The organism is Nostoc sp. CALU 1950, assembly GCF_051172895.1.
Taxonomy (GTDB): Bacteria; Cyanobacteriota; Cyanobacteriia; order Cyanobacteriales; family Nostocaceae; genus Nostoc; species Nostoc edaphicum_A.
The window spans coordinates 1-46166 of record NZ_JBDNJQ010000054.1; the positions used below are offsets into that span (position 1 = coordinate 1).

Annotated in this window: 32 protein-coding genes and 1 pseudogene; 12 read left to right on the forward strand and 21 right to left on the reverse strand. The window is 41.1% G+C overall.

The window, feature by feature from the left end; genetic code table 11:
- The 4 genes from ABF638_RS16270 to ABF638_RS16285 form a co-directional block, all read right to left on the reverse strand.
- Positions 1–2018 (reverse strand): nSTAND1 domain-containing NTPase (locus ABF638_RS16270; protein WP_435023847.1); only part of this gene is annotated, 2018 nt, incomplete at its 3' end.
- Between the two features lie 10 nt (positions 2019–2028).
- On the reverse strand, positions 2029–2217 hold the full coding sequence (locus ABF638_RS16275) for a hypothetical protein (RefSeq protein WP_435023849.1): 189 nt from the start codon (positions 2215–2217) through the stop codon (positions 2029–2031).
- Positions 2214–2414: a hypothetical protein gene (locus ABF638_RS16280; protein ID WP_334797797.1), complete on the reverse strand. Its 201-nt coding sequence runs from the start codon at positions 2412–2414 to the stop codon at positions 2214–2216. The genes ABF638_RS16275 and ABF638_RS16280 overlap by 4 nt, the downstream gene beginning before the upstream one ends.
- A gap of 30 nt (positions 2415–2444) precedes the next feature.
- A complete protein-coding gene (locus ABF638_RS16285; protein WP_435023851.1) occupies positions 2445–3794 on the reverse strand; it encodes an ATP-binding protein in 1350 nt (449 codons plus the stop codon).
- Between the two features lie 342 nt (positions 3795–4136).
- Between ABF638_RS16285 and leuC the strand changes: the two genes are divergently transcribed.
- Together leuC and leuD are read left to right on the forward strand one after the other, a co-directional pair.
- Positions 4137–5540: a 3-isopropylmalate dehydratase large subunit gene (gene leuC / locus ABF638_RS16290; RefSeq protein WP_435023853.1), complete on the forward strand. Its 1404-nt coding sequence runs from the start codon at positions 4137–4139 to the stop codon at positions 5538–5540.
- A 132-nt stretch (positions 5541–5672) separates the two neighbouring features.
- A complete protein-coding gene (gene leuD / locus ABF638_RS16295; RefSeq protein WP_435023855.1) occupies positions 5673–6281 on the forward strand; it encodes a 3-isopropylmalate dehydratase small subunit in 609 nt (202 codons plus the stop codon).
- A gap of 273 nt (positions 6282–6554) precedes the next feature.
- Here the strand turns inward: leuD and ABF638_RS16300 are convergent.
- Positions 6555–6644, reverse strand: a pseudogene (locus ABF638_RS16300) (IS982 family transposase); the annotation flags it as partial.
- Positions 6645–7139: 495 nt separating this feature from the next.
- Here ABF638_RS16300 and ABF638_RS16305 point away from each other — a divergent pair.
- The gene (locus ABF638_RS16305) at positions 7140–9221 is read left to right on the forward strand and encodes a calcium-binding protein (RefSeq protein ID WP_435023857.1); all 2082 of its coding nucleotides are present in this window, start codon (positions 7140–7142) and stop codon (positions 9219–9221) included.
- A gap of 454 nt (positions 9222–9675) precedes the next feature.
- The gene (locus ABF638_RS16310; protein WP_435023858.1) at positions 9676–10170 is read left to right on the forward strand and encodes a DUF6174 domain-containing protein; all 495 of its coding nucleotides are present in this window, start codon (positions 9676–9678) and stop codon (positions 10168–10170) included.
- Between the two features lie 324 nt (positions 10171–10494).
- Here the strand turns inward: ABF638_RS16310 and ABF638_RS16315 are convergent, their stop codons facing one another.
- Positions 10495–11688 (reverse strand): FAD-dependent oxidoreductase, encoded by a 1194-nt coding sequence (locus ABF638_RS16315; RefSeq protein ID WP_435023860.1) that lies wholly within the window; start codon positions 11686–11688, stop codon positions 10495–10497.
- Between the two features lie 531 nt (positions 11689–12219).
- Here ABF638_RS16315 and ABF638_RS16320 point away from each other — a divergent pair.
- The 5 genes from ABF638_RS16320 (at position 12220) to ABF638_RS16340 (ending at position 16843) form a co-directional block, all read left to right on the forward strand.
- Entirely contained in the window at positions 12220–12723 is a 504-nt protein-coding gene (locus ABF638_RS16320; protein WP_435023862.1) for a hypothetical protein, read from the forward strand.
- A 5-nt stretch (positions 12724–12728) separates the two neighbouring features.
- Positions 12729–13013 (forward strand): hypothetical protein, encoded by a 285-nt coding sequence (locus ABF638_RS16325; protein ID WP_435023863.1) that lies wholly within the window; start codon positions 12729–12731, stop codon positions 13011–13013.
- 131 nt (positions 13014–13144) lie between these two features.
- On the forward strand, positions 13145–13693 hold the full coding sequence (locus tag ABF638_RS16330) for a (2Fe-2S)-binding protein (protein ID WP_435023865.1): 549 nt from the start codon (positions 13145–13147) through the stop codon (positions 13691–13693).
- Complete coding sequence (locus ABF638_RS16335) at positions 13680–14657, forward strand: FAD binding domain-containing protein (protein WP_435023866.1); 978 nt, start codon at positions 13680–13682, stop codon at positions 14655–14657. The genes ABF638_RS16330 and ABF638_RS16335 overlap by 14 nt, the downstream gene beginning before the upstream one ends.
- On the forward strand, positions 14654–16843 hold the full coding sequence (locus ABF638_RS16340) for a xanthine dehydrogenase family protein molybdopterin-binding subunit (protein ID WP_435023868.1): 2190 nt from the start codon (positions 14654–14656) through the stop codon (positions 16841–16843). Before ABF638_RS16335 ends, ABF638_RS16340 begins: the two co-directional genes overlap by 4 nt.
- Positions 16844–17018: 175 nt before the next feature.
- Here the strand turns inward: ABF638_RS16340 and ABF638_RS16345 are convergent, their stop codons facing one another.
- Positions 17019–18035 carry a ribose-phosphate pyrophosphokinase gene (locus ABF638_RS16345; protein WP_069074426.1) on the reverse strand — a complete coding sequence of 339 codons (1017 nt, stop codon included), beginning with the start codon at positions 18033–18035 and terminating at the stop codon, positions 17019–17021.
- Between the two features lie 972 nt (positions 18036–19007).
- Here ABF638_RS16345 and ABF638_RS16350 point away from each other — a divergent pair.
- From ABF638_RS16350 to ABF638_RS16360, 3 genes are all read left to right on the forward strand, one after another.
- The gene (locus tag ABF638_RS16350; RefSeq protein WP_435023870.1) at positions 19008–20753 is read left to right on the forward strand and encodes a protein kinase domain-containing protein; all 1746 of its coding nucleotides are present in this window, start codon (positions 19008–19010) and stop codon (positions 20751–20753) included.
- Positions 20753–21433 (forward strand): dethiobiotin synthase, encoded by a 681-nt coding sequence (bioD, locus tag ABF638_RS16355; protein ID WP_435023872.1) that lies wholly within the window; start codon positions 20753–20755, stop codon positions 21431–21433. Before ABF638_RS16350 ends, bioD begins: the two co-directional genes overlap by 1 nt.
- Before the next feature lie 258 nt (positions 21434–21691).
- Positions 21692–22957: a M20 family metallopeptidase gene (locus ABF638_RS16360; RefSeq protein ID WP_435023874.1), complete on the forward strand. Its 1266-nt coding sequence runs from the start codon at positions 21692–21694 to the stop codon at positions 22955–22957.
- A gap of 109 nt (positions 22958–23066) precedes the next feature.
- Here the strand turns inward: ABF638_RS16360 and ABF638_RS16365 are convergent, their stop codons facing one another.
- From ABF638_RS16365 to ABF638_RS16430, 14 genes are all read right to left on the reverse strand, one after another.
- Positions 23067–23882 (reverse strand): class I SAM-dependent methyltransferase, encoded by an 816-nt coding sequence (locus ABF638_RS16365; protein ID WP_435023876.1) that lies wholly within the window; start codon positions 23880–23882, stop codon positions 23067–23069.
- A 49-nt stretch (positions 23883–23931) separates the two neighbouring features.
- Positions 23932–25194, reverse strand: a complete 1263-nt coding sequence (locus ABF638_RS16370; RefSeq protein WP_435023878.1) for a glycosyltransferase — start codon at positions 25192–25194, stop codon at positions 23932–23934.
- The gene (locus ABF638_RS16375) at positions 25191–25967 is read right to left on the reverse strand and encodes a hypothetical protein (RefSeq protein ID WP_435023879.1); all 777 of its coding nucleotides are present in this window, start codon (positions 25965–25967) and stop codon (positions 25191–25193) included. Before ABF638_RS16375 ends, ABF638_RS16370 begins: the two co-directional genes overlap by 4 nt.
- A gap of 102 nt (positions 25968–26069) precedes the next feature.
- Positions 26070–26954: an SDR family NAD(P)-dependent oxidoreductase gene (locus tag ABF638_RS16380; RefSeq protein WP_435023881.1), complete on the reverse strand. Its 885-nt coding sequence runs from the start codon at positions 26952–26954 to the stop codon at positions 26070–26072.
- 463 nt (positions 26955–27417) lie between these two features.
- Positions 27418–29055 (reverse strand): cyclic peptide export ABC transporter, encoded by a 1638-nt coding sequence (locus tag ABF638_RS16385; RefSeq protein WP_435023882.1) that lies wholly within the window; start codon positions 29053–29055, stop codon positions 27418–27420.
- A 324-nt stretch (positions 29056–29379) separates the two neighbouring features.
- A complete protein-coding gene (locus ABF638_RS16390; protein ID WP_435023884.1) occupies positions 29380–30375 on the reverse strand; it encodes an NAD-dependent epimerase/dehydratase family protein in 996 nt (331 codons plus the stop codon).
- 435 nt (positions 30376–30810) lie between these two features.
- Entirely contained in the window at positions 30811–32688 is a 1878-nt protein-coding gene (locus tag ABF638_RS16395) for a hypothetical protein (protein ID WP_435023894.1), read from the reverse strand.
- A 306-nt stretch (positions 32689–32994) separates the two neighbouring features.
- A complete protein-coding gene (locus ABF638_RS16400) occupies positions 32995–34329 on the reverse strand; it encodes a phthiocerol/phthiodiolone dimycocerosyl transferase family protein (RefSeq protein ID WP_435023885.1) in 1335 nt (444 codons plus the stop codon).
- Between the two features lie 167 nt (positions 34330–34496).
- Positions 34497–34802, reverse strand: a complete 306-nt coding sequence (locus tag ABF638_RS16405) for a phosphopantetheine-binding protein (protein WP_069074437.1) — start codon at positions 34800–34802, stop codon at positions 34497–34499.
- 355 nt (positions 34803–35157) lie between these two features.
- Positions 35158–35445, reverse strand: coding sequence for a 2Fe-2S iron-sulfur cluster-binding protein (locus ABF638_RS16410; RefSeq protein WP_435023886.1), 288 nt, complete (start codon positions 35443–35445; stop codon positions 35158–35160).
- A gap of 49 nt (positions 35446–35494) precedes the next feature.
- Positions 35495–36793, reverse strand: coding sequence for a hypothetical protein (locus ABF638_RS16415; RefSeq protein WP_435023887.1), 1299 nt, complete (start codon positions 36791–36793; stop codon positions 35495–35497).
- 15 nt (positions 36794–36808) lie between these two features.
- On the reverse strand, positions 36809–38470 hold the full coding sequence (locus ABF638_RS16420; RefSeq protein WP_435023888.1) for a PfaD family polyunsaturated fatty acid/polyketide biosynthesis protein: 1662 nt from the start codon (positions 38468–38470) through the stop codon (positions 36809–36811).
- Between the two features lie 53 nt (positions 38471–38523).
- Positions 38524–41847, reverse strand: a complete 3324-nt coding sequence (locus ABF638_RS16425) for a PfaB family protein (RefSeq protein WP_435023890.1) — start codon at positions 41845–41847, stop codon at positions 38524–38526.
- Between the two features lie 174 nt (positions 41848–42021).
- Positions 42022–46166, reverse strand: a 4145-nt coding sequence (locus tag ABF638_RS16430) for an SDR family NAD(P)-dependent oxidoreductase (protein ID WP_435023892.1), incomplete at its 5' end; no start/stop codon positions are given.

A 46166-nucleotide genomic window follows, 5' to 3' on the forward strand; every position in this document is an offset into this window, starting at 1 on the left:
CCGAGTTCTGAGGTCGAAGTTCCGAGTTCTGAGGTCGAAGTTCCGAGTTCTGAGGCTGAAGTTCCGAGTTCTGAAGTCGAAGTTCCGAGTTCAGAGGTCGAAGTTCCGAGTTCTGAGGTTGAAGTTCCGAGTTCTGAAGTCGAAATGCCGAGTTCTGAAGTCGAAGTGCCGAGTTCTGAGGTTGAAGTGCCGAGTTCTGACTCTCCCCAATCAGGAGAGACGCGATTCATCGCGTCTCTACAAACTTCCCATTTATCACTCCCTCCCAAAAGCCTCCCCAACTCTTCCACCCAGTTGGTGTAAACGCGCATTACCACCGGCAAATAATCTTGAGTACCGATGGCTTTATTCTTTAAAGCTGGTATCAGTCCCGCATTCACCAGAGAACTTTTGCCTACACCCGATTGCCCATGAATTACTATCAACTTATAATCAGGGCGACCCATACGTTCAATTAAACGTTCTACATCCAATAGGCGACCAGATGCAGCAATTTCTGGGGCAATGTTCCCTTGGGGAGAGTTTGAGCGCAATGTCTCGACAAATGCCTGTTTTGTAGCTTCTAACCTACCCGCACCAATAAAAGCCCGCAAGCCAAATTGCTGTTCAATAGAACGCCGTTGCTGTTTAGTTTTGTATGCTTTGAGATATTCTTTCTGCTCAAAATAAAGCTGCCGTAAAAACCTGAGAATATCCAAATAAATCCTGACATCTTCTAGGGGATTACCCACATTGCTAGCAGTTTCTAAGCTGATAGTCGCCTCTTTAATTTGACCTAAATAGTATTGAGAACGACCTAAAATAAATTGATATAAGCTCAAGTCTTTTGATTTGAAACCTCTTTCGGAAATATCAGCTAAAACCCCTGATGTATTTGCTGATTCCAGCTTGGGATTCGCATAAAAAACCTTTAAGGCTTGCTTAACTAACTGATTTGCTTTTAACCAGTTTTTTTGAGCCAAAGCCACCTCAGCTAAAAAACCGTAATCCTTGGCTAATTCCTTTGGCTGGTTGTTACTTTGATGTACTACTAAAGCTTGTTCTGAGAGACTCTGCAACATTTCCCACTTTTGCAAGTCTCGCAAGATATCACCGAATTTAATTACTGAAGTAGCAATTAAATCTGGATTTTTCAATCGGCTAATAAAATTTATATACTCTTGGACATAATGCCAAGTTTCTTGCCAATCGGGATGATTGATATCTTGATGTTTAAAAGCTTTTAAATAATAACAAAAGCCAATCTCACTGAGGATTTTTGCCTGTCGTTCTAAATTATGACTTTGCTGCCAGAGCTTATCAGCTTTGTGATAATGCTCTAACGCCGAATCTTTTTGATTATTTATCTGTTTGATAAAACCTAACAAAGATTCTAAATTAGCTTTAATTTCTAAATTATAAATATCGGGCTTTTGGAGTAAATATCTTTGCGCCGCTTCTAGCTCATTTTCCAGTGTGAAATATACATCTACGCTAAATTTTAAGTTATTACTAAACCATTGATTAGCCGTTTCGATGACAAAATCTACTAATTCCTGTGTTGATATGACAAAATCTCTCGTAGTTGCCCAACTTTCCAAATCAGGTGCAAGCTGGATTAGTTGCTTGTAAATTTCATCGTCAATCCACAAGACTAAGGGAAAAGTAAAATTCTTGCGAAACTCTTCCCGCACCTGATTAGCAGAAGTTAACATCACAGACAAATTCTGCACTGATTCCAAACCCACAACCATCACACAGGCTGGCATTTCTGCGCCAAATTCTTCCTGAATCGCAGTATAAAGAGTCCTGTTAGATTGCTGCACCGCTAAGACACGAATTTCGACTTGACAAATTTCCCGCAATCTTGAGATTAAGCGATCGCGCAAGCTAGCATAATTACACCGTGCCAAAATCAGCTTAAACTGTCCCACAGAGGACTCAATCGCCCAAGCTAATTGTGTCAGAGTGCGTAGGCGTAGCCCGTCGTAGACATCGTTGTTTACATGGTTATCTTCTGGTGATTGCGAGTCTGTCATAACCACAAAATTAAACGTCCTGGCGTTTTAACTCTTGTATCAATACTTGAGTGCGCTTGCTGGCTTCTCTTGCTTGCTGTCTAAAATACTTAGCTTGTTGACGGTCACTTAAGCACACTTCAGATGCTTTTCTACTAAATTCAACAGCTTGTTTACTGAGTTCTTTAATACGAGTCTTTAACTCTTGGATTGTTTTCATATTTCCTCCTGTTCTGAAATTACAATCTCTAAATTTTCTATCTCTTCATAAAGTCTATCTGCTCTACTAGCTAGTAAACTAGCGTCCTCAAAATCGTTGTTTTCCACGGCTTTATCCGAGGCGGAGTACAATTCTTCTGTGATTTGGTGCAATTGTGCATAAGCTTTTAACAAAACATTTCTGGTTTCTGGTTTCATAATCTAACTATTTATCGGTTCCCTGCCTCCTCATTGCAACTCCCTCGCCTCTGCCAAAACCGGATTAACATCAAACCAAGACTCGCCACCATCCCGATATTCAAACACAAACCGACTGCGAATCAATTTTTGATATCCGTGGTCATCACTCACCTTTTTCCTTTCCTTGACGTGACGTAACAATTGCCACTCATCCTCAGAAATCGGCAATGTTATTTCATTCCGCCGAGAACGAATCACTTGCTCGAAGGTTTCACGAGTTAGGGGAAGAATCATCTCTTCCATAATCCACGTATTCAGCAGCCTTAACACATCCCGCACATGACCACCGCTCATTTTACATAAGCGTTCTAGGCTAGCAGCACTATCAAAAATTTCGGTAACTTTAGTTAAACGCTCCTCTGGTGTTAAGTCAGGAAAAGCTCTAGCTAGTACCATCTGCTGCATGAGTGCCATTCCCTGTGTATGAACACTGCCATCAGACCATTGTACAGGTACCATTGGTAACACCTTGGGATCTTCTGGGAAACGCTGGGTTAGCATTCCGTAATCATTGGAAAACTTCAAAGATAAGGGCATGGTGTAGATGAGATGACAATTCAGCTTCGTCAAAAACTCACCCTGATCGACAAATAAATATTCTTGCTGCGGACGACCCCAAGGTTTGGCACGATTATCTATGCGGTCAAGATTATCGACAATTACCACCAGACCATTTTTACCTTGCTGTTTGAGTTTAGCGATCGCAGGTTCCAATAATTCTTGATTAATCGCTTCTAACAGCTTAGTTTTTTGCGGTGCTAAATACTGATTGAGTTTTTCTCGCAGCGTTGGGTCATTTTTCATCTTCGCGGTGATTTCACCAATGCCCACAGACAGAGAAAACTTTTCTTTATCTGCGGATAAACCAACATCACCAAGCACCGGAAGCTTAACTTTTCCCGCCGTCACCTCGGAGTTTAAGACCTTCCAAGCACCTTGGAGCAACTCATTAAACTTATTGGGTTCCTCTAGGGTAATTTTATCCAGACTTTGACTCACCCGCCGAGCGATCGCTAGCAGCACATCAGCAATATCGACATCGGTCATTTCCAAATCGTCACTGGACTCAAAATAGACCACATGGAAACCTAACTTTTCCAGTTCTGCCTGTAACCGTAATAATTCTGTCGATTTCCCACAACCAATATGCCCAGTAAATAAAGTGCAAGTGGGTTCATTTGGCTTAAAAAAAGTAATTTTCTGCTTCAGCTTGCCCAGAATATCACCACCTCGGACTGAGGAAAAATCTATGTAATACTTGCCATCAGAGCTATTGTTGACAAACAGAGTTCTGCTGGGATCGCTAGCCTGATAAAATTCCCGTAAATCTATGGGCATAACCTGGTAGTGCAATTATCTCGTATTGTCTTAACACATCCTTGTGGAAAAGGATAAAGTTATTTACATCTTTGCATCTCAATATTTCGGAGAATTTTCGCATTTACTACCTCAAAGGCGATCAAATGACATCGCGAATTCTCTGCGTACCTCTGCGCTTCCCTCTGCGCGACGGCAGTCGCTACAACGGGGGGAACCCCCGCAACGCGTCTGCGTTTAAATTTCCCCCCTCAATTCCCCACGACCTTACCCAAAGCTGCAACTAATATTCAGCGATCTGCCAAAACCGAGACTATTTTTTGATACTATTTAAGACCGGACTCCTTAAATATTGATTGACGTATGAGCAAAGGTACCCTGTTTGATAAAGTTTGGGACTTACACACCGTTGGTACACTTCCCTCAGGGCTGACGCAACTATTTATCGGGCTTCACCTAATTCATGAAGTCACCAGTCCCCAGGCCTTTGCTATGTTACGCGAGAGGGGTCTAAAAGTACTGTTTCCACAGCGGACTGTCGCCACGGTCGATCATATTGTGCCGACAGAAAACCAGGCGCGTCCTTTTGCCGATACCTTGGCAGAGGAAATGATTCAGGCGCTCGAGAATAACTGTCAAGAAAATAACATAACTTTTTACAATATTGGCTCTGGTAGCCAGGGTATAGTTCACGTCATCGCTCCAGAACTTGGGCTAACCCAACCAGGAATGACGATCGCTTGTGGAGATAGCCACACTTCCAGTCATGGGGCATTTGGTGCGATCGCATTTGGTATCGGTACTAGCCAAGTCCGGGATGTTCTCGCTTCCCAAACCCTCGCCCTCTCGAAACTGAAAGTCCGCAAAATTGAAGTTAACGGCACTCTAAACCCTGGAGTTTACGCCAAAGATGTCATCCTGCATATCATCCGCACCCTTGGCGTGAAAGGTGGTGTGGGCTATGGCTACGAATTTGCAGGTACGACATTTGAGCAAATGAATATGGAAGAGAGGATGACTGTCTGCAACATGGCGATCGAAGGCGGTGCTAGATGCGGCTATGTCAATCCCGATCAAGTCACCTACGATTACCTCAAAGGCAGAGATTTTGCTCCCAAAGGTGCAGATTGGGATAAAGCTGTGGCTTGGTGGGATTCCATCAAGAGTGATGCTGATGCCCAATACGATGATGTGGTGGTATTCGACGCTGCGGAAATTTCTCCTACCGTCACCTGGGGGATTACTCCCGGTCAAGGTATCGGCGTCAACCAGTCAGTACCTCAGCCAGAAGAACTGCTAGAAGAAGACCGATTTATTGCTGAAGAAGCTTACCGCTACATGGATTTATATCCTGGTCAACCGATCAAGGGCACTAAAATAGATGTCTGCTTTATTGGGAGTTGCACCAACGGTAGAATTAGCGATTTGCGAGAAGCTGCGAAAATCGCCAAAGGTCGCCACGTTGCAGAAGGAATTAAAGCTTTCGTTGTCCCTGGTTCTGAAAGGGTGAAGGAAGAAGCAGAAGCTGAAGGACTAGATAAAATCTTTCAGGAAGCTGGATTTGAATGGCGTGAACCGGGATGTTCCATGTGTTTGGCTATGAACCCCGATAAGCTGCAAGGAAGACAAATCAGCGCTTCTTCCTCCAACCGCAACTTTAAAGGCAGACAGGGTTCCTCCTCTGGCCGCACATTGCTAATGAGTCCGGCGATGGTCGCCACAGCTGCGATTAAAGGCGAAGTCTCTGACGTGCGTGAGTTGTTGTAATTTTGAATATAGGGCATAGGGCATTGGGAGAGACGCGATGAATCACGTCTGTACAAGAATTCAGAGTTATTATTCTCTCCTCTGCCCCAGTCCCCAGTCCCAGTCCCCAATCCCCAATCCCCAATCCTTAATATGGTGAGTGAAGTTAAAACAGTTTCAGGGCGCGGTATACCCTTAGTGGGCAATGATATAGATACCGATCGCATTATTCCCGCGCGATATTTGAAAGCCGTTACCTTTGATGGGTTAGGCGAAGGCGCGTTTATTGATGACCGGACAGCACTTAAAGGTGAACATGCTTTTGACCAACCCCAATACAAAGGGGCGAATATTTTAATAGTCAACCGTAACTTTGGCTGTGGTTCATCACGGGAACACGCACCCCAAGCGATCGCAAAATGGGGAATTCAAGCTTTAATTGGTGAAAGCTTCGCCGAAATCTTTTTTGGTAACTGTGTGGCAATGGGCATACCTTGTCTGACAGCTGATGCTGTTACAGTTAAACAACTGCAAGAGTTGGTGGCTGCCAATCCTCAAGCAGATGTGACAGTGAATTTAGAAACCTTGCAAGTGCAAATTGGTGATTACACAGCCCCAGTTGCGATCGGTGAAGGGACAAGAAGCACATTTATTTCTGGAACTTGGGACGCTTGCGGTCAATTGGTGGCGAATGCTGCCCAAGTTAAAGCAACGGCGGCAAAATTACCCTACGTCGGTTGGGGCAATTTAGTCGCGAGTTAACATTCTCTCATTCCCTGCCTAACAAGGCTACGGTGTACACACAAGTCCTAAAAACCTAGCTTGATAAGCATTTCCTCGTTCCCAGTCTCCGACTGGGAATGCATTCATTGAGTCTCTGACTCAATATCTGACTAGAGGCAGCAGCCCCTAATCAGGCATTCCTATTGCTCTGCATAGGAACGAGATAAATTGATTTTTTTTCGGCTTGTGTGTACACCGTAGGCTTAACAAGGGAGGGAATGAGAATCAGATTAAAGTATTATATTTTACTCATTATATAAATGCTTGCTTGAGAGTAAATGCAAAAATAAATGCTTCAGCCTTCAGCAAAAACCCTTTATTAGTAACAGTATGAATTGATTTTTAGTAGCTGCTGTTGTTTGCTGGCGCTTTTAAATACTTTGTATCAAGACTTACTATATTTTACAGATAAACATTTAGTTATTAATACTGCTCGAAGAATTAATGTCTTTGTCAGCAAAATAACAATATGAACACGGGTTAATATTTAAAATTGTCATTTATTTAAAGCTACTGACATTCGCTTTAACTTGAGCGAAAATGATTCAATCAGCTGAAAGCTAGTTTGGGAAAGGCATTCGCGAACCATTCTTTCTTTTCCACATGACCGAAAAAGTTGAAATGTACTAAGGACTGTCTGCAAATTTCATAGTCAAGAAGTTTTAGAAAAATCGAGATTCTGCATAAAAGAAGCAAGTATCTCTGAGTAATACTTAGCAGCTAAAAACCATAAGTTTTATAGTTCATAGACCGAAACTAGTACTTTCATATTCTCTTAGAAATGAAGTATTAGTACCTCGTTATTCTCTTAAAAATTAAGAATTGGGAGTATTGATCATGGCAATAAATTGGATTCCAGGGCCAGGGCCAACTAATGGAGCAGATACAGGTACTAGTGATGCCGCTTCTGATAACTTCAGTGGTTTGGATGGAAATGACACACTCAATGGTGGCGCTGGTAATGACACCCTCAATGGTGGCGCTGGTAATGACTTGCTAAGAGGTGGCGACGGTATCGACTGGCTATCTGGTGGGGATGGCAACGATACCGTAGTAGGCGATCGCGGCAACGACACATTCACAGGTGGAAACGGCAACGATCGCCTGATCTGGAACAACGGTGACGGTAGCGACAGAATCAGCGGGAATGCTGGCTATGACGTGGTTGAGGTCAATGGTGCGGGTGTCGGAGACAACTTCCGCCTACAAAATGACGCCCAAGGAAAAGCAATCTTTGATCGACTGAACTTAGTTCCGTTCACCCTGACTGTAGATAGTGCAGAGAGATTTGAAATCAATGGTGGTGGTGGCGATGACATCTTAGATGTCAACGACCTCACCGGAACTGGAGTAAATGCAGTATGGTTCAGTGGTGGGGCTGGAAATGACTTGCTTGATGGTACTGGCACCGCTACACCATTGACCGGCTTTGGTGGTGAGGGTAATGATAGCCTTTCTGGTGGTACTGGAAATGACACCCTAAATGGTGATGCCGGTAATGACCTGCTACGAGGTGGCGACGGTATCGACTGGCTATCTGGTGGGGATGGCAACGATACCGTAGTAGGCGATCGCGGTAACGACACCTTTAGTGGCGGAAACGGCAACGATCGCCTGATCTGGAACAACGGTGACGGTAGCGACAGAATCAGCGGGAATGCTGGCTATGACGTGGTTGAGGTCAATGGTGCGGGTGTCGGAGACAACTTCCGTTTGCAAAAGGACGCCCAAGGCAGAGCAATCTTTGATCGACTGAACTTAGTTCCGTTCACCCTGACTGTAGATAGTGCAGAGAGGTTTGAAATCAATGGTGGTGGTGGCGATGACATCCTCGATGTCAACGACCTCACCGGAACTGGAGTAAATGCAGTATGGTTCAACGGTGGGGCTGGAAATGATTTGCTTGATGCTAGTGGCACATCTACACCCTTAACTGCCTCTGGTGGTGATGGAAATGACACCCTAACTGGTGGTACTGGAAATGACGCCCTAAATGGTGATGCCGGTAATGACCTGCTACGAGGTGGTGATGGTATCGACTGGCTATCTGGTGGGGATGGCAACGATACTATACTCGGAAATCGCGGCAACGACACCTTTAGTGGCGGAAACGGCAACGATCGCCTGATCTGGAACAACGGTGACGGTAGCGACAGAATCAGCGGGAATGCTGGCTATGACGTGGTTGAAGTCAATGGTGCAGGTGTCGGAGACAACTTCCGCCTACAAAAGGACGCCCAAGGCAGAGCAATCTTTGATCGGCTGAACTTAGTTCCGTTCACCCTGACTGTAGACAGTGCAGAGAGGTTTGAAATCAATGGTGGTGGCGGTGATGACATCCTCGATGTCAACAACCTGACAGGAACTGGAGTAAATGCAGTATGGTTCAGTGGTGGGGCTGGAAATGACTTGCTTGATGGTACTGGCACAGCTACACCATTGACCGGCTTTGGTGGTGAGGGTAATGACAGACTCTATGGTGGAACTGGCAATGATAGCCTCTATGGTGATGCCGGTAATGACATCCTTATAGGTGGTAAAGGTAATGATATCTTGACGGGTGGTGGTGCTAGCGATCGCTTCGTGTTCAACTCAGGTGCTCCGTTCAATGCTGCTGCTCTGGGTATAGATACAATTACTGACTTCAGCCGCACTAGTGACAAAATTGTTCTGGATCAGACAACTTTCGTCGGACTTAACAATCTGTCCCAAATTAAGATAGTAGCTAATGATGCAGCCGCTGCAACTAGCTCTGGACTAATTACTTACAGTCTTGGAACTGGCAACTTGTTCTTCAACCAAAACTTGACATCACCAGGCTTTGGAACAGGTAGTCTATTTGCCAAAATTGATAACGATAACAATCCATTCACAGTTCCACCAGTATTAGCAGCTACAGACTTTGAGATTGTTGCGTAATCGCACAGGATCGAATGGCACTAAGATAAGCCCAAAGTCCTGTGTTGCCTCTGGTCAAGCCACTAGAGGCGGAGCCTCTCAGGATCGGTTCCCAGCCAGGGCAAGGGCTGTATCTTAACTTAGTGCCATTCACACAGGATCTAAGACATGTCTGCAAGCTTGCAGCTAGATCCCAATAGCCACAATCATCAGCATTGCTAATTAGGGATAATTCAATCCTCCTCATACTTCAAGTAAGGGGAGATTCATAATTTAGCCTGTAACAAGCACACGAAACAAACAGGCTTGAAAATCTCTTGTTGCCCGTATTTTCTTATTAATTTAACCTAGGTGGTCACGCAAGACTATTTAGCTAACCGTGAAGTAATTTTAATCAAAAGACAAGCTTTATTTAAACAAGTAAAACAATTAATATATTATGATTATTAGGGTTTTTAAAACTAAATGGATCGATATGCGTTTACCTATCATTATCAGTGCAGCACTATTGCTATCTCTAGGTCTAAACCTACCAGTGATGTCTGAAACTACCGTAGAGATAGCACAACTTACAACGAATAATAACTTGAATCTAAGACGATTAAGATTTAATCGCCGTTTGTGGAATCAGGCAAATGTTTCTAACTATCGATATACATTTAGCAACAGTTGCTTTTGTATACCAGATGCTAGAGGCCCAGTAGTCATTGAAGTACGGAATGGTCAAACAACTTCAATCACTTCTGTCGCTACAGGTCAACCAGTTAATCAGCAATTCTTTCAAAAATATAAAACAATTCCCAAGCTTTTTAATGTGATTCAAGATGCGATCAACCGTAATGCATTCAGCTTGGATATAGGCTATGATCATAAACTCGGCTATCCAACCCGAATTAATATTGATTACAACAGTCAAATAGCTGATGAAGAAATCTTTTTGACAATTGAGAATTTTGAGGAAATTAAATAGATACTAAGCTGATTATTTCCAATCAATCTCGACCAAAAATAGGGGTAAATTAGCAACTCCAAAAACAGATTCAATACTTTACTCTTCTCTAAAAAGGTAATAGCGATGTCTACGGCATCGCTTTTCATAAAAATTAACAATTTGATGAAGTTATGTTGATTTTGCAAGAATAATTCTCAATTATTCAACGAGTTTGTTGTGTTTGAGGGCTTGACTAAAAATAGTCATTTCTGATATCTTCAAATTACTCGATAAGATTAGCACTTACTATAAATTTCTGCGCTAATTATGAGAAAAGTCGCTTTACTGATACCACACTGAAATTTAACTGATTGCAGACGGCTTGAAATCATACAGCCATTTGTGAAAATCATCATTCAAAGTCATTTGCCGCTGCTGCGTCTGCCCAGTAGATGCCACAGTGTCAAGGTCGTAGTAGCGCATCTCACCCAAGGCACTACGAGCTTGGATAATTTTTGTGCGTTCAATGCGACGTTGTTCGTAACTAGTTAAAGCTTCTTGGAGATTAGCTGAATCTGAAAAACACTCTCGTAGTTCATAAGCATCTTCAAAAGTGGTATTGGCTCCCTGTCCCATCGCAGGCGCCATTGGATGAGCGGCATCGCCTAAGAGAGTAACTCTGCCTTGACTCCATTGAGTTAACGGTGGGCGATCGCAAATCGGCCCTTCCCAAATTTGCTCGGCTGGTGTTGCTTCGACCACCGCCCGAAAGGATTTATCCCAGTCGGCTAATTCATGAAGAATGCGAGACTTGACCTCATCAGCGCTGTGGGAAAGGGAATACTCAGGCGAAAACTTCCGACTAATCCAACTGGTATAGCCGCCGCCCACATTGAGAATGTACATAAACTGTTGATTGCCTTTGACAAAAACTAGTTCATAGTCATTAAATAGCTCGTGGTGATACTTGATGACGGCACGCCAACACATACTACCGATATAATTAGGCTGACCCTCGCCAAATAAAGTTTCTCTGATGATTGAGTTGACGCCATCAGCCCCAATGAGCAAATCTGCATATACCGATTTTTCGCCATCAAAATGAATTTCCACACCGTTTTCATCTTGCTCAAAGCCGATACAGCGATGATTCAGGTGAATAATGTCAGATGGCAATCTAGACGCTAATACTTGCTGTAGACGATACCACCAAATCGTTAATAATGGCTGTCCATAATTCTCCAAGTATTTAGTTGCGTTAGTTCGGAGTGTTTCTCCTTGAATATTCTTTAAAATCGTGTGGTGAACCTCGCATCCTGAACTTTTGAGGGTTTCGACAATTCCCGGCGCGATCGCATCTAGGGAACTCAAGCCATTCGGAGCGAGGCCTAGTCCAGTTCCAGCCGGACGAAATTCTTGAGCTTTTTCGTATACTTGCACATCGATACCTTGGCTTCTCAGTGCGATCGCAGCAGCCAAACCGCCTGGCCCAGCACCGACAATAGCAACTTTCTCTACTATGGGTTTAGATGATTTCTGAGTTAGATTTGTGTTCATATTAAAAGTCAGAATATCCCCACGAGTACATGCACTTTCTTCATGCCTCAGAGGTTGTTTGAAAAGTGTTTCGCTGTGACTTTAGGCACTTTAGATCCCCCCTAACCCCCCTTAAAAAAGGGGGGAACCGGAATCAAAGTCCCCCTTTTGAAGGGGGATTTAGGGGGATCTAAAATGTTTGATACCGACAAGAGGACTTTTCAAACATCCTCTCAAGCAGTTGCTTTGCAAGCTTACCTTTGAGCTAGACCCACAATGATTAATTTTGACTGCTGAGTACTTTTTTAGTCAATCTTTCTTAAGAAACAACTCTAAATTTGGTGTTCTAATGGATTGTGGTTGCTGGTGGTAACAAAAACTGCACACCCTCAGAATTGTTCACTAATCCAACAAACTTGAATAAGTACCGTTATGTCTGTTTTGGGGCTGAATGCCCTAAATTTGACTTTTAAATTTCATAAACTTACTATAACGGAACTAAGCTTGCTGTATTATTTTCATATTCAAAAATGATTGTGAAGATGAGTGTGTATGAACTTTAAGTCAGCTTCCGCATGTATTGGTTTAAGTCTTCTGAGTTTTTCAGTCAGTTCATTGCCGCGTCTTGTAAATTCACCACAAGTCCTTGCCCAAGAAGTTACTTCTTCATGCCCTCTGCCATCTGAGATTGCCATTACCTTCTTAGATTCTAAATGTCAGGAAGTAAAACTAGAACAGCCTAAGACTTTTTATCGCTACTATAGTAACAGTGGAAATAAATACGGCAGGTATTTAACAGCTGACAAATATAAAACAAATGTAGAAGTAATCAAGAATCTAGCTCTCAATCAAGCATGGGGCAATGAAGCCACTATGATTCAAAAAATAACTTTACCAGCAGGAACAACAACTTATCAAGGAATTGTTGCCCCTCAAGTACCTACAGAATGCTATCCAGGCGGTGCTCAACAGACATTTATTCAAGATTCAAAAGATCCAAATATCAAATGGTCTGAGGGAAAAAATCTCGTCGTAGAACCTTTTAGTTGTCCGTAAAATTCATGAAAACTAAGACAGAAGAATTTATCAAGCTGATTGACCAAGCATCTGAGATTGCCGAAGAGATGCTGAAAGACAAAAAACCTGAGTCTTCAGCACATTTAAACAACGCGATCGCTGTTCTACAATCTATTAAAAGTAAGGCAGTGAATGGTAAGCTTGAACCATCAGGAGGAGTCTCAACTCTTGGCCTAGCTCATGGAGTGGCAGATTGGATTGAGCCGTTAGATTCGCCATTATTAAAAGCTGTAGGTGCAATAGAGGAATATTACCAAAAAAACCTCTAAATTGCCTATCTAGACTCTTTACTTGAACATGATCGTCATAGAAGCAGTGCTGAGTACCGAGTAAGAATTCTCATTTGGAACTCAGCACTGTTTTGCTGAAAGTAATGATGTAATTATTATATACATGAAACATGGAAGAAAATTCCTTAGCTCCAATAACTTCAAACTCATTTACCCAGGACTTGAAAATCTTGGGTTCAGAGGAAGTAGAATTATCTTTGAATGTCAATAATATCTCCTACTCAGTCAAGCTAGAACCTCGTGTTACTTTACTGGATGCACTACGGGAAAAGCTAGGTTTGATGGGAACTAAAAAAGCTTGCGATCGCGGTGAATGTGGTGCATGTACTGTATTAGTTGATAATCGGCGAATCAACTCTTGTATGACTCTAGCAGTCATGCACATCGGTACTGAAATTACCACAATTGAGGGATTAGCAGAAGATGGCAAACTTCACCCCATGCAAACAGCCTTTATCACCCATGATGCTTTTCAATGTGGTTACTGCACATCGGGTCAAATTGTCTCAGCCGTAGGGATGATATTAGAGGAATCGCCAAAATCTGAGGCAGAAATTAGAGAAAAAATGAGTGGAAACCTTTGCCGTTGTGGAGCATATCCTAATATTATTGCGGCGATTCAAGATGTGCTAGAGGAAATGGAAGATGCAGCCATTTAGTTATGCTAAAGTTGCCTCAGAAGAGGCTGCGATCGCAACAGTTAATCAAGGCCAAACTGCTGCATTTATTGCTGGTGGCACAGATTTACTAGGATTGATGAAAGATGGAGTTCAAACAGCGAATATATTAATTGATATTAATAGTTTGCCCTTAGCAGATATTGAATCTCACGCTAATGGAATCCGCATTGGTGCGATCTCTCGAATGAGTGATGTGGCTTTTCATCCCCAAATTCAAGAACGTTATCCAGTAATTAGCCAAGCTTTATTACAAAGTGCTTCACCGCAACTGCGAAATATGGCAACTGTGGGCGGTAATTTACTGCAACGAGTCCGCTGTGGTTACTTTCGCGATCCCGTTTTTCCTTGTAATAAACGCACTCCCGGTATAGGTTGTTCAGCAATTACAGGTTACAATCGAATGCATTCTATTTTCGGGGCGAGTGAACATTGTATTGCTGTGCATCCCTCAGATTTAGCTGTGGCGCTGACAGCATTAGATGCAGTAATTTGCATCCAAGGGACAGAAAAAGCCCGTCAAATTTCAATTCATGATTTTTATCTCTTACCAGGTGAGACACCAGCAAAAGAAACTCTATTACAAGCTGGAGAATTAATTGTTGCTATTGAAGTTCCACATTCTGCATACAAGTCTTATTATTTAAAAGTCAGAGATCGAGCTAGTTATGAATTTGCTCTTGTTTCCGTAGCTGTTGCTTTAGACGTAGAACAAGACATGATTAAATCAGCACGCATCGCTTTTGGGGGAGTAGCACCCAAACCCTGGCGTGCTTGGGAAGCTGAAGAATTTCTCCAAAATAAAGCAATCAATGAAGCCACGTTTAAAGATGCAGCCGCAGTAGCTATCAAAGAAGCGAAACCGCAAACACACAATGAATTCAAAATTGAATTAGTCAAACGCGCTTTGGTACGTGCGCTTTCAGTTGTGGGAGAAAAATCATGAATAAAATTATCGGTAAACCATTCGATCGCGTTGATGGTAGGCTGAAAGTTATCGGAGAAGCATCTTACACAGCCGATGTGCCAATAGAGAATTTAACTTATGGAGTGATTTTTCAAAGTGCGATCGCCAGCGGTAAAATTATCCAAATAGACACATCCGCCGCCGCCGTCGCCCCTGGTGTGCTAGATGTCGTTACTTACCAACAAACCCCATCTCTGGTAAAAATACCCTTCTTTGGGCCTCCACAGCCTCAGTCAACGGAAAAAGACCATAATATTTACTACGATGGTCAACATTTGGGGATTGTAATTGCCCAAACTTTAGAACAAGCCGAAACCGCCGCCTCTAAGATAAAAATTATCTACGAAGAAGCACCGCCTACAGTCACGGTGGTACACGCAGAGATATTTGAACCCGAATCAATATATTTTGGCATCATGCCCGGTAAAATCACCAGAGGGGATGTTGAATCGGGGAAAGCTCAAGCAGATGTTTTGGTCGAGCAAGTTTATACCACGCCAATGGAACATCATAATCCCCTAGAACCTTCTGCAACGATCGCAGTATGGGAGGGGGATAACTTGACGCTGTATGAAACCACTCAAGGCATTTCTGCAACCCAAAGAGCGATCGCATCTGTGCTGAATATTCCTCAAGAAAATGTCCGCGTCATCTCCAAATATTTAGGCGGAGGATTTGGTTGTAAGGCGCTGCTGCGATCGCATACAATTTTAGCTGCGATCGCAGCTCGTCAAGTAAAGCGCCCTGTGAAAGTTGTACTAACGCGATCGCAAATGTACACTGCTTGCGGCCACAGATCCCAAACCGAACAACACCTAACGCTAGGTGCAACCAAAGAAGGCAAACTAACTGTCATCAATCACATTGGCACATCCTTAACATCATTATTTGATGACTTTGTAGAACCTGTGGGTGCAGCAACAACGATGATGTACGCCTGTCCCAATTTGGAAGTAAAATACCGTTTGGCACGCATCAACACTGCCACACCAACCTTTATGCGTGGGCCAGGAGAAGCAACGGGAATGTTTGCCCTAGAATCGGCAATGGATGAACTGGCACACACCTTAAATATTGACCCGATTGAACTAAGACTTAGAAATCATGCAGATATTGATCCCCATAAAGAATTACCTTGGTCAAGTAAATCCCTGAAAGAATGTTACCAAAAAGGTGCAGAAATTTTTGGTTGGTCACAACGTAACCCAGTTCCTCGTTCCATGCAGGATGGTTATTTCTTGATTGGTTGGGGAATGGCAAGTGCGACATTTCCCACCAACGTTGGAACTGCATCAGTCAAGGTAGAAATTTTTGCCAATGGAGAAGTGCGGGTACAAACTGGTACTCAAGACATCGGTACTGGCACTTATACAGTGATGACGCAGGTAGCTTCTGAAGTATTAGGCTTACCAGTGCAGTTTGAACTGGGTGATAGCAATCTTCCTAAAGCGCCGATTGCAGGGAACTCAATTACCGTTGCGAGTGTTTCTCCGGCGGTGCATAAAGCAGCGATCGCGGCACGGGATAGAATAATTCAAATGGCGATCGCAGATGCAAATTCTCTGCTGTATGGATCTCAAGCAGAAGATATTAGCGTTGAATCAGGGCAAATATTTTTAAAACAAGACCCATCGAAGCGAGACAGCTACACCGATATTTTGCATCGTCACGGATTAGAGAGTTTAGAAGTTACAGAAGAATCTTCAGCCAGTCCAGAAAGCAAAGAATACGCCAAACACTCATTTGGTGCGATATTTGTGGAAGTTGCAGTCGATGAGTTGTTGGGAGAAATCAAAGTTAGACGTTGTGTAGGCGTTTATGGTGCAGGGCGAATTCTCAACTTTAAGACAGCGCGGAGTCAAGTAGTAGGTGGGATTACATGGGGAATTGGTATGGCGCTGATGGAGAAAACCGTAATGGATGCTAATCAGGGCAGAATAGTTGGTGCTAATCTTTCCGATTACCTGATTCCGGTTCATGCAGATATCCCAAATATGGAAGTGCAATTTGTTGAAGAACACGATCCTTATGTGAATGCACTAGGAACCAAAAGCCTGGGGGAACTTCCCATTGTTGGGGTAGCGGCTGCCATATCTAATGCAGTTTATCATGCTACAGGTAAGCGGATTCGTGATTTGCCAATTACACCAGATAAGTTGTTGTAATGATATTTTGACTTAGAATTCAGCACTCACCATTTTCAAGTCAGACAGGGAGGGGATGCAACATGGTTCGGTTAAGATCCCCAATCTTAGGTCTGTTAAAAGCCCACACTGTCCCCGATTAAGGGGTAAGTGTGAGTAATTTATGGCTGTAACACGAATCACAGCCTTTTATTTGCTAGCGGAACATACTACTTACTGAAGTATCTTCATGAATCCGCCAGATAGTTTCTCCTAAGAGATTAGCTACTGACAGCACCACTAGTTGGGGAAAACGATTGTTTTCTGGTATGGGAATCGTATTGGTGACAATGACTTCCTCAAGCAAGCCACTGGACAACCGCTCCACAGCTGGTGGAGAGAAGACTGCATGAGTTGCACAGGCATATACTTGACGCGCTCCTTCTTCACGGAGTAATCGCGCTCCTTCTGCGATCGTTCCGCCAGTGTCGATCATGTCATCCACCAACACTGCCGTTTTGCCTTTAACATCGCCGATAACATTTAACACTTCTGCGACATTATGTGCCTGACGACGTTTGTCAATAATCGCCAGTGGGGCATCATTCAGTTTTTTGGCAAATGCTCTGGCTCGTGCGACACCACCAACATCAGGGGAAACAACTACAAGATCAGGTAGTTGTTTGCTTGCTAGATAATCTAGCAATACTGGCGAACCGTAAACATGGTCAAAGGGTATATCAAAATAGCCTTGAATCTGAGCCGAGTGTAAATCCATTGCTAGAACGCGGTTGGCTCCTGCTTCGGTGATCAAGTTAGCAACCAGCTTGGCAGTTATTGACTCTCGTCCTGCTGTTTTGCGATCGGCACGAGCATAGCCATAGTAAGGAATTACTGCCGTCACCTGTCGCGCAGAAGCCCGACGACAGGCGTCAACCATAATCAATAATTCCATCAAATGATCGTTTACAGGTTGACAACATGGCTGGATTAAATAGACATCACAACCCCGAATCGATTCTTGGATTTGAACGTAAAGTTCTCCATCCGCAAATCTTTTGCGAATCATTGGCCCCAAGTCCATGCCCACATAACGAGCGACTTCTTGAGACAGTTGTATGTTGGCGGAGCCAGAAAAAAGTCTCAGGCGATGATTCTCGGTCAGCCCTGTTGCAGATGGTTGCATTTTGAAAGTTGCAGAACTGAGAACAGCAGATCCTCTATGTGCATTCATAGCAATATTATCATTGGAGATTTAATAGATTTAACCGATAAATAGCCTAAAAAAACATCTGTGAGTTTTGTTAAAGCTTCCATACAAAATTTAAACATTTCCCCATAAAATTATCATTCGCTAACTGTCTAATTTTCTTGGCAAGCAAACTATTGATAGCTTAACGGACATCAAGTCTGTCTACTAGGTCTATAGTTCAAATTTTTTTGAGTTGAGGCAAATACCCTCAATTTATCAAAATATTGGTGTAATAGTTTGCTTCTTCTAAATACCTCATTTATAACTGACAGTAAAGCATTGACAAGTTAAATGATATTTAAGTTTGCTCTTAGACAAGAGAACATTTGGGACTAAGTGTTTAGGGTGTATCTTATTATATTCTATGATACTAGCAATAAATAAATAAACTGGCAGATTTAATTTTAAGTTTTAATTCACACAATAAAATTCCAGAATAACGGAAAAAGGGGAAAGGCTTTGAATACATTCTTTACCCAATACCTCCAACCCCTTTCCTCAGACCGCAAGGAAAGTGAAAAATGCTTATTCGAACCCTATTGTTCTATCTCCTGCCTCCTGCCCCCTGTCTCTTGCCTCCTTAATCCAGCATTTCTCACAAGCTTCAGGCGTTTGATGGAGCAGAGGGGCAGAGGGGCAGAGGGGCAGAGGGGCGGAGGGGCGGAGGGGCGGAGGGGAAGAGGGGAAAGAACTTGGTATTTGAACTCTCCCCTGCTCCCCTGCTCCCCTGCTCCCCTGCTCCCCTGCTCCCCTGCTCCCTTGCTCCCCTGCACAAGCGCAGGCTTTGAGAGGTGTGGTGAGAAATCCGGGTTAATTAATTTGCGTATACTCCTAACTGGGGGTATTACCCATTAGGTAAGGTAGAATATCGCTGCATGTAACTGTGTTGCCTCTTGGACTTAATCTTTGTGGGTGACTTCCTCCTCAGTTGCTACTACACTCAATCAATCGATCATGCAACCACCCATTACAGTTGGCACTGTCTTGCAAAACCGTTACCGCATAATTCAAATCCTCGGACAAGGAGGATGTGGTAGAACCTATCTGGCAGAAGACCAGAGGCGCTTTAACGAACTTTGCGCGATCAAGGAATTGATTTCAACAGCAACGGAGGCTTTGGCTTTGGAAAAAGCACAAGAGCTTTTTCACCGAGAAGCTGCCATTTTATATCAAATCGAACACCCACAAGTCCCTAAATTCCGGGAAAGATTTGAGCAAGACCAACGCTTATTTTTGGTAGAGGACTACGTTGCAGGTCAGACGTACCGAACTCTACTGGCTGAACGTCAAGCTGTCGGTCAAACTTTCACAGAGGCTGAAGTATTGCAGCTGATACAGTCGTTGCTGCCTGTTTTAGAGCATATTCACAGTCGAGGGATTATTCACCGAGATATCTCGCCAGAAAATATTATTTTGCGAGATAGTGACGCTAAACCTGTGTTAATTGACTTTGGGGTGGTAAAGGAACTGGCAACGCGTTTGCGATCGCCAGAGAGTGCAATGCCAGAAACCACGGTGGGAAAATTAGGCTACTCTCCTAGTGAACAAATGCAAACAGGGGGAGCTTACCCTAGCAGCGACTTGTATGCATTAGCGGTGAGTGCGGTAGTTTTGCTGACTGGCAAAGAACCAAGGGATCTATTTGATGAAAACCAACTAACTTGGAATTGGCAGCGGTGGGTAAAAGTCAGTCCGCGATTTGCTGTAGTGTTGAATCGAATGTTGAATCATATACCGAGCGATCGCTATCAAAGTGCTGCTAGTGTATCTCAAGCACTACAACCTTTAGAGCAAGTCAGTCTTCCTTCCCTGAATGTGTCTAACTTGCAGACAATGGCTGTTGGTCGCCGTCCTGACCCGGTAGCATCACCAGCTTCGCCGAGGAAGAAATCCGATCCTGTGATTCCACCAAGTCCCCCTAGTTCACTCTTGGATAATCCGTTAGCGATCGCGGCAATTGCCATTGCTGTAGTAATCGTCGCAGGATTTGGTTCTTGGGCATTAGTCAGTTCCATCCGCAGTCAGTCGAAAACAGCAACAGATGAAACGCTTCCACAAAATTTCCCTTCACCAGTAATTTCTGGTGGTACTACATTCACTGCCACACCCACACCTACTAACGATCAACCTGTTGTATCTACTAAGCCCCTCAATCTGGGATCGTTGAATAACACAGCCACGCTTGAAGATACTCTCAAAGCAAATCAGATAATCCGGTATACTTTTTCTGGGCAGGAAGGTGATAAGTTAACTACGTTTCTTGAGCCAGGAAGCAGCATTTTTCTAACAGTCTTAAGTCCCAATGAACAACCAATTGATCTTAATGCCCGGCAAGTATCAGCATACGAAGGCACATTGCTGCTAACTGGTAGATATACTATTGAGTTAACTCTGCTTTCAGGAGTTGCCGAAAGCAATTACAATCTCAATGTTTCATTAGAAAAACCACTCCTACCAATTCCCACAGAAACACCCCTGCCAATTCCGACAGAAACACCTCTACCAATTCCGACAGAGACACCCCTGCCAATTCCCACAGAGACACCTCTACCAATTCCCACAGAAACACCTCTACCAATTCCGACAGAAACACCTATTCCAATTCCCACAGAAACACTCTTCCCAATTCCTCCGACTGGTGAAACGCCAACTTTTCCGCCGGTTGATGAAACACAACCATTTTCTGGCCAAAGAAATTAATGTTAAGCACGCTACTGATTACTGGAACTGATACGGAAGCTGGTAAAACTGTTTTAACAACAGCGCTAGCAGCATATTGGCAAAAATATTACCCGCAGCATAGCTGGGGAATTATGAAACCGATTCAATCGGGAATTGGCGATCGCGAGTGGTATCAAAAGCTGTTTGCGCTAGAACAATCTGCTGAAGAAATTACACCTTTGTACTTTCAAGCACCTCTGGCTCCTCCCATCGCCGCAGCCAAGGAAAATCGTCAAGTAGATTTAGCTCTTGTGTGGCAAGCTTTGTCTAAGTTGCGATCGCATCGTGATTTTGTGCTGGTAGAAGCTTTGGGAGGATTAGGTTCGCCAATCACTGAGGAATTAACCGTAGCTGATTTGGCGGGAGAATGGCGATTACCAACAGTATTGGTAGTGCCAGTGAGATTAGGAGCGATCGCTCAAGCAGTGGCAAATGTTGCATTAGCGAGACAATCGCGCGTCAATCTCAAAGGCATTGTGCTGAACTGCGTACAACCCCGAACAGATGCAGAAATAGCCGACTGGACACCATCTCAATTAATTCAATCACTCACGAACACACCAGTTTTAGGCTGTTTACCTTATCTAGATAATCTGACTGACTTAGATAAACTTGCTCAAATAGCATCAGATTTAGATTGGGAAACACTGACACTTTAAATTGGGCATTGGGCATTGGGCATTGGGCATTGGGCATTAAACATCTCCGAAAATAAATCTACAACCCTTGTGCAGCTTGCGCTGATACCTAATTTCTAGAGATGTCTACTGGGCATTGGTTATTCCCCTTGTCTCCATTGTCTCCCTTGTCGTCTATTCCCCATACCCCATACCCAATGCCCCATGCGCTATTCCCTACGATAAACTGGGAAAATAAACTCAGTTAGTTAGCTGTACTTAAACTAGTTTGTCTTCATAATGGTTTCCACCTTTCCCAATCCCTCTTCTGTTGATCTATCTCGCATCCGACTGGCGATCCGTTCATTGCAACCGCAATTAGTAGAGTGGCGGCGGCGATTACATCAACAACCAGAGTTGGGTTTTCAAGAAAAACTGACGGCTGAGTTTGTATCACAAAAGCTGCAAGAATGGGGAGTTGAGCATCAAACTGGCATTGCCCACACTGGGATTGTTGCCACCATCAAAGGCAATAAACTCAGTACTCCTCACTCAGCACTCAGCACTCAGCACTCCCCACTCAGCACTGACAAAGTTTTAGCGATTCGGGCGGATATGGATGCATTGCCAATCCAAGAACTCAACGAAGTGCCCTACAAATCGCAGCATAATGGAGTGATGCACGCTTGTGGACATGATGGACATACTGCGATCGCATTAGGTACAGCTTACTATCTCCAGCAGCATCGCCAAAACTTCTCCGGTACGGTGAAAATTATCTTTCAGCCAGCGGAAGAATCACCAGGAGGCGCAAAGCCGATGATTGAAGCTGGAGTCCTGAAAAATCCTGATGTTGACGCGATTATTGGTTTGCATTTATGGAATAATTTGCCTTTAGGAACAGTGGGTGTGCGGGCTGGGGCATTGATGGCAGCTGTGGAGTGCTTTAACTGCACAATTTTGGGCAAAGGTGGACACGGCGCACTACCCCATCAAACTGTTGACTCAGTAGTTGTTGCTGCTCAAATCGTCAATGCCTTGCAAACCATTGTTGCTCGGAATGTTAATCCCATTGATTCAGCAGTGGTGACAGTAGGTGAACTTCATGCTGGAACCAAGCGTAACGTAATTGCCGATACAGCGAGAATGAGTGCAACTGTTAGGTATTTTAATCCCAGTTTGAAAGGCTTTTTTAACCAGCGTGTCGAGCAGATTATTGCTGGAATTTGTCAGAGTTATGGTGCAAGTTATGATTTAGACTACTGGTCACTTTATCCACCAGTAATTAATGATATTAAAATGGCAGAACTGGTACGAACTGTAGCAGAAGAAGTGGTAGAAACTCCTATAGGTATTGTGCCCGAATGCCAAACAATGGCTGCTGAAGATATGTCATTTTTCTTGCAAGAGGTTCCTGGCTGCTATTTCTTTCTGGGTTCTGCTAACCCCGCAAAAGACTTAGCATATCCCCATCATCATCCCCGGTTCGATTTTGACGAAACCGCCTTGGCAATGGGTGTGGAAATATTTGTTAGATGCGTGGAAAAGTATTTTATCTCAACTTAAGTGAGCAAACAGAGCAATTGCGATCGCAATGCTTTCACTATGAGCAATCCAACACGCATATTTGACATCAAAATACCCAAGCTATTTCCAGGTTGCAGCAAGTGTTTTGCTATCCTAGCCGTACCAAATGCATACCAGATGTTCGTGTCAAATATGGGATAAAGGTAATGAGTAAACGCTCAATAAGAGGAAATCGCGGAAAATATTGTGAACAATCTGAAAAGTAGAGCGAATTTTCGACTTTATACCGTGAGTCCCAGGTTTCTATCTCTTGAATATTTTTAATACCCCATTGTAAATTAGCAGATGTGTATTTGATTGCATCCCAATTTCTGTGATACTTTACTATAAATGGCGATATAGCATCAAAAATTAAGAAAGAACCAGGAAAATTATCAGCTAGCATTGCAAATAGCTGCTTCACCTGTGACTCAGTAAAGTAGACCAATACTCCCTCAGCAATAAATAAAAGCGGGTTAGAAATCGATGTTTTCATCTTGTTTATCCAGTGTGATTCCAAAACCGAGCCACTAATAAACTTGCGGCGATCGCTCTCCTCAAAAAATCTTTGCCTGACTGCCATCGAATCAGCTAAATCGAGGTCAAACCAATTTAATGTCCCGTTATCAAGTCGCTCAAATCTTGTATTCAAACCTGCACCGATCTCTATCACAGTGGTTCTGGGAGAATTTTGTAAAAAGTTCTTAACCAACTGATCAATTGTTTGCCCTCGGATACATACTATTAATTGAGAACTAAGCGACTTAGAAACTTTATTGAAGTTATAGTCGATTTGTGAAAGTATGTCTACAGCTTTGGAATCATACAGAATAGGCTGTTGTTGACTTGCTTCAACTGCACGTGCCCATAATGTAATTAAAAGTGTCTCCTGAACAACTCCCAAACTGACTTTCTCTTTGAACATTTTCACTTTACCTACAAATTTCTTAGCTAATAAAATGCTAAGGTTGAAGTTAGCCAATTGAAGCTTTACTATCAAGTGCTTGAAGTGACTTTTGATAAGGATGGTATTCAGTTAGTAGAATATCATAAGGGTTTTTGACTTGATAGACAACGCCACGCCACTCAACATTTTGCTTGATCATGGCTGATGCTGTAGCGAGGGTAGAAATTAATTGTGTCAGTGGAACTGCCAACAAAAGTTTTACTAAAAATCGAAACGAAAAACGCTTCATCAGTTTGCTATGTTCCCAAAGCACCTGCTGCACACCTTGTTCCAAACGTGTAATGAGTAAAGCCATGACCAAGATATAGCCTACAAATCCGCCCCCAAACAAAGCTGTTGCTGCAAAGTTACCTGTGAGTATGGAAATTAGCATCATTCCTATAGCTACTACAAGAGCTAATGAGGGTACGAATACCTGGACGACAAACAGCATCCACTTAGGGTGATAGAGCCTTGGCATCATTAATTGGCGTGTAATAAAGCGCAAGCATTGAGCTAAATCACAATCCTCGCGATTGATCATCATAACAGTAGGCACAAATTTCACTTTTAAGCCGATGCTTTGCAAAGCTCTGTGAACTGGTGCATCAACAGAAATGCTTTGCGTCCATATATCTAAAAGTTGGGCTTGTCGCAAATTAGAGAGTTTCATTGCCATTGAACCTCCCCAAGCATATTCGTGGATATACATAGACACAACAGACGCCGAGTTATATACATATCGCACCAGCGAACCCCATTGTTCGCTTGGTGGCAAATACCAACGGTTTCCTGTGCTAGCTCCAATTTGTTTGTCCATTAAGGGTACAACTAATTCGCGTAACCAATTTGGATGGGCAATGACATCAGCATCTATGAAAGCCGCTACATTGTAAGAATCATCTAATGCAAATATGGCTTGCACTAAGGCACTGCATTTGAGACTACAGGTGTTGTGCCGCACAATTAAAGGACTGACTTTAACGTGTGTTGCTCCTGTTTGCTGGATGGTTTTTGTGATGATATCCCAAGCAGGATCTTCCTGACTATCAACTACAATGTGCAATTCATATTGGGGATAGTTCTGGTTTACTAAGGCGCGAATACAATCAGCTAAGAATGGATCAGCACCTCGTAAGGAAAGGATAATTACCGCTTTAGGTAACAACTCATCTGCCATGATCTGCGATTTTGGCAAACAAAGTGATGATGTAAAAGCCAGCGCACAGAGCGTCTGAATAACTACAAAAACTACCAAAACTGCAAAAATATAGATCCCTATCTGGTTCATTGATTTACCTCAAATTGATTAACTCTGCTTAAATAAGTCACTAATGCGAATGATCCCGAAGACAATTCGCGCTGCACAACGCTCATTTTTGCTTCAGTTGTCCATTGGCGCAGCACTTCTATTTCGCCCTCGCGATCGGCATCATCAAGCAAAATCAGGGCATTGGTAGCAAGATGTTGTCCAAGAACAGGCAAAAGACCATATCGACCACCAGGTGTTTGATTCGTAGGAGGCCCGTCACAAATAACTAAGCGGAAATCATTTGGCAGACTAGCTAAAGGAGGTTGATACCAAGAAAAGCCTCCGAAGTCGTGCAACGGTGATAAATAAATATTGACTCCTGAAATGCAATAGCGTTGCAGCATATCACTTATACGTGTGTACCACTTTGGTATATGCTCCAGAGAATAAACCTCAACACCGCGCCGACCAGCAAGCAATCCCACAAGAATAGTTGTTAGTCCACTGCCACACTCAAGGATAGGCCCAGGGGTATTCACAGCTTGCTTGGCCACTTCCTCTAGATAATCAAGGTCAGCAGCAAAAAAATTATTCTTCCAACCTACTAGCAATCCAGCTAGCATTTTGCGCGTTGGTACTTGCTCTAGTGGAAGATTGGCAATTTCTAGTACCATCTCATGGAAAGTGGGCGCTAGCCTGGCCTCTTTGTACAACATTATTTGACTATTGATAAACTTGAAACCCCAAGCTAAAGATTTGAAGGTATTGCTAAGCGGATTAGGAATGTAGGAATTTTTAAGCATTGTTGACATATCCTTTGTCATTGGTTTTTATTCAAGTCTGCATACACAACAAAAGAGCAAAATATCCTTAATTGATATGCATATAAGCATTCACATCAATTCAGGCAAATCTTATGTAAGACTAGTATTTTTCAACTGTTTTTTCATGTAAGTAGGCAGCATTTCAATACTGGTTAAATTTTCTGTACGCATTTTGTTCAGTTTGACCACGCCAATCAGGCGATAAATTGTATCTAAAAATTCTGGACATATTTGCCCAATTGCAAACATAATTTTAGTCAAATGTTCTGTGATCGGGCTTTGATTGACTATTACTTCTGTCTGATTTTGTTTAAGAGATTTAATGACTGCATTTGCCACTTTTTTTGGTGTGGAGATACCCGCTAGCAGGGGTAGCGGTACATGGGTATTAAAAGTCATTCCGACTTTATTAACATATCCTGGACAAATTGCCGAGACATTTACATCAGTATCAGCCAATTCTTGTCGTATAGCATCAGTCCACATAATCAAACCAGCTTTACTTGCAGAATAAATGCTGTTGTAAGCAACTCCCTTTTTTCCAGCTACAGAAGCAATATTGACAATATGTCCACTACGCCTTTCCAGCATACTTGGCAGTAATAAACGGGTTATTTCCATAGCAGCAAGTAGATTTGTTGAGACAACTAACTGCATTTCTTCTAGAGAATAATCTACAAAATTACGATAGAGTTCTATACCAGCATTATTAATTAAAATGTCAACTGGACCGGCAATTTTATTAATTTGCGTCGTCAGAATAGAAAGTTCTGTCATGTTTGTTATATCAAAGGGAATGCTTATCCCTTTCCCACCTAAAGCTTTGATTTGAGCGCATGTTGTATCTAGTCCGGACTTAAAACGAGATACGCAAACTACAGTTGTCTGCTCTCTAGCTAGAGCGTGGGCAAGGTATACTCCTAAACCACGTGATGCACCTGTCAAAAGTACTGTTTTACCTGCTAAATTTGTCATGATAAACACCTTAAACCTTATCCTGTTGCTGTCAAACTATTTCAGACTATGAAGCTAAATAACAGCTTTTTTAGATAACTTGTCCTGTCTATTATTGCAACTATTTTATGCTGTAATTATATGAATTAATAATATGAATCCAATAAGTTGCAATTCTCCACTATATTTATTAGTGAGCTGATTACTTTCACCAAAAAGCTTTTGCTTCGCTGCCTTGTAATATGTCAGGATTTTTCCTGCTTTTATTTTGGATTTTTTGAAAAGTCAAATACGCAATTAACATCAACTTTATTTTACGAAAGTATTATTAGTTTTAGCGTGAATCCAAGTTCTGTAATACAGAACGGATTTTACATCTGCTTCCAAAATTTTGTCTTGTTTGCTTTGTGATGCAAGTTTTTCTTTTCTTAAAAAATTGCTGGGGCGATCAGAAGCTTCTACTAAGTTATTCAAAAACATTGCTTTACTCCTTTCCAATGTTTAAATGTTCAGTTTTTACTTGGCCGTATTCCAGCTTGACAATCCGATCTGCTAGGTAAAAATATTGGTCGTCATGACTGATAACCAGTACAGTTTTACCTCTATTCTTTAGCTCCGCCAGAAGTTGAGTGTAGAAAATTTCCTTAAATACAGGATCTTGATCTGATGCCCACTCATCAAACATATAGATAGGACGGTCTTCTAAATAAGCAGTAACTAGAGCAAGGCGCTTGCGCTGTCCTTGAGAAAGGTCGGTGGTAGAAAGTACTCCATTATTGACCTTAACTTTATGGTCTAGTTGTAGTTGAACAAGGTACTTTTGAGTCTGAATATCTAGATCGTTACTATCCAAACCCAGGAAGCGATCAAAAAGATAAAAATCGGAAAATACTACAGAAAATTGCTGGCGATACCACTCTAAATTATGATTATCGATGAGATTGTCATCTAGATAAACATTTCCTGTTTCAGGAATGTAAAGCCCAGTAATTAATTTAGCGAGGGTAGATTTACCACTACCATTACCTCCTACAATAAAAATAAGTTCTCCTGGATGAAATTTCAAGTTAATAGGCCCAAGGATAAAGTTGCTTTCTTCTCGCTCTTGATAATAAGTATGGGTTACATTTACTAGTTCTAAGCAGTTCCAAGATTTATCTGATGTCAGTGAAATATTGTAACTACTATCATTTGAGTAATTGGCTAATGAAAGTCCTAAAGAATCTACTTTTTTTAAAGCAACTAAAGCTCTAGTTATGCTAGGCATCATACTCATAATGTACTCTAGAGGTGATATTAAATAAATAATAGTTAGGGCATATGCAGATAAAGTTGTCGGATGAATTTTATTTATAGTAGGTATAATGAATAAAAGTAACCCGATAGCCACAAAAAATAGTATTTGTCCCCAACTAGCAGCAGCAGCAAAGATACTCATACCCACAACATTATGATGACGGGATGATAAGGCAGTGGTATGAAAATCTTCAGAAAGAAATGCTTGGCGTCGACTATGATTCAGCTTAAGTTCCTTTGTGCCTTGAGTTACAGTACGGAAATGCTTAAACAATCTATCTTCCTGTTCACGAGCCAATTTTAGAAAAGACATAGCTTTCTTCATTGGTAGTGAATAGCTGAATATTCCCAGAAACATAAAGCTAATACCTATAAGGAAGACAATTTTAGATAACCAGCCCAGATAAATCAAACAAGCAATCACAATGGCAATGTTAATACATACAAAAGGAACAGTAATAATTGTGTTAGAGATTGTTTGAATATCTTCAGTGAGGACGGCTAAAAGACCATGAGCACCGATTTGTTCTAAATGACGTAAGGGTGAGGCAAGAATGCGGCGGGTTAAAAGTATCCGCAAATTGAGAATTGCTTTTTGTGAAAGTTGGATTAACAGAAATTGAGAAGTAAAACTAGCAATTAGTCGTATTAGACAAAGACTAACAAAACTCCAAATCAATATAGTTTTTGATGGGTGGTTTTGGCTCAATGTCATATTAATTAGAGCAATTAAGCCAGCAGCAGTAGCGCCACTAAAAATACCAGCTAATATAGCAAGACTAAGGTGGAGAGAAGAAGTACGTAATAGAAGGTGGATCAGGTTCATAAGTAATTAACAATCCACAGCATTCGGTCTGACGCCAAGAGTTTTTTTAAGAGTAATTAAGCAGATATGTTATTTGCTTAATCAACTCCTTGATAAGAGAGATATTTTGCACATTGGGCTGCCATCAATTTGTACTTAGTGAATCGTTCTTAAGATGGTCTAACACTTGGTATTTATGGTTGATGGTTTAACACTTGGTATTTATGGTTAATGGTCTAACACTTGGTATGTATGCTTGATGGTCTAACACTTGATATGTATGGTTGATGGTTTAACACTTGGTATTGAAACTTTATAAATCGACTACAGCGACTAAATTATCATTTAGATATCTGCCTTTTGTAGCCATTCTTGTATGTGCTGCATCCCCTCTTTCAAATCAATTTTGGGTTTATAATCCAAAAGACTTTCTGCTTTAGCAATTGAATAAGCATAGGGACGAGTGATAAAATCTATAGATTCTGGCAGAATATCGGCTTTTTTGCCAAATAGTTTCTGTCCTTGGGAACGTAGTTTTATCAGAAGTTTGAGTTCATCTTTTGGCAGAGATATGGGTGTAGGCGTACCGGCCATTTCTACCAAATGGGTAAAATATTCTTTCCAAGAAGTTTCTTGTCCATCAGTGATATTAAATATTTCACCGTAGGTTTCTTTTTCAATCGCCAAAAAGATAGCATCAATCAAGTTGTCTATGTATACGTGATTGATGACTCCCCTTCCATCATTGACATAGACAAATTCTTTTTGACGCATCATCAAAATGGGTCGGACTATCCAAGGAATACTTCCTGGCCCATAAACATCACCTGCTCTAATGATGATGAGGCCAAAATCTGGTGGGGAATTTAGTGGTAATATTGCTTCTTCGGCTTCTATTTTCGTTTGACAGTAGGGATTATTATCTCCAGACAATGGCCCAGATTCTGTAATGCGATCGCAATAGTTGAAGCCGTAGACCATCCCACTTGAAAGATGCACAAAGGTCTTAACACCAGCATTCTTAGCAGCTTTAGCTGTATTGACAGTGCCGCCAACATTTACCTCACGAAAATGGTCAAGTGATCCACCTTCTTTGGCTAGTTCAGCCGTATGTGCAACTACATCTACTCCCTGACAAGCAACTTTGACAGTAGCTGGGTTAGTAACACTACCAGCAATCACCTCAATGTCCAGCTTTTGCGCTTTTTTTGCTTTAGCTTTATCTGGGGAACTTTGCAGCCCACGGACTTTCATTCCCTTTGCTATGGCTAACTCAGCAAAACGCAAGCCGACAAACCCATTAATTTCTGTGATGAGAAGAGTTTTGTTTTCGATATTCACAGATTTAATCTACCACTGTATTGCTGGTTTGATTTCAGGTGCGTCATTGATTCTCACATATATAGTAAGAATGTTTTTAACACTGCCGAACAATCTCCTCCAGTTGTGATTTATAAGCATATTATGACGGCGAGATACTCAATCGCAACTCATATGCAACTCATATGCAACTTGATAAATACTTGAGCAAATTTTTATCCAAACTAAAAAGTCATTCGTATAAAAATGCTAGGAATAATGCTCTAGCATTTTATACGAATGACCTAAGCTGAATTATGATTGGCTGCTTCAGCTTTGCTGTATTTTATTGTATCCCTACTCTGAAAGCTTGCTACACGCAGATATTCCGTAGCAAAGCAAATCACTCTTTTGAATGCTACTTATATAGCAATCCTAACGACTAAACAGTGATAATTAAGAGCCTATCTTACGAATTTAGATTTTGTATTCTTCTACTTTTGATTTGAGAGAGGCAAAATGTTTTCCACCTAGTTCAATTTCCCCATCTGCACACCCGGCTTTCAATCTTTCGACTAGATAATCCAAATCATGAGCTATAAAATTTGTGCCATGATCTGGTTCTATCAAACTAACTAAAGATATATCTCTTGCTTGTTTTTCAACCAAGCTAGAAATCCCCAGAAAGTTAAATACACCAGATTCATAGGTTCCACAAGGTACTGAAGGATTATGTACTCCAACACAGTATTCATTTGGTTTAAACCAATCAAATGCTGGGTAACCGTGGAAATGAACAATTGCCGCACCATCTTTAATTAATTCTGGTGTATACAAAGCCGCCGAAAGACTAATCGCCAGCATGACATAAATATCATAAGAAGGTTTCATATCTGCTAACTCCGACTGAATCACTTTAGGTAGTTGGAGATATAGCTTTTCTTTCAAACCAATTCTGATAATATCATCAGCGATATTCAAGTTTGTTTTATTTGAGCCTGAACGAGAACTTACAAGCCAAATATCAGGTACTTGTCTAAATACATCTTCTTCTAGCAGCTTAATTTTGACATAGCGTCTACCTTTTTCATTTTGACGAAGTTCGTTACTACTAAATCCCTTAACAGGTAATAGACCTTCCCACTCATTTTTAGTTAATTCTATATCTCCAAAATATTGTGGAGGTTCAGCATAAGCAACAAAGCCATAAGAGACACCTGTTCTACCATTTATGATGACGCTGACAATATCTCTGTGAGATTTTCTTTTGATAACTTCATCTAACTTAAAACCAGGTGGAAATAAACCTGTCGATGCTAATTCTTGACCTAATTTTACTAATTTGGGAGCGTAGATAGATTCTTTAGGATTATATTGTCCTAGCTCAAAGCGACTCAGCAAAAGTGGTGCGATCGGTACAAAAACTTTAGGAATTAGTGATTTTAACACAAACCTATCTATCTCATTTTTAGAGAAAATAGAGTCTGAAAGATTCATGTTTAATATAGAAATTTTCTCAGATGAGACTCCAACAACAATCTCTGAAAATGTTCTAATTAAAGTATTTAAGCCAATATTTATTTTCTGTTTATACGGAATAAGAGGGTTGACAAAATCATGATCTATGTCAGTAATTGTAATGACTTGTGTCTTACTAGGATTATCAACATACTTAGCTGCATGATCTTCAGCCCAACTGCTTAATCGAGCCATTTTTATAACAGGTATTTTGCGACCATTTAAAACGAATTTAGAATAAAATTGATAGAGAGCCTCTGCTGCAAAAATACCAACTTTTCTTAGAATTGAATGAGGTATTTCTACATCAATAATTGCATTAACTTCTGATTTAACCCCTTTGAACTTGAAGTTCTTCCTTTTGTTAATTATTGGAATTGTCAAGTCATAGTTAAATTCTGCGATCGCTTCTTCCCAAGTTAACACTTTAACCCCATAATTTATCAGTTTATCCTCCAATTCTTGGCGGAATTTCAGAATTTCTTGATTGTTGTAACTATTAGGTAAAGGTTTAAATGTAACTATCAGTTTTTGAGCCATAACTTTAGGATCGATAATTGGTGGCTTATACTCCACTGTTGATTGTTCTGTAAATCCCCCAATTAGACGACCAATGGTTTGCAAGTTGAGTCCTTGACTTAAAGGAACACACTCTAAGTCAGCAGCCACATCCATCTCTTGTAAAAATGCTACAATCTCTGCTTTACAAGCGACTATTTCTGCTTGCATTTCTAATGTGATGACTCCCTTTGGTGAGCGAATCTTTAATTTGTCGTTATCAACCCATAGATGAACACCTTGTTCAGTAAGATTTGCCACAAGTTTTGATGCGTTCATTGTTTTAGAATCTCCTAATTGGTTCAAAATATTCATTAAGTAGTCATTGGTCATTGGTACATACGCCGGGACGTAAAAACCAATGCCACGTTAAAGAGTGAGAGTAGTATCTCAAGGACTAATGACTCTCGTGTTGCGGTTTGATTTCTTAGCCCCTCAATTGAGCAATGAATAGTCTAGTGCCGCAAGGCGTAATTCGTAATGACGCTCGATGACTCGCTAACGCTGCGCTAACGTAATTCGTAATTAATTATTTGCCAGGGTTTTAGACATTTAAAATTGGTGGCTTATTTACGTTGTGTGGTACTAGTTGCATGTTAAACTAGAGTCTAAATTTAAATTGCAAATCTCAAGAATATAAGACATAACATTATTGACAAGAGTCTCCATAGTATTCTGACTGATTGAAGGTTCAGAAAAGACAAAATTCAACAGCATTTTCCCTTGAAAAGTTGAAGCGTGGATAATAAAAACACCTGCATACAAAGCATGGGAACCAGCAAAACTGATTTCTTCTAGTTCAAATTCACCATAATGTTTCGGAATATTGACTCTGCCAACATTAGAAACAGACACCGTAGCAGCTACTTGCCTGGGGTAAATAAAACAAAAATCTATAAGATCCTTGGCAATCAAAATCATTTTAAAGAGATCACCAGATTTTTTACTAACTTCAAGCTTTTGTTTTACCTCGCGGGCTAATTCCCATAAGGACGTATTTTTTTCTATGGTATGAAATTCCATGATAGAGGAGGCTAATACAGCCATGTGATTATCACTGATTACTGGTTCGATAAGTCTCCTCAAATCAAAATATGATAGGCAATTTACTCGTATATTTTTTCTATTGCCTTTAATTATTTTTCTCCCTATTGTAAACATCATTACAGCGCACAATGCACTATGTACTGTTGTATTTTCTTGCCGACAATGATTTACAAACTTTTGGGTTAAATCTTGGTCAAGTTGTCTGTGGATAATATTGCAACGACGCTTTGCAATAGATACGTACTTTTCAAAACCTAATGTTTTTGGTCGATTCCAGATTTTTTTAAATCCAAGCTGTAACAAAAATATAATGCTGTTTATCCTACCTTTAAACCCTTTAGTCCATTCGGGCATTAATTCTTCGATGGGTGGAAGCGGAGTTAAGCTGGCACCTGGATTGATTGGTTCACCAGACACAATTTTTTGGCAACAAGTCAATATTTCGGAGTGAAGTTGGATGGATGATAAACCATCTGCGATCGCATGGTGTATTGTTGTAATTAGGTAAGTTATGTGCTGATCACCCAAAAGATGCACAAGAACCACTCGTAGCAAACCTTGGCTACTATCAATTCCTTTGTTCATCTCTTCATAAACCACTTCTTCCCACTGCTGATTATTTGACTGCCTTACAACCCGTAAACCAATCTTTGCTGTTCCTTGATTTTGAAAACTGAGACTATTCTTAGAACAAACAATTTGAGAATTTAGACGAGGGTGACGAAACTGAATCACGTCTAAAGCTTGTGCTAGAGTTTCTTCGCAGATATAGCCCTTGATGCGACTAATAGTTACTATGTTCCAGGTTTTAGCACGGCTATTTAAGATTTCCATAGCTTGCTCGATGCGTCCCAGTTTCCTGTTGTAAATCATATTTACTTTTGATTTCTTCTAACGACTGATGTTTGCAAGCTTAGTTTCTATGGAGGTTGTCATTATTTAACAACCTGTAGAGTAAGCTTTGCTAAAACCTGGATATACTCATAGTTTCAAACTATCAAAGTTTTGTTATGTAAATTTTTCAAGAACAGCTTTGATGTTCAAATCTCAAAAATCTCTGACTGCGAAGCTTTAGATTCTTCGGCTAAACGCTGGGATAATGTTTCAATAGTGGGGTAATGCCACAATAGGATTGGAGATAGCTCAAAACCAAACAATTTCTCTGCTTTGCTAACAAGAAACATTGCCTGCGCTGACTCTAATCCGTAACTATCTAAAGGCTGGCTGACATCTATATCTTTGGGTTCAACTCCTAACTGCTCGGCAATATGAGATACTAACCAAGCTTGAATTTCTTCTGCGGTATAAGACTGCTTTTTAGTTGTCTCAGGAGTAGACTGACTCATTTACACACCTCTGAAGTAAAAAGAATTGGATATGTAGCATTTCTAAAGAGGATATGAACATGCTAAAAACCTATCATTCTTGTTCATAGCATCAATAGGATTGCTATACTTGCTAAAATTTGGGAAAATTTGAAGGTAAGGAATACTAGAAAATGTTTGAACTTTCGCTACTTCTTCATTTGCTAGGACTTACCAAAAGAATGATTTTTAGATAGGGGCAATACCTTGCTAGTTCGCTGAAAGCGTTCTCGTAAGAGTAGGTGCTTTACATCTACATGAATTGCCCCAGAGTGCGTATAGTTTTGCGTAAGTCCTAATCTCCTAAGTGCATATCGGGCTATATAAAATTTGTCAACTAATTAGCTACCCGAATGCAAATATCGCCCTGCACAATGCATTGACAAGCTAGGCGAATATTGGGATTCTCTGGAGCCAATACATCAAGCAAAATCCGCTCTTCATCCAACACAGGAGTTAGATTTTCCATCCCACTGACAACTTCTATGAGGCAGGTTCCGCAAGCAACGCAACGACAACCAAATAAAATTGAACTAGGATGATCATCACAAACCTTAGTTAAGCGTTGGTTTGCTTCAACTTGAACTGTTTTTTGATCGTCTTCAAAATGAATAGATACTATCATTTCTCAACTCACTAGGTTCAGGAAATAGGGTTAGCAGATTTAGCAAACCTTAGGCAACTTCAACAACTTTTTGAATTTCCTTAATTGCCAGAGCATCCTTGTAACGCTCATAGCGATTACCTAGCTTAGTTGTATTTAATTCCAATCCCAGTTCTTTAATCAGACGCTCTAGCTGCTGAGATTTGTATTGCCAACTTTTTTGTTCTATGTAACCAATAATATTGCGCCACTTTGAACTTACCTGTCTCCAGGAATGAACTAATTGATCTATATCTACCTGCTTATCAACTAATTCAGGATGGTGCAGAGACATACTTAGTGAGTTTAGCCCGATTCTAACATCAGTTAACATGATTCCTTGCACGGTCAGGTCTAACTTCTCCAAATAAGTTGTGAAACTAGCACTAATATAGTCTTCCACAATTAGCTGCATGAAATATCGAATGAAATCTTGAGCCTCTGGAGGAGCTACCCTATACAGTTCTACTCCTAAATCAAAAGATGTTGTGTAATGACGTGCTTCGTCTGTTAAGTGACCTTGATTCAATTCAAAAGCTAATGGTTCATAATCAAACTTTTCAGGTGAGTCAAATAAATAAGCTTCGCTTTTTTTCAACTCCACATTAGCCATGTACCGATATAACAAAGTCAAACTACCCAAGCCACTTTCTTGAACTTTTTCGGCGGGTAGCATTCTCATCGCATCCCCAATCATGAACCGTAAAGTTCGATATGTAAAATTACTGCCTCGCTGCTGCGTTTGCTCGACAATATTTTTAAGAAAGCTTTTACCTTTTTGAAGGTTTAGCAGGGTTTCATTTAAATCTTCATCAAAAGTAAAACGGGTATCGAAACTGTCAAAATCTGATTGAGGTATTGCACCAACAGAACCATAGAAAAAACCAGGCTCATCAAAAGAGCTTTGAATTCCTATTTCTCGGCAAACCATACTATATACGGTTCTAAAAGACCAAATATGATCCATTTCTTCATTAGTTTCCTGATGAAGAATCATAAATTCATCCGAGTAGGAAGCAAAAACTTTTTCGGCAACGCTCATGTTGGAAATGAGAGACTGATATTCGCTATTGGCAACATACTTGTATAAGTTAGCAAAGAATGTCGCAGATAAAATTGTCATTTGACGAGCAGTGAAGGAAAGTAAATACTCACAAATCGGTACGGGTAAGGGAAGCATTCCCGGATGAGAGTAGAGTTTTTCTCCTTTAATTCCCTGCTTGCTCATCGCTATAGCGACAGGTTTTAATTCTAAGGAATTAGTATGTGCCTGCTCGAAAAGCTTATTTTGTATCTTGGGAATTCGGTTATCAATTTTAACAGTACTCATGTTATTTTCCTCTTTTTAATTAGAAACAACTGGACGATATTCACTGTAATAAGCTGGCATTTGTAAACCCTGGATTTTCAAACTTTGCATCCGGTATAAAAATGCCGCTCCGGTCATAATGTGGTTGGCAATATCAACGACTTGACGATTATTTGATTCAGATAAATAAGAACCTCTAACCCAGTCATTGAAGCTGCCCATAGCTGGCCCACACCAAATTTGATAATCCATTTCCCTACCTTTTTCCCCAAAGTTAGACCAACGAGATGATAATCCAAGATACCAACGAAAAATTAAAGCCATTTTCAATTTGGGATTATTAACAGCCTTGTTTAATTTATCAGGATTGCGTTGAGATAAATAACTAACTGTTTCTTGCCAAACTGCTTCCAAACTCTTTTGCAAAACTTGTTTTTCTAGTTTCTCTCTTTCTGCTCGTGGAATATCTTCAATTGAGTCATAGTTTTTGTATAACTCAAACAGTTTTTGTGCTCGCAAAGGAAAGAGAGTTCCTCTTTTGAGAACTTGGAGTTTTACCCCCATTTCAAACATATCTGCCGCCGGAGCCATCATCACATCAGCCATCTCGGCTTGAGCCAGCAATTGTTTGGTATGTTGAGAAGTTCCAGCTTCAATACAAGACTGGTTAATTGAGCCGGTTACAACATAAGCAGCCCCCATCATAAAGGCAGCTAATGCTGATTGTGGCGTAGCAATTCCTCCTGCTACTCCTACTCTGACTGGTTTTTCATAAGAAAATTTTCTTTGAATTTCATCTCTCAATTCCAAGATAGATGGTAAAAGACAAACCAAAGGACGATTATCTGTATGACCACCAGAATCTGCTTCTACAGTAATATCGTCAGCTACAGGAATTTTTTCGGCTAGGCTTGCTTGTAATTCACTAATAAGACCTTGCTCAACTAATTGTTTTAAGATTTTTGCGGGAGCAGGTTGCAGAAATTTGATTGCAACTTCTCTCCGAGAAATTTTGGCAATAATTTTATTTTTGATTTCGATTTGATTGGCTGCATTCAAACCAAGTCCAGCAGCGCGGTAGTAAACAATGTTGTCAGTCAAATCGAGGAAGGCGGAAGCTTCGATTGTTCTTACCTGATATTTAAGATACAAATCAACAACACCGCGTTCAATAGCAGGTTCACTGGGACTGTGGAGTAAGTTAAATGCGTAAGGCCCTTGGGGTAAAGCTTGTTGAATATGGTTAATGGCTGCTTCGACGCGAGCAGGAGATAAGCCACCAGCACCAAATGAACTTAAGATTTTCTCTTTACCAAGGGCAATTACTAGTTCTTCAGAAGCAATTCCTTGAGCCATTGCGCCCGTGGCATAAGCGTATTTTACGCCATGAAAGCTGAGAAAAGTTGGATCACCTAATTGTCGAATTGATAACGGTGGAACAGCTATTAATATTTCTACATCTTCAGATTTGTCTTGGTTGTAAGGATATAAATAACCTTCATTAGTTGCACCAATTTTTCCTTCGACTCTAATAATATAACAAGGTTTTTCTAAATTTAGCAATTTAGATTTTATGCCTTTTTCGTTAAAAGATACAGAATCTAAGGCACCTTGCCAAACTTGATTTTGATGGTAAGAAAAGTCTGATACTTTCAGGTAATTACCATTTTTGTTTAGTATATTGTTTGCGCCTATCATGTTTTTCCTTCTCCAGTCAGATAATGTAGTTGCATAGTTTGAAAATTTAGATTTTATTCAAATAATCTTTGGTAACAAGCCATTTGCAACTGAATTATGGCGCTGATTTGCTTTAGTGACTCCTGTCGCGCTTGTAAAAAAACAGCATGGGTTTTAGTCATACGAGAAGCATTCTCACTTAGCTTTTGATAGTAAGGGCTACGTAAATTGAGACAATGGGGTTCGTCAATAACATGAGAAATTGTCAAACTAGAAGTCAGAATGGATTGATAATTTTCCTGTTCTGTTATCCAAGTTTCGTTATTTTCTGATTTTTCTACAGTTTCTAAATTACGCTCTTGTAGCAATAGCCCAGTCGATTCGCTACCATTTTTAAGAGCTTCTTGCTGTTGGATATGTTCTGTATTTCTAGAGGTGTTGACAGGATTTGTGATTGTAGTTTGAAACAAAGAAGAATTCATTTGTGCTAATTCCTTAAAATCTGGTAGTTTATGCTGCTGTTGATTAACAGTGTTAATGGGATGGCTAAAAGATATATCTTGAAGTTTTTCTTGTTTGTTATTGTTCAAAGATGTGTAATTAATCTTGCTACTGTCTAAGGTTATAAATCTCACCCCAGAATTGTTTTTGTAGGAAACTTTTGGTTCTTGAGAATATAGTGGTGATAAATCTAAATTAACCCGATGACTGAGGAGTTTTGCTAAGGCTTTGATAATAGAAGTATGATCGTCTACACCTCTTTTATTAAGAGACACGGTGATGTGTTCTTTTGCATTGAGGGTTTTATCAATCCATCTAGAACAGTTACTACCGGCACCTACTTCGATGAATATTTTGAAACTATCTTCATAGACGCGGTTAATTAGCTGAGGGAAATTAAGCTGTTGACAGAGGTTTTGAGCAATGTTGTGAGCAATAGAATTGCTGTCAAGGGCAATGGGTTTATACTCGGCTGCGGAATAGAAAATAGTATCTGGTACGTTTTGAGTAGGTAATGTATTTAATCTCACAAGTTCATCGTATTCAGAGCGCATTGTCTCGCAATGAATTACATGGGTGAAGGGAGCAGAAAAAGCATTACAATTTAAGTTGGCAATCACTCGCTGACAGACTTGGATATCACCAGCGATCGCAACTTCTTCTGTAGTATTAATTAAGGGCAAATAGACGTGCTTTTCATCTTTAATAGCTTCCTGAACACGCGAGACTGGACACATGAGAATATAGTTGCGCCAAAAATCTTCGCCTTGCTCATCTTGTCCTTGAGGTAATCCCCAATACTCGCGCACAGCGTTTTTGGGGCCAGATAGCCTCGTCTTCAACAGAGATGATGAGTTAAAGCCCTCACTACCTTCTTGAAACTCAGTCCAGACACCTTGAGCCAACATCATGCTAATTTCGCCCAAGCTATAACCAAATGCAGATTGGGGCTTGAGTTGAAAATAATTTTTCAGAATTGCTGTCATCAGTCCAGCACAAGCCATTTCTGATTCGAGTACTGCTACTGAATCTTTAAGCAATCGCTGTTCAAGGGCTTCTAATTGCCTGGTTGACAATTTTTCTAAGCTTCGGGGATAAATAAGCTTTTCGACGTTAGCAACACGATTGTAGATGCTTCTGATGAAGGGATCATCGTAAAGTTGAGGAAACAAACGAAACAGATTTCGACCTAATCCGATATACGCACTAAAGGCACCTGGGTAAACGAAAGCAACTTTACCTCTTTGACCCATTGGTTGGGCCGTAAAATAGCTACCAAGAGGACTTTGCCAGTCTTTCCCTGTCTCAAAGGCATGGGCAATACCCTTGAGGGAGTGCTGAATTTCCCGTTGCAATTCCTCTTGATTGTGTCCGAGAATTGCTAGAGCATAAGTTGCCTGTTGACGCTGTTGAAAAGCTGTAAAAGTCTGCCTAGCAGCGTCAGATAGGGAAGAAGAATTTTGAATCGTTTGCTCAAGAGTGCGGATTTCGTCTAATAAAGTTGATTGATCATCAGCTGCGATCGCAAATACATAATAAGGCATTTGCTCTAAATATCGGCTGCTGTGATCTCTCTGATTTGGTTCCTCTGACAAAATTAAATGTGCGTAACTCCCATCTACCTCCATCCCATTAATCGCAGCTATTCTTCTGGTAGCTCCTTTTTCTAAAAACCAGGGTTTTGATTCAAAAGCGACATAAAAAGGACTACCTTGCCAAATCTCTGGCGTTTTGGGGCTAGACCATTGGGGAACCGCAGGAATATAGCGATGATATAAACAGAGTGCTGTTTTAACCAGACTAACTATTGCCGATGCAGTATGTGTATGACCAATATTGGCTTTGACACTACCGATCGCACAAGTTAAATTTGGTTCAAATGTGCGATAAGCTGTGAGCAAACCTTTAATTTCTGACTCATCCTGCTGGGGAATTCCACTACCAACAACTTCCAAATAGTTGATATCTTTCGGTTTGATTTCTGCAAGATGAAAAGCCTGTTGACAAACTTGTGTCACCGCTTCAGAATTTGGGGATTGGGAACTGGAGACGCGATTTGTTGAATTTTTCAGGACACTAAGAGCGTCAATCGTTGCATATATGCGATTGTTCTCTTGTTTTGCTGTTTCGTAGAGCTTCATTACTACAGCCGCCGCACCCTCGCCTACTATCCAGCCATTGGCATTCTGGTCATAACTGAGAGTATTCACGCCTGTGTTAACTTTTGTTATTTGATTTCGTCGTAAAACACTAGCGCCATCCCCAGCAAGCTCGATTGCACCGACTAAAACAGCATCTACTTCTCTGATTGTGAGTAGCTTTTGTGCAAGTTCTAAGGCTTTAAAAACAGTATTGTGTTTGGCAATTAATGTGAATGCAGGGCCAGCAAAATTCCATAGTTTGGAAATATAATTAGCCAGTCCATTTTCGATGTAACTTGGAGATTCACTGTCTTTGTCAATCGCTTCTAATTTTTCTGTTTTGGTAAGTTTGTCTAGAGTCAGTTCTGTAGCAGTAGCAATGATTATCGCTATTCTTGTTCCTTGAGGAAGTGCCGCATCTTTGAGGGCATTATCAGCTACCTGAAGCATCAATAGTTCTTGAGAGTTAAAATTGTCTACTTCTTCTGGCGGTATTTCTAAATCTAAAGCATCAATCTCAAAATCTTTGATGTATGCGCCTAATGGTAATGCACCGTCGGCAAAACCATAGTTTTTCAGCAACTTTTCTTGTGCTTCTATTGCTTGCAATCTCTGAGGAGGTATGGAAATAAAATGCTGAGTTCCTTCATAAATACTGCGTTCAAAGGCATCTAATCCTTTGCAGTCACCACCCAAATAGCAATCCATTCCCACAATTGCTATTTTAGGAGTTTTATTTTTTACAAATTCTTCCATCACCTGTCTCCTCAAGCTGATATATACATTTTTGAGTTGCTGATTCTCTGACTTTTTACGGTATCTGGAAAACTTCTCTCTAAATCTCTCTCCTTAAAGGAGAGAGACTTTGAATTTCTTAGCTGGGGTTAGGAAGCTTTTCCAAATTAAGTGAAAAGTTAGGCTAATTCCTAGTTAAATTTCATCTAATTGCTTGGGTAAAATAGTTCCCTTTGCTCCAAGCATTCGGGTATATATTTGTCCTTGCTGATTATGGGCGATAACATCAACCACTAAACCCGATTCTGTTTTAGATTTTATTTCACAAGAAACATAAAATGTTTCATCAAAGGGGACAGCTTCAAACTGTTCAAAAGTTTTGATTTCCGAAGGTAGACAAGCTACCTGATAAAAATGCTGTGCCCAAATCCAAAATGCATGAATCTGCACATCTGCAATATAGGGATTAAATGTTTGGACTGGGAATTGTCCTTGTTGTCTTCTTGCTGGTTCTGGCAAGTAGCATTCTATGGTTATCTTATCCAGAGTGGCATTTAAGACAGATTTTACGCCTTGAAAAGTAAGTCCGTGAAATAAGGTAGCTGCCCCATTTTGATAAAGTGATGAAGTCGTAGCGGTGATTCTATGATCCTGGCTTAAGTTCAGAAATTCGAGTGTAGGGGTACTAGGAACTTCCCGCTTCAGTTTCATCTGGCTACTGAAATGATAACGAATTTTACCTTCTGGAGTTTTACTCCAAATTTTGGCATCGAAATCTATCTCATTGATATCATGTTTAGCAATTTCTTGCAATTCTAAAGTGTATTCAGTTGGTAAATTTTCATCGAAGATTAGTCCCTTCAAAACTTTATAATTGGTACAACTGAAAGCTTTGTAACCAGGATATATTTGTTCGCAAGCATTAGCAATCCATAATAGTCCACAAGTTGCTGGTAGAACTGGATAACCAGCAATTACATGGTCTTCTAAAAAGGGATTAGCAGCTAATTTGAGTTGCCGCTGGATACGAAAAGTTCTTAACTCACTTGGTAGCTTTTCCGGCATAAACACCAGGGGACTACCAATCACAACTTGCACAGTTTCTTGATTTGTACTAGCTAATTCATCAACTAAAAACTCTGTGCCAATTTCAATCGGAATAGTCTCAATATTTCGTTCAGCAAAAGCTTGCTTTAATTCAGGAGAAACCATACCACTGTCCCAAGGGCCCCAATTAATCGCTACTACATGAGAATGGGGATGGTTGCGTTTGACAAGGTGGGCTGATTTGTTGAGAATTTCATTAGCGATCGCATAATCTGTCTGTCCGACATTTCCGTAGAAACCAACTACAGAAGAAAATAGGACTAAATAATTCAATTGATTGGGTGGTACACACCGCAACAGGTTTTCTAGACCTTTAACTTTGGCAGTGTAAACTGTTTCAAAATCTTGGACTGATTTTTTCTCAATCCGCTTATCAGCCAGATTACCAGCCCCGTGAATAATTCCTGTTACTGGGCCAAAACGCTTCACAGCATTAGCGACTTGTTCAGAAAGCGCGATCGCATCAGTCACATCAACATTCAAATATTCAGCTTTCCCACCCGCTTGTTTAATGGCTTGTAAGGTTGTGGCAATTTCCCGACTAGATGAAATAACGTTAAACTTTTTCTGCACCATTGCAGGTGTGGGTTTTTCGCCTCTAGCGAGGAAATCCTCCATAATCCGCTTTTTCAAATCAGCTTCACTCAAGTAGCCTTCAGTCCACACGGGTTCTGGATCGGCGGCGGAACGACCTATTAAGATAAATTTGCATTGATAACGTTGCGCTAGTTTGATCGCACATTGAGCCGTTATCCCTTTGGCACCGCCACTTACGAGAAATACTTGAGATTGGGCATTCGAGATGGGGAAAAGGTTGGCGGAAAAGGTGCTGGGTGCAAAAGGGATTGTTCCTACTTCCTGCGCTCTGTTTTTTTGTTCTTCTTGTTCACATATTAAGGTTGATCGTCCTTGTGAACTATATCCCACTTCCACAACCAATAGATTGGGATCATGAAGTTCGGCGAGAATCTGCTGTGCTGATATTTCGGCATCTAAATCAGGATTGAGGTCGATCGCTCGGCAAAATACAGATTCCCATTCCTGGTTCAAACTTTTAGTGAGTCCAAATAGTCCAGCGCCAATTGCACCGAAGTTAGTTTTGTGTCCTAGTCCGAATTCGCCATCCAGACGGGCCACAGTTACAAAACTACTGCGTCCTTGAAGTGCTGCTTGATTCAGTGGTTCCTTGAGATATTTGGCAATGAGAAAGATATGGCGAAGAATAGCTCTTTCTGATTCCAGATAGCGGACATTCTTGCTTGTATCTTCGTGATTTGAGGGATTCAGATGGATAAATGTAGCGATCGCACCATAATTATTAGCGATCGCTGTTAACTGTTCTTGCAAATGCTCCTCGCTCAAATCTGCAAGCACCACACGGCTAACCCCTTCAGGTAAAGCAGATTGCTTAGAAATCACAGTTGAGGGAAAAGTTAAGACAACAGTCTTCCAGCCACGCTTTAACAGAGTCTCAGCTAGTTTCGTCGTGGTGAGAGAACCATCATCAGTAAGCAAGGCAATATGCTGATCGGGGAAAGTGAAATCTAAAAAATCAGGTTCAGGAAGATATTTGAGTTTGACAGGAGAGCGAAGAATTCGAGATTGGGTACTGGGGATTGGGTACTGGGGATTGGGTACTGGGGATTGGGTACTGGGTAATGGGGATTGGGAAAACTCTTCCCCAGTCCCTAGTCCCTTTTCTATATATGCAACAATTTGTCCGAGGGTATGTAGTTGAGCCAATGCTTCTGAATTCAGCTTGGGTAAATCAGGATATAGTTCTAGCAAGGCTCCTAGAATTTCCACAAGTTTGACGCGATCAATTCCCAAATCTGTCTCAAGATCCATTGATAAATCTAACATCGTCATCGAGTAGCCAGTTTTTTCGCTAACGACGTTGGAGACAATGTTAGTAAGCTCTGGAGATGAGGGGGATGAAGGGGATGAGGGTGATGTTACTGTTACTCCCCCATCACCGTCATCTCCCCCATCTTTGCCATCTCGCCCTGTTTCATCCACAGGTGCGTTGACAAGGCCCACCGCAGGGATCGCTGCTGAGATTTCTGATGCAATTTTCCCCATATACTCAGCTATCTGACCGAGGGTGCGTAGCTGTCCTACTTCTTCGGGATTCGGTCTGGGCAAATCAGGATATAGTTCTAACAACGCTCCGAGAATTTCCACACGTTTGATGGAATCAATCCCCAAATCTGCCTCGATATCCATTGTCAGGTCTAGCATCTCCGTTGGATAGCCTGTTTTATCACTAACAACGTTAATCAGAGTTTCGCTCAGGATGGCTTGATCAATGATTACTGCTGGGGGTGGGGGTGCTACTGGTTCTATGGGTGCTACTGGTTCTGTGGGTGTTACTGGTTCTGTGGGTATTACTGGTTCTGCGGGTGCTGAGGGTACAAACGCTACAGTTGCAGTCTTATTCTCCTCTAATGGATTAATATCCAAGACTGCTGCTTGATGATGTGCGCCATTACCATTTGTGCCATTACCATTAGTTGAAACTGGCTCAGATTTAGTGGCAAAACCGTTACTCGGTACATCAACCGATGCAGTTTCCAGAACAGAGTTATCCTTTTGGGTTGGTGGAACTACTGGACTAGGTTGATAGTTAATTGGCGGTATCAGACTTTGTGGAGTGGTATTGCTGGACGACTGTTCATAATGTCGCTGGAGCAATTGGAAAAAGTTGTTAGTGTATTCTTGCTGATGGTTCAGATATTGCTCATGGATGCGGATGCTATCAGCTTGATGGTCGTGAAACCGCATGATGCTGCGTTCTGAACTAGAGACTACTAATTGCTGTGTTTGTGTTTGTGTTTGTGGCTCGCTGAATTTACCATTTCCCCACAACGCATGTTGTTGCTGCATGAGTTGGAAAAAGGTTTTGGTATATTCTGTCTGATGGTTCAAAGATTGTTCATGAACCTGCAAGATATCATGTTGATGGCGATTGAACTCTATTAATGTGTACTCTAAGTTGTCTATAGCTCTTAGGTAACTTAGAGGAAGTTCTGGAATAGGTTGCAAAGACTTGATATCTAGTTGGTCTGATTGCCCATTCTGCACAGATTTCACTCCACCATTGACTGCGACTTTCTCTGCTGGATGAGAGGGGTTAGCTGTTGCTGGTTTATTGCCATTTCCAACGGTGGATTGACCGTTGACTGCGACTTTCTCTGCTGGATGAGAGGGGTTAGCTGTTGCTGGTTTATTGC

Bases quoted from the DNA above. Each gene is read 5' to 3' on its own strand.
- ABF638_RS16400 (WP_435023885.1), bottom strand. From the start codon at position 34,329: ATGATTTACAACAGGAAACTGGGACGCATCGAGCAAGCTATGGAAATC.
- ABF638_RS16310 (WP_435023858.1), top strand. From the start codon at position 9,676: ATGCGTTTACCTATCATTATCAGTGCAGCACTATTGCTATCTCTAGGT.
- ABF638_RS16350 (WP_435023870.1), top strand. From the start codon at position 19,008: ATGCAACCACCCATTACAGTTGGCACTGTCTTGCAAAACCGTTACCGC.
- ABF638_RS16420 (WP_435023888.1), bottom strand. From the start codon at position 38,470: ATGATAGGCGCAAACAATATACTAAACAAAAATGGTAATTACCTGAAA.
- ABF638_RS16335 (WP_435023866.1), top strand. From the start codon at position 13,680: ATGCAGCCATTTAGTTATGCTAAAGTTGCCTCAGAAGAGGCTGCGATC.
- ABF638_RS16330 (WP_435023865.1), top strand. From the start codon at position 13,145: ATGGAAGAAAATTCCTTAGCTCCAATAACTTCAAACTCATTTACCCAG.
- ABF638_RS16425 (WP_435023890.1), bottom strand. From the start codon at position 41,847: ATGGAAGAATTTGTAAAAAATAAAACTCCTAAAATAGCAATTGTGGGA.
- ABF638_RS16320 (WP_435023862.1), top strand. From the start codon at position 12,220: ATGAACTTTAAGTCAGCTTCCGCATGTATTGGTTTAAGTCTTCTGAGT.
- ABF638_RS16410 (WP_435023886.1), bottom strand. From the start codon at position 35,445: ATGATAGTATCTATTCATTTTGAAGACGATCAAAAAACAGTTCAAGTT.
- ABF638_RS16405 (WP_069074437.1), bottom strand. From the start codon at position 34,802: ATGAGTCAGTCTACTCCTGAGACAACTAAAAAGCAGTCTTATACCGCA.
- ABF638_RS16285 (WP_435023851.1), bottom strand. From the start codon at position 3,794: ATGCCCATAGATTTACGGGAATTTTATCAGGCTAGCGATCCCAGCAGA.
- ABF638_RS16360 (WP_435023874.1), top strand. From the start codon at position 21,692: ATGGTTTCCACCTTTCCCAATCCCTCTTCTGTTGATCTATCTCGCATC.
- leuC (WP_435023853.1), top strand. From the start codon at position 4,137: ATGAGCAAAGGTACCCTGTTTGATAAAGTTTGGGACTTACACACCGTT.
- ABF638_RS16325 (WP_435023863.1), top strand. From the start codon at position 12,729: ATGAAAACTAAGACAGAAGAATTTATCAAGCTGATTGACCAAGCATCT.
- ABF638_RS16395 (WP_435023894.1), bottom strand. From the start codon at position 32,688: ATGAACGCATCAAAACTTGTGGCAAATCTTACTGAACAAGGTGTTCAT.
- ABF638_RS16305 (WP_435023857.1), top strand. From the start codon at position 7,140: ATGGCAATAAATTGGATTCCAGGGCCAGGGCCAACTAATGGAGCAGAT.
- ABF638_RS16375 (WP_435023879.1), bottom strand. From the start codon at position 25,967: ATGTCAACAATGCTTAAAAATTCCTACATTCCTAATCCGCTTAGCAAT.
- bioD (WP_435023872.1), top strand. From the start codon at position 20,753: ATGTTAAGCACGCTACTGATTACTGGAACTGATACGGAAGCTGGTAAA.
- leuD (WP_435023855.1), top strand. From the start codon at position 5,673: ATGGTGAGTGAAGTTAAAACAGTTTCAGGGCGCGGTATACCCTTAGTG.
- ABF638_RS16275 (WP_435023849.1), bottom strand. From the start codon at position 2,217: ATGAAAACAATCCAAGAGTTAAAGACTCGTATTAAAGAACTCAGTAAA.
- ABF638_RS16280 (WP_334797797.1), bottom strand. From the start codon at position 2,414: ATGAAACCAGAAACCAGAAATGTTTTGTTAAAAGCTTATGCACAATTG.
- ABF638_RS16340 (WP_435023868.1), top strand. From the start codon at position 14,654: ATGAATAAAATTATCGGTAAACCATTCGATCGCGTTGATGGTAGGCTG.
- ABF638_RS16365 (WP_435023876.1), bottom strand. From the start codon at position 23,882: ATGTTCAAAGAGAAAGTCAGTTTGGGAGTTGTTCAGGAGACACTTTTA.
- ABF638_RS16380 (WP_435023881.1), bottom strand. From the start codon at position 26,954: ATGACAAATTTAGCAGGTAAAACAGTACTTTTGACAGGTGCATCACGT.
- ABF638_RS16385 (WP_435023882.1), bottom strand. From the start codon at position 29,055: ATGAACCTGATCCACCTTCTATTACGTACTTCTTCTCTCCACCTTAGT.
- ABF638_RS16315 (WP_435023860.1), bottom strand. From the start codon at position 11,688: ATGAACACAAATCTAACTCAGAAATCATCTAAACCCATAGTAGAGAAA.
- ABF638_RS16415 (WP_435023887.1), bottom strand. From the start codon at position 36,793: ATGAGTACTGTTAAAATTGATAACCGAATTCCCAAGATACAAAATAAG.
- ABF638_RS16370 (WP_435023878.1), bottom strand. From the start codon at position 25,194: ATGAACCAGATAGGGATCTATATTTTTGCAGTTTTGGTAGTTTTTGTA.
- ABF638_RS16345 (WP_069074426.1), bottom strand. From the start codon at position 18,035: ATGAATGCACATAGAGGATCTGCTGTTCTCAGTTCTGCAACTTTCAAA.